This is a genomic window from Mesorhizobium sp. BR1-1-3, assembly GCF_020165455.1.
Taxonomy (GTDB): Bacteria; Pseudomonadota; Alphaproteobacteria; order Rhizobiales; family Rhizobiaceae; genus Mesorhizobium; species Mesorhizobium ciceri.
The window spans coordinates 57,495-113,715 of the sequence record NZ_JAIUIC010000001.1 but is presented as its reverse complement, the minus strand read 5'-3'; the positions used below and the strand labels follow the sequence as shown (position 1 = coordinate 113,715).

Genomic DNA, 56,221 nt, shown 5'->3' with positions numbered 1-56,221 from the left:
CTTGAAATGGTGCTGTCCGAAGACGCATCATAACATACGCTTGGCAGCGCATCGCGGTTTCAGCGATCGCGAATAATCGCTGGCGCTCGGCGGCAGGTTGCATGCTGGCGGAGAGCTGCGGCAGATCGCAGCCCAGGCCTGGGCCGGCAGAGTACGGATTCCAGCGCTTGAAAGCCCGCCTCCAGTCTGCCAGAAGGGCCGCTGGACTTGGACGTTTAGCGGGACGAAGCCATGAAGGCGTTTTTCGTGCAGATCAAATGCGAGCTCGGCAAATCCTATGAGGTTGCCAGCGCGCTTGCCGATGCCGAGATCGCCTCGGAAATCTACTCCACCGCCGGCAACTACGATCTGCTCGCCAAATTCTATGTCGACGACGAGGAAGACGTCGGCCATTTCGTCAACGAAAAGGTGCAGATTCTCCCCGGCATCAAGGACACGTTCACCGTCGTCACGTTCCGTGCTTTCTAGCTGGTAAACGCATTTGCCCGGGCACGAGGCAAAGGCTGATCAAGGTCATATTTCAGCTGCCTCAATTTTAGGCAGGCGCAACATACTGATCGCCCGTATCTCCCAAATCACCGATTGCGCTTGATTTTCTCCGGCGACGCCAGTGAAATGGCGTCACAGGGGAGTATGCGATTGGCAGCGTTCGATGAAATGCTTCCGGAAGTCTCCGGATTGAGAAGACCGTATTCGGCGTATGATCGCTGGCTGAAGGAGCAGGATCCAGCCAGGCTGACCGAGAAGATGCAGGACGCTGAGCGCGTCTTCCGCAAGACCGGCATCACCTTCGCCGTCTATGGTGAGCAAGAAGCCTCCGAGCGGCTGATCCCGTTCGACATCGTTCCCCGCATCATTTCAGGCAATGAATGGCGGCGCCTCACGCAGGGCATCGAGCAGCGCGTGCAGGCGCTGAACGCCTTCCTCGACGACATCTATCATCGCCAGGAAATCCTGCGGGCAGGGCGCGTCCCCAGGGAATTGATCGCCAGGAATGAGGCATTCCTGCCGGAGATGATCGGGGTCAGGCCGCCGGCCGGCGTCTATACCCACATCATCGGCGTCGACATCGTCCGCATCTCGGAGGACGAGTTCTACGTCCTGGAGGACAATGCGCGCACGCCGTCCGGCGTCTCCTACATGCTGGAGAACCGCGAGACGATGATGCAGCTGTTCCCCGAGCTGTTCCAGAAGATCAAGGTGCGGCCGGTGGAAAACTACCCGCAGCTTCTGCGCCAGTCGCTGGCGGCGGTGCGGCCGCAAAGCACCAAAGGTGCGCCGACCATTGCGGTGCTGACGCCCGGCAGCTTTAACTCCGCCTATTTCGAACACGCCTTCCTTGCCGACCAGATGGGCGTGCAGTTGGTCGAAGGCCAGGACCTGCGCGTGGTCGACGGCCATGTCGCGATGCGCACGACGGAAGGCTACAAGCAGATCGATGTGCTCTACCGCCGCGTCGATGATTCTTTCCTGGACCCGTTGACGTTCCGTCCGGATTCCGCACTTGGCATACCCGGCATCATGGATGTCTATCGCGCCGGCAACATCACCATCGCCAATGCGCCGGGCACCGGCATAGCCGACGACAAGGCGATCTATTCCTACATGCCCGAGATCATCGAGTTCTACACCGGTCGCAAGGCAATCCTGGGCAACATTCCGACCTGGCGCTGCTCGGAGCCCGACAGCCTGAAATACGTGCTCGAACACATCGACGAGCTGGTGATCAAGGAAGTGCACGGTTCCGGCGGCTACGGCATGCTGGTCGGGCCTGCGGCAACCAAGAAGGAATGCGAGACCTTCGCCAAGAAGTTGGCGGCCAAGCCATCGAATTATATTGCCCAGCCAACGCTGGCGCTGTCGACATGCCCGATCCTGACGGAAAAAGGGCTGGCGCCGCGCCACGTCGATCTCAGGCCCTATGTGCTGGTCTCCGACCGCATCCAGATCGTGCCTGGGGGCCTCACACGCGTCGCGTTGAAGGAAGGTTCGCTGGTTGTGAACTCGTCGCAGGGCGGCGGGACGAAAGATACTTGGGTGTTGGATGATTGAGACGAGTGAGTAGGGAATAGTCAGTAGTCAGTAGCGGAAATAGAGGGACAGGAATGCCATATTTCATTGAGGTTCAATTGCTTAATATTCACTACTCACTATTCGATACTCACTAGCCCGAAGGGCCACTTCATGCTTTTAGGCCGCACCGCAAACGGGCTTTATTGGATGAACCGCTATATCGAGCGGGCGGAAAACATGGCGCGCTTGGTCGATGCCGGCCTGCGCATGGCGCTGACCCGCACCCAAAGCGCCTCGGAAGAGTGGAATTCGGTGCTGCTCAGCGCTGGTTCCGACGTCACCTTCAGCCAGAAATATTCCGACTATACCGCCGCCAATGTCGCCGACTTCCTGTTGCGCGACACGTCGAACCCATCGAGCACGATGTCGTCCATCGAGACAGCCCGCAACAATGCCCGCATGGTGCGCACCGCGCTGACGCGCGAGACCTGGGAAAGCATCAACGAAGCCTGGATGGCGCTGAAGCGGATGCTGGCCAAGCCGATCGACGAGCGCGACCTGCCAAGCGTGCTCGACGCCATCAAGCGCGAGACGGCGCTGATCCGCGGCTCGTTCTACGGCACCATGCTGCGCAACGAGATCTTCGACTTCTCGCAACTCGGCACTTACGTCGAGCGCGCCGACAACACGGCGCGCATCCTCGACGTGAAATATTATGTGCTGCTGCCGTCGATCTCCTGGGTTGGCTCGACGCTCGACAATTATCAGTGGGAATCGATCCTGCGTTCGGTCTCGGCGCATCGCTCCTATCGCTGGGTCTACGATGCTGATTACAAGCCGACCAACATTGCCGACTATCTGATCCTCAATGTCCGCATGCCGCGTTCGCTGATGTTCTGCTATCGCTTCCTGTCGGAGCATCTGAAATTCCTCGGCGACGATTACGGCGAGCGCCATGCCTGCCACGCAACGGCCGAGAAGACGCAGACAATGCTGAGAGCCGGGTCGATCAAGGATATCTTCGATACCGGGCTGCATGAATTCCTGGCCAATTTCATTCGCGACAACACCAAGCTGGGCGACGAAATCGCACAAGATTATCGGTTCAATTGAGCATGGTCCCGAAAGGAGCCGGTTTTCTTAGACAAACGGAAACCGTTTGTCCGGAGATCGCGCTCACAAACGGAATAGAAGCATGCGGCTGAAGATTACCCACCGAACTGAGTACCGTTACGATACGCCGGTGCACTATCTGTTGCAGCGGCTGCGGCTGCTTCCGGTCAGCGGGTCGACGCAGACCGTTCTGTCCTGGGCTCTGGCGATCGAAGGCGCGCGCGAAGAGGTCCGCTTTGTCGACCATTTCGGCAACGACACAAGGCTGTTGAGCGTCGAGGGCGAGCGCGACTTCATCACGGTCGAGGCGTCGGGCGAAGTGGTGACGCGCGACACCGCGGGCGTCTCGGGGCCACACCAGGGCTTCACGCCGCTCTGGCTGTACAGCCATGAGACACCATTGACGGTGATCGGCAGCGGTATCCGCGAACTCGCCGCATCGGTTGGCAAGGGCAGCGACATCGAACGGCTGCACCGGCTGATGGCTGTCATCGGAGAGCGCGTCGCCTACACGCCCGGCACGACCAATGCGACGACGCCGGCGGAGGAAGCCTTGGCGCTCAAGACCGGGGTCTGCCAGGATCATACCCATATCTTTGCCGCCGCCGCCCGCGCCATGGGCTTTCCGGCCCGCTATGTCAGCGGCTATCTGATGCTGGATGCGACGGTCGAGCAGGCGGCCAGCCATGCCTGGGCCGAAGCGCATGTTTCGGGTCTCGGCTGGGTTGCCTTCGATGCCGCCAATGGCATTTCACCCGACGAGCGTTATGTAAAGGTGGCGACGGGCCGCGATTACCGCGACGCCACGCCGGTGTCGGGAATTCGGCTGGGACAGGCGGAAGAACAGCTTGCGGTCACCGTCACGGTGGAGCAGTAATCCTCCGCAAGATTGCTGCCGAGCGGTTCATCGTTTCAAGGAACCCCGAACCGCTCTATCCCTTTGTTTTAACGCAATTCCGGACGGAAAACCGCTTCACACTTTTCCTGGAATTGCTCTAGAAGAGATTCCATGACCTATTGCGTTGGCCTGAAGATCGATCGCGGGCTCGTGTTCATGTCCGACACGCGCACCAATGCAGGCATGGATTCCATCTCCACCTTTCGCAAGATGCATGTCTGGGAGGAGCCGGGCGAACGCGTCATCGTTTTGATGTCGGCGGGCAATCTGGCGACGACGCAGGCCGTGGTCAGCCTGCTTGACGAGCGCACCAAGGCAGTCTCCGAAAGACATTCCACACTGCTCGAAACGCCGTCGATGTACCAAACGGTCCGCATTGTTGGCGACACGGTCAAGGAGGTTATCGCCAATTCGTCACCCGCTGGCGAGAAGGCGGATTCCTATTTCAATGCGTCCTTCATCCTCGGCGGTCAGATCAAGGGCAGCGAGCCGCGCCTGTTCATGATCTATCCCGAAGGCAATTTCATCGAATCGACCGATGACACGCCGTTCTTCCAGATAGGCGAGACCAAATACGGCAAGCCGATCATCATCCGCGCCTACGAAAAGACGATGAGCCTCGCCGAGACGGTGAAGCTGCTTTTGGTGTCTTTCGATTCGACGTTGAAGTCGAACCTGTCTGTCGGCTTGCCGCTCGACCTGCTCTTCCTGGAGAAGGACGCTTTCAAGGTCGGATTGAAGAAGCGGATCGGCCAGGACGACCAGTATTACCGCACGATCTCCGACGGCTGGTCGAATGCGCTGAAGACGGCTTTTGCCAGCCTGCCGGATTTCCCTGGCTGAGGCGTGCGGCATCCGTTGCTGGTTGCATATATTTCACGCGTTAATTAATAAGAGATCAACCGCGACGGATGGTAGCGATGGATCATGTCGGGAGGACAGGATGAACAATGATGATTTCCGGCAATGGTCGCGGCGCGCCGCCGACTGGGGCGCTGACTATCGCAACAATCTGCGCGACCGCCCCGTGCGGCCACTGGTAGAACCCGGCGCCATTTCTAGAAGCATCGAGGTTTCGCCGCCCGAAGACGCCGAACCGATGGACCGGATCTTCGCCGATTTCGAAGAGAAGATCCTGCCGGGAATGACGCATTGGCAGCATCCGCGCTTCTTCGCCTATTTCCCGGCCAATGCGGCGCCGGTTTCGGTGGTGGCGGAATATCTGGTTTCGGCGATGGCCGCGCAATGCATGCTGTGGCAGACGTCGCCGGCGGCGACCGAACTCGAAACGCGCACCGTCGACTGGATGCGCCAGGCGCTCGGTCTGCCGGAAGGCTTCTCGGGCGTAATCCAGGATTCAGCCTCATCGGCGACGTTGGCCGCGGTGCTGACCATGCGCGAACGGGCACTCGACTGGCAAGGCAACAAACAGGGCTTGGCAGGGCAGGCGCGGCTGCGCATCTACTCCTCCGACCAGGTGCACACGTCGATCGACCGGGCGATCTGGGTGTCCGGCATCGGCGAGGACAATCTCGTGCGCATTCCCGTCAGCGGCCGCTTTCGCGCCATGGACACGGCCGCGCTCGAGGCGGCAATCGTCGCCGACCGGGAAGCCGGCATGCTGCCGGCGGGCATCATCGCTTGCGTCGGCGGCACCAGCACTGGCGGCACCGACGACATTGCTGCGGTTGCCGAGCTGGCACGGCGGCATGGGCTTTATCTCCATGTCGATGCCGCCTGGGCGGGATCGGCGATGATCTGTCCGGAATATCGGCATTTCTGGACAGGCGTCGAAGGCGCCGATTCGATTGTTTTCAATCCGCACAAATGGCTGGGCGCTCAGTTCGACTGCTCGATCCAGTTCCTGCGCGACCCTGAAAGCCATGTCAGGACGCTGGCCATCAAGCCGGATTATCTGAAGACGCACGGTCATGACGGCATCATCAACTATTCCGAATGGTCGGTACCGCTCGGCAGGCGATTTCGTGCGTTGAAATTATGGTTCCTGCTGCGCGCCCATGGCCTGGAGCGCCTGCGCACGATGATCCGCAATCATGTCGCGTGGAGCGAAGGGCTGGCGGCGCGGCTGGCAAGGGAGCCGGATTTCGAGATCGTCAGCGAACCGATGCTGTCGTTGTTCTCGTTCCGGCACAAGACCGCAACCGACGGGGACGAGCACAATCTGCGCCTTGTCAATGCGATCAACGACGATGGCCGCATCTACCTGACGCAGACGAAGGTTGATGGACTGATCGCAATCCGGTTCCAGGTCGGACAGTTCGAGGCAACCGCCGCCGATGTCGAAACGGCTTTTGTGGTGATTACTGAAATCGCACGTGGCCTGGGTCGCTGATTTCGTTAGCCGGCTTATGCCTTTTCATCGGTTTCGTTTTCGACTATAGACAAGAAAAACGAAAACGGGAGGTTCTCCATGTATCTGTCGCCGCGCCATGCCGAGATTATCCAGATGGCCAAGGATCACGGCCGCGTGCTGGTCGATGATCTGGCCAACCACTTCAATGTGACGCCGCAGACCATACGCAAGGACCTCAACGATTTGTGCGATCAGCGGCTGCTCTCGCGCATCCATGGCGGCGCGCTGTACCCCTCCGGCATCGAGAACATGGAGTATGAGGCGAGACGCAAGATTGCCGCCGACGAGAAGGAGGCGATCGGCCGTGCGGCAGCCAGGCTGATCCCCGACAACGCCTCGCTGTTCATCAACATCGGCACCACGACCGAGTCGGTCAGCAAGGCGTTGCTCGATCACAACGGTCTCATGGTCATCACCAATAACATCAATGTTGCCAATAGGATGCGGATATATCCGTCGATCGAAGTGGTGATCGCCGGTGGTGTCGTGCGCGGTTCCGATGGCGGTGTGGTCGGCGAGGCGGCGGTCGATTTCATCAGGCAGTTCAAGGTCGATTACGCGGTGATCGGCGCATCCGCCATCGACCATGACGGCGCCTTGCTCGACTTCGATTTTCGCGAGGTCAAGGTGGCGCAGGCGATCATCGCCAATGCAAGGCATGTCATCCTGGTTTCCGACCAGACCAAATTCGAGCGAACCGCACCGGTGCGCATCGGCCATCTGTCGCAGGTCAACACCTTCATCACCGACCGTTGCGACATCCCCTCGGTGCGCAAGATCTGCCAGGAGGCCGAGGTTCAGCTGATCGAGACATCGCTCGCCTAGGCGGTTTTTCAGCTGATATCACGCGCCCGTGATATTTCGTTTGACATTCGTTATCATTTCGAAATAATTCCGACACGGTTTCGTAAAAGCCCAAAAATGGTGCAATGCGAAATCGCTGGAGGAATTTGTGGACGCATCTCCGATCCGTGACATTTTCGTCATAGGCGGCGGCATCAATGGCTGCGGTATCGCCCGCGACGCCGTCGGGCGTGGCTTTTCCGTCTTTCTCGCCGAGATGAACGACCTCGCCAGCGGGACCTCCTCGGGCTCGACCAAATTGATCCATGGCGGCCTGCGCTACCTCGAATTCTACGAATTCCGCCTGGTGCGCGAAGCGCTGATGGAGCGCGAGGTTCTGTGGAAGAACGCGCCGCACATCATCTGGCCGATGCGCTTCGTGCTGCCCTATGCCAAGGGCCTGCGCCCGGCCTGGCTGATCAGGCTCGGTCTCTTCCTCTACGACCACATTGGCGGGCGCAAATTGCTGCCGGCGACCCGGACGCTGGACATGGCCAGGGATCCGGCCGGCAAGCCTTTGAAGCCGCTATTCAAGAAGGCCTTCGAATATTCGGATGGCTGGGTCAATGATGCGCGGCTGGTGGCGCTGAACGCACGTGATGCGGCCGACCGCGGCGCAACGGTCCGCACCCGCACGAAAGTGACCGGCGCGCGCCGCGAAAACGGCTTGTGGACGGTCCAGGTCGAGGATCTGCAGACCGGCGAGACCGAGGAGATCAAGGCGCGCCTGCTGGTCAATGCCGCCGGCCCCTGGGTCGATCATGTGCTTTCCGGCGTCGTCGGCCTCAACGATGTGCACAATGTCCGCCTCGTGCAGGGCAGCCACATCGTCATCGCCAGGAAGTTCGACGATCCGCGCGCCTATTTCTTCCAGAACAGGGATGGTCGCATCATCTTCGCCATTCCCTACGAGGAAGAGTTCACCCTGATCGGCACCACGGACCAGGATTATCCCGGTGATCCGCATGACGTGAGGATCAGCGACACCGAGATCGACTATCTCTGCGCCGCAGCAAGCGAATATTTCGCTGAAGCCGTCAAGCGCTCGGACATCGTCTGGACCTATTCCGCCGTCCGTCCGCTCTATGATGACGGAGCCTCCAAGGCGCAGGAAGCGACGCGCGACTATGTGCTCAAGGCCGATGGCGGCGAGGGTGCCGCCCCGATCGTCAACGCCTTCGGCGGCAAGATCACCACCTATCGCCGGCTGTCGGAATCGATGCTGGAAAAGATCGAGGGTTTTCTGGGTAAACGCGGCAAGCCGTGGACGGCAAACGCGCCGTTGCCGGGCGGCGATTTCCCGGCCACCGGTTTCGATGCCGAAGTGGCGAAACTGAAGACTGCCTATCCGTTCCTCGACGCGCGCCTGGCTCGCCGGCTGACCCGGCTCTATGGCACCCGCGCAAGGATGCTGCTGGGGCTGGCCAAATCGAACGTCGATCTCGGCCGCAACTTCGGCGCCGATCTCTACGAGGCCGAGGTGCGCTATCTCGTTCAAAACGAATGGGCCGTCACATCGGAAGATGTATTGTGGCGCCGTACCAAGCGCGGTCTGCATCTCAGCCGCGAGCAGGTGGCGGCTCTCGATGAATTCATGCACGGCATAAGCCGGCGCCATGTCGCGGCTGCCGAATGAAGAGGGGTTTGAGCTGATGCGGAAGGCCTGGGAGGAGGCGTCATGCTGGAACTGAGAAACGTCACCAAGACGGTCGGTGCTGCCGCGCATATAAGCGATGTGTCGCTGACGCTCCAGCACGGCTCGCTCAATGTCCTGCTCGGACCGACGCTTTCGGGCAAGACCAGCCTGATGCGGCTGATGGCCGGCCTCGACGTGCCAACCTCCGGTTCGATCTGGTTCGACGGCCAGAATGTCACCGGCGTGCCGGTGCAGAAGCGCAAGATCGCCATGGTCTACCAGCAGTTCATCAACTATCCGGCGATGACCGTCTACGAGAACATCGCCTCGCCGCTCAGGGTGGCGGGAACCGATCAGGCGAAGATCGACAAGGAAGTGCGCCATGCCGCAGCACTTCTCAAGCTGACGCCCTATCTCGACCGCACGCCGCTGAGCCTGTCCGGTGGCCAGCAGCAGCGCACCGCACTGGCGCGCGCCATCGTCAAGAACGCCAGCCTGGTGCTGCTCGACGAACCGCTCGCCAATCTCGACTACAAATTGCGCGAGGAACTGCGCGCCGAATTGCCCAGGATCTTCGCCGCCGCCGGCACCATCTTCGTCTACGCCACGACCGAGCCGCACGAAGCGCTGCTGCTCGGCGGCAACACGGCGACGCTTTCCGAAGGGCGGATTACCCAGTTCGGACCGACCATCGACGTGTTCCGCAAACCGGTCGATCTGGTGACGGCCAAGACTTTCGCCGACCCGCCGCTCAACACCATCGTGCTGGCCAAGAAAGGTGGGGATTTCCTGCTGGAAGGTGGGGTCAAACTGCCGGTGCCCGCCGATCTCGCCGGCATTGCCGATGCCATGTACACGGTCGGTTTTCAGCCGCATCACCTGTCGCTCGATCGGCCCAATGCCGCCGCTGTGCCGGTGCGCGCCAAGGTGACGATCACCGAAATCACCGGCTCGGAAAGCTTCATCCATCTCGATTTCGCGGATGCACGCTGGGTGATGCTGAGCCACGGCATCCGCGACTTCGAACCCGACGCCGAGATCGAGGTGTTCATTGATCCGCGCCACATCATGGTCTTCGACGAGCACGGCCGTGCCGTGGCCGCGCCGAAGCTGGCGGCTTGAGGGGAAAGATATGGCACGCATAGACGTCAACCATGTCAGGCATTCCTATCTGCCGAACCCTCGGAAGGATGCCGATTTCGCGCTCAGGGAAGTGCACCACACCTTCGAGGACGGCGGCGCCTATGCGCTGCTCGGGCCATCGGGCTGCGGCAAGACCACGCTGCTCAACATCATTTCGGGATTGCTGCACCCGTCGCACGGTCAGTTGCTGTTCAACGGCAAGGACGTGACCAATTTGTCGACGCAGGAGCGCAATATCGCGCAGGTGTTCCAGTTCCCGGTCATCTACGACACCATGACCGTCTACGACAATCTGGCCTTCCCGCTGCGCAATCGCGGCGTGCCGGAAGCCGATGTCGACCGCAAGGTGCGCGAGACGCTGGAGATGATCGACCTGGCGTCCTGGGCGAAGAAGAAGGCGAGGGGGCTGACCGCCGACCAGAAGCAGAAGATCTCGCTCGGCCGCGGGCTGGTGCGCTCCGACGTCAACGCCATCCTGTTCGACGAGCCGCTGACCGTCATCGACCCGCATATGAAATGGGTGCTGCGCTCGCAGCTGAAGCAGCTGCACCGCCGCTTCGGCTATACCATGGTCTATGTGACCCACGACCAGACCGAGGCGCTGACCTTCGCCGACCAGGTTGTGGTCATGTATGACGGCGGCATCGTCCAGATCGGCACGCCAGCCGAACTGTTCGAACGGCCACGCCATACCTTTGTCGGTTATTTCATCGGCTCGCCCGGCATGAACGTCATGCCGGTGGCCATCGACGGCAAGACGGCGACGCTCGGCTCGCAGCGCATCGAACTGCCGGGCGCGCCAAAAGCGGGCAGCGGCGCCATCGAACTCGGCATCCGTCCCGAATATGTCCGGCTTGGCCGCGACGGCATGGCCGTGCAGGTGAGCAAGGTCGAGGATCTCGGCCGCCACAAGGTGGTCCGCGCCAAGCTCGAAGGCCGCGAGATTGCGGCCGTCATCGGCGAGGACGAGACCGTGCCGGCCGATCCGAAGGTGCGGTTCGAGCCGGTCGGCATCAACATCTATGCCGATTCCTGGCGCGTCGAGATGGGGGCATAGATGGAAAAGACCTGGAACAACAAGGCCTGGTTCCTGGTGCTGCCGGTGCTGGTGCTGGTGGCGTTCTCGGCGGTCATCCCGCTGATGACCGTGGTCAACTATTCGGTGCAGGACACGTTCGGCAACAACGTCTTCTTCTGGGCCGGCACTGAGTGGTTCGAGGAACTGCTGTCTTCCAGCCGTTTCTGGGAAGCGATGGTACGCAACCTGATCTTCTCCTTCATCATCCTGGCCATCGAAGTGCCGCTCGGCATCTTCATCGCGCTCAACATGCCGAAAAAGGGGTGGGGCGTGCCGGTCTGCCTGGTGCTCATGGCGCTGCCGCTGCTGATTCCGTGGAACGTCGTCGGCACCATCTGGCAGGTCTTCGGCCGCAACGACATCGGTCTGCTCGGCTACTACGTCAACGCGCTCGGCATCGACTACAACTATGTGCAGGACCCGTTCGATGCCTGGGTCACCGTCATCATCATGGATGTCTGGCACTGGACCAGCCTCGTCGTGCTGCTCTGCTATGCCGGGCTGGTCTCCATTCCGGATGCCTTCTATCAGGCGGCCAAGATCGATGGCGCCTCGCGCTGGGCGGTGTTCCGCTACATCCAGCTGCCGAAGATGAACAGGGTGCTGCTGATCGCCGTACTGCTTCGCTTCATGGACTCATTCATGATCTATACCGAACCCTTCGTGGTGACGGGCGGCGGTCCCGGCAACTCGACGACATTCCTGTCGATCGACCTCGTCAAGACCGCGCTCGGCCAGTTCGACCTCGGTCCGGCCGCAGCCATGTCGCTGGTCTACTTCCTCATCGTCCTTCTGCTGTCATGGGTCTTCTACACCGTGATGACCAACTACGACGCGGAGCGCTGAGATGACCGGCGCCAACGAAAGAGCCGATAGAGTGAGCGAGACCACAGCAGCGGGCAAACTGGCGAGCACACTCTCGCAGGATCAGGTCGCCCGGCTGATGCGCAAACGCGGCGAGGAATCGCGCTGGTGGTGGATCGTGCCGACGGTCTACATCGTCGTGCTTTTGCTGCCGATCTACTGGCTCATTAATATGAGCTTCAAGACCAATGCCGAGATCGTCTCCTCGCTGACGCTCTATCCGCACCAGCCGACGCTCGCCAACTACGTCACCATCTTCACCGACGCCTCCTGGTACTCGGGCTACATCAACTCGATCACCTATGTGGTGATGAATATGGTGATTTCGGTGGCTGCCGCGCTGCCGGCAGCCTACGCCTTCTCGCGCTACCGCTTCCTCGGCGACAAGCACCTGTTCTTCTGGCTGCTGACCAACCGCATGGCGCCGCCGGCGGTGTTCGCGCTGCCGTTCTTCCAGCTCTATTCGGCCTTCGGCCTGATCGACACGCACATTGCGGTGGCGCTGGCGCACTGCCTGTTCAACGTGCCGCTGGCGGTGTGGATCCTCGAAGGCTTCATGTCGGGTGTGCCGAAGGAAATCGACGAAACCGCCTATATCGACGGCTATTCGTTCCCGCGCTTCTTCGTCAGGATCTTCATGCCCCTGATCGCCAGCGGCATTGGCGTGGCCTGCTTCTTCTGCTTCATGTTCTCCTGGGTGGAACTGTTGATTGCCCGCACGCTGACCACCACCGACGCCAAGCCGATCGCCGCCACCATGACCCGCACGGTTTCGGCCGCTGGCATGGACTGGGGCCTGCTCGCCGCCGCCGGCGTGCTGACGTTGATCCCCGGCGCGCTCGTCATCTGGTTTGTGCGCAATTATATCGCCAAGGGCTTCGCCCTGGGGAGGGTTTGACGATGAATTTCGACCTCACCTGGATGGCGTGGACGTGGCCGACGGCGGCCTTTTTCGGGACCATCCTTCTGCTGCTGTGCGGCATGGCGGCTTGGGAATACGCTTCGCCGGGCGGCAATCCGCGCGTCGGCGTGCTGCGCTTCGAGACAACGCGCGGCGACCGTCTTTTCCTGTCGCTGCTTGGCAGCGCCTTTATCCATCTCGCTTGGTTGGGTCTTGTCGGATCCAACCTGTGGTGGGCTCTCGCTCTCTCCGTGGTCTACGCCATTGGCGTGTTCCGCTACGTATAGAGGGGGAAACTGTTGGAGCGACCGCGTGCCGGCGGCCGCTCCAGATCGCACTTGAACCTTAAAACTGTGGAGGAAACACATGCGAAGGCAATTTTTAACATCAACGACGGCCCTTGTCCTGTTGCTGGGCGTGGGCAATGCCTATGCCGGGATGGACGAGGCAAAGGCTTTCCTGGACAAGGAAATCGGCCCGCTCTCGACGCTCGACCGCGCTGGCCAGGAAGCCGAAATGCAGTGGTTCATCGATGCCGCGAAGCCTTTCGCCGGCATGGACATCAAGGTCGTTTCGGAAACCATCGCCACGCACCAGTATGAATCGCAGGTGCTGGCGCCGGCCTTTACCGCCATCACCGGCATCAAGATCACGCATGACGTCATCCAGGAAGGCGACGTCGTCGAGAAGATCCAGACCCAGATGCAGACGGGCCAGAACCTTTATGACGGCTGGGTCAACGATTCCGACCTGATCGGCACCCACTGGCGCTACCAGCAGGTGCGCAATTTGACCGACTGGATGGCGGGCGAGGGCAAGGATGTCACCAACCCGAACCTCGACCTGAAGGATTTTATCGGCACCTCGTTCACGACCGCTCCGGACAAGAAGCTCTACCAGCTTCCCGACCAGCAGTTCGCGAACCTCTACTGGTTCCGTTACGACTGGTTCAACGACGAGAAGAACAAGGCGGACTTCAAGGCCAAGTACGGCTACGACCTTGGCGTTCCCGTCAACTGGTCTGCCTATGAGGACATCGCCGAGTTCTTCACCGGCCGCGAGATCGACGGCAAGAAGGTCTATGGCCACATGGACTACGGCAAGAAGGACCCGTCGCTCGGCTGGCGGTTCACCGACGCCTGGCTGTCGATGGCCGGCAATGGCGACAAGGGCCTGCCGAACGGTCTGCCGGTCGATGAGTGGGGCATCAAGGTCGACGAGAATTCGCGTCCGGTCGGCTCCTGCACGGCGCGCGGGGGCGACACCAATGGCCCGGCCGCCGTCTACTCGATCCAGAAATACCTCGACTGGCTGAAGGCCTACGCTCCGGCGGAAGCCCAGGGCATGACCTTCTCCGAATCCGGCCCGGTTCCGGCGCAGGGCGCGGTTGCCCAGCAGATCTTCTGGTACACCGCCTTCACCGCTTCGATGGTCGATGCCGGCGCCAAGGCGGTGCTGAACGACGACGGTACGCCGAAGTGGCGCATGGCGCCGTCGCCGCATGGCGTCTACTGGAAGGACGGCATGAAGCTCGGCTATCAGGACGTCGGCTCCTGGACGCTGATGAAGTCGACCCCGACCGACCGCGCCAAGGCCGCCTGGCTCTACGCGCAGTTCGTCACCTCGAAGACAGTCGACGTGAAGAAGAGCCATGTCGGCTTGACCTTCATCCGCGAGAGCACGATCCACGACAAGAGCTTCACCGAGCGGGCTCCGAAGCTCGGTGGCCTGATCGAGTTCTACCGTTCGCCGGCCCGCGTTCAGTGGTCGCCGACCGGCACCAACGTGCCTGACTATCCGAAGCTGGCACAGCTCTGGTGGCAGGCGATCGGCGATGCGTCGTCGGGCGCCAAGACCGCGCAGGAAGCGATGGACTCGCTCTGCGGCGAACAGGAAAAGGTCATGAGCCGCATCGAGAAGTCGGGCGTTCAGGGCGATATCGGCCCGAAGATGGCCGAAGAGCATGACCTCGCCTACTGGAACGCCGACGCGGTCAAGAAGGGCAATCTCGCTCCTCAGTTGAAGATCGAGAACGAGAAGGAAAAGCCGATCACCATCAACTACGACGAACTGGTGAAGAGCTGGCAGAAGTAGCCTTGGTGTCGGCGCTCGCGCCAGCATCATGAGAATAGGGGGAGGCGGCATCTTGCCGTCTCCCCTGTTTGTGCAAAAGACTAAAGCGCGTCGCGTTGAGACGGATTCATGCAACGCGCTTTAGGTCTTTGTTTTTGTGCATGTCGTTCTCCCAAAACCGAGGTCACCTTTGGGCGACATGCATTAAGCGGGGAAGCAGAATGACCGGATACATCCTTGCCATCGACCAGGGCACGACTTCGACCCGGGCGATCCTGTTCGACGGCGATATGAAGGTCGCCGGCAGCGGGCAGAGGGAATTCATCCAGCACTATCCGGCCTCCGGCTGGGTCGAGCACGATCCCGAAGACATCTGGGCGAGCGTGGTGACGACCGTGAAGGCGGCGCTGAAGAAGGCCGGCCGGGCTGCATCCGAAGTGGCCGCGCTCGGCATCACCAATCAGCGCGAGACCATCGTCATCTGGGACAAGGCGACCGGCAAGCCGATCCACAATGCCATTGTCTGGCAGGACCGGCGCACCACGCCGCTGTGCCAGAAACTGAAGAAGCAGGGACTGGAGAAAAAGTTCACCAAAAAAACCGGCCTGCTGCTTGATCCGTATTTTTCCGGTACCAAGATCGCCTGGATGCTGGACAAGGTAAAAGGGGCGCGGCGTCGTGCCGAGAAGGGCGAGTTGCTCGCCGGCACCATCGACAGCTTTCTGATCTGGCGGCTGACCGGCGGCAAGGTCCACGCCACGGATGCCACCAACGCGTCGCGCACGCTGGTCTACAATATCGAGAAAAATGCCTGGGACAACGAACTGCTGTCGATACTGAACATCCCGGCGAAAATGCTACCCGAGGTAAAGGACTGCGCCGATGACTATGGAATCACGGAGAAAAATCTCTTCGGCGCCGAGATAAGAATCCTCGGTGTTGCCGGCGACCAGCATGCGGCGACCATCGGCCAGGCCTGTTTCGAGCCGGGCATGATGAAATCCACCTACGGCACGGGCTGCTTTGCGCTGCTCAACACCGGCAGCGACCTTGTGCGTTCGAAGAACCGGCTCTTGACCACTATTGCCTACAGGCTGAACGGCAAGACCACTTATGCGCTGGAGGGCTCGATCTTCATTGCCGGCGCCGCGGTCCAATGGCTGCGCGACGGCATCAAGGTGATCGGCAAGGCCGAGCAAAGCGGCAAGCTGGCTGCCGAGGCTGATCCAACGCAAAACGTCTACCTGGTGCCGGCCTTCGTCGGGCTCGGCGCGCCGCATTGGGACGCCGAGGCACGCGGCGCCATTTTCGGGCTGACGCGCAATTCCGGGCCGGCGGAATTCGCCCGCGCCGCACTCGAATCCGTCGCCTACCAGACGCGCGACCTGCTCGACGCCATGCGAAAGGACTGGAAGGGAGCTTCGGCCAAGACCGTGCTGCGGGTCGACGGCGGCATGGTTGCGTCGGACTGGACCATGCAGAGGCTGGCCGACATCCTCGACGCGCCGGTCGACCGTCCGACCATCCTGGAGACGACGGCGCTGGGTGCCGCGTGGCTCGCCGGGTCGAAGGCAGGCGTGTGGCCGGATGCCAAGAAATTCGCGAAGAGCTGGGCGCTGGAGCGGAGGTTCCAGCCGGCCATGGATGGCTCTGCGCGCGCAGCCAAACTTGCTGGTTGGCGCGATGCTGTGCGCCGGACGCTGAGCGTGTAGTGAGCAGCCATCAGGGTGAGGGGAGAATGAAGCCAGACTGGTATCCTGCTTGGCGCGACGGCCGTTGAGCAACTGCATGCCAAGAATGACCGCTTGCATAGAGATTTTCGCCTCGGCAGTTGGTCACGCTATGACTATGACCTCACGGCCGGAAAGCTTCTGTTCTCGGATGAAGGAGGCGTCAAGATCGTCACTGAGATCCAGATTGCAGGCTCCACGAGCGCCAAGGCCAGCAATTGGCTGTGGGCTTGGGCAAATTCGAATTTGCCCAGCGAGCTTCTCAGCGACGCCAAGCTGGTTCGCTCCTTCGGCGAGAAGAACAGCATAGATGAGTTGGCCCAGGCCTATGTGCCCAACGCCGGCAATGACCTGGAAGCGCTGGGTTGGGAATTGACGGGAACAATGGTTCGAATTTGCCATGCTCTCGGTGCGTATCGCTCACCGCGTGGTGAGGGTGGAGCGCTCTATTTGATTTTCAAAAGTATCAGCTGGGCGAACTGAACAGCACTCTCGCGCCTGGGCACGTCGAAAAATGGCCCGCGCTGTTGCCGGCGCAGGCCATTTTTACTCGGTACTCACACTTCGGATCAGTAAGGCGAGCGGCACTCCTTGCGAGGGCCGTAATTCGGCTGGAACGTGTTGTCCGAAGCACGGTAGCTGCGATAGTGGTCGTAGCACCACTGGACGTGGGCGTTGCCCCCGTAGACGCGGTTGTTTTCGTTGTTGATGATTGCCCCGGTAATCAGCGCGCCGGTAGCGAAGGCCGCAAGCGGGAACCAATAATCGCCGTGACGACGGTAGCCGGGGCGATATTCACGATAGCCCCGATGGCCGTTCCAATACGCGCCGCGATTGCGGGAAAAATTGCGGTCACGCGAAAAACTGCGGTCACGCGAAAAATTGCGATTGTAGCGGTCCTTGCGCCACTCCCGGTACTGGACTGTCTGTACATCCGGCACCGCGACCTGGGACTGCGGCACATAGTTCGGTTGGGCATTAACCGACACCGCCTCCGCCGCAACGAATGTGGCGGAGAGAGCGGTCGCCAGCAGGCTCGTTGTGATTCTGTTCATTGGTCTTCTCCTCGATGGTTTGGCGGACGTCCCTGTGCCCGAAAAACGAGCGGCGCATACAATTGTTCCCCAGACTGGATGCCACCGTCAGGCATAAATGGCAGCGTTCCTTGGCCGTTCTCCCCCCGACAGCGCGTGGGACAAGTGCCGCGACAGGGCGAAGCCGCCCGTGTTTGCGAGACCTCTTTTTCCGGTTGACCGGTCGAGGCACTCTCCCTATGTTCCGCGCAATTTCGAGGGCCGCCTTTCGCCCGCGGGAGCGCGTAGCTCAGCCGGTAGAGCAACTGACTTTTAATCAGTAGGTCATGGGTTCGAATCCCATCGCGCTCACCATTGTTTTAGCGTTAAATATCAGCCACTTAGGGCCTTTGAGTCTTTGAGAAAGCAGCGACTGTCCGAGTTTTCACGGCCTGCACGCCCTTCTCAAGGATCTCGCCACGGGCAACGCATGACAAGATCGTCCCACTTCGGATCGTTGATTCTACAAGTCTTTGATTTTGTTGAACGGCGGCGGCGACTCCCACCGCGATCCGACAGTCACTGCTGCCATTGATCGACCTTACCAACCGGTACAAAGCCGTCAGCGCTTCCAGAAATCGCGGTGCGGTGCGAGCATCTCGTCGGCGATTTCGGGGAAGGGGCCAAAGACCTCGATCTTTTTCTGGCCGGAGCCGAGGACGGTGCGCGAAGAGAGGCTCATCGTAGGATTCTCCGCGTGATCCCCGGTGAGCGCCAGGAGCTCGGTCTCCTCTACCCCGTAAACCAGCCGCCCGATATTGGCCCAATACATCGCGCCGGCGCACATCGCGCACGGCTCGAAGGTTGAGATCAGCGTGCATTGCCACAGGAACTCCGGCTCGTAGGCAGCCGCGGCGCGCCGGGCGAGCTCCGTCTCGGCATGGCGCACCGTGTCGAGATTGCCCTGCCGCATCAGCACGCGGTCATCCGGCCCGACCAGCACGCAACCAAAGGGATGATGCCCATGCGCCGCCGCCTCGCGCGCGACCGCGCCGGCGGATCGAAGGTGGGCGAGCATCTGATCGCGTGTCATGGCAGCATCCAACAACGCCTACATCCACCCGATGAGCGGCTCTTTGATCCGAGATTGCTGCCAAGCGACGCGAGTGGCAAGAGCGAACCGTGGCTTGAGACCTTTGCGCCGGGATATCAGACCTTTGCGCTAGAATCGCCGACCGGTCTTGGCGTCGAACAGATGAGCACAGGCGCGGTCGATCTCGATGCGCATCTGCGCGCCTTGCTTTAGCGCAAGCCGCTCCCGGAACAGGCAGGAGATTTCCTCGCCGGCGCAGTCGACCCTGGCGAAGATTTCCGAACCCGTGGCTTCCAGAAGCACGATCGTGCCGGCAATACCCTGGGAAATCGTTGCTCGGATATGTTCGGGACGGATGCCGTAGATGAGTTCACCCGCGGGAATTTTTGCCAGGTTGATGCCTTCCGGCAACGGTAGGGTTAGCCCGCTGGCGCTGCGGAAAACGCCTTCCTCGACGCGGCCGGCAATGAAGTTCATGGCCGGCGAGCCAATGAAGCCGGCAACGAACAGATTGGCCGGACGGTCATAGAGGTCGAGCGGCGCACCGATCTGCTCGACAAGGCCGTCATGCAGCACGACGATCTTGTCGGCCATGGTCATGGCCTCGATCTGATCATGCGTGACGTAAATGGTGGTGGTGCCCAGCCGCTGGTGCAACGCCTTGATCTCGCCGCGCATCTGGACGCGCAATTTGGCGTCGAGATTGCTGAGCGGCTCGTCGAACAGGAAGACTTGCGGGTCGCGCACGATGGCGCGGCCCATGGCGACGCGCTGGCGCTGGCCGCCGGAGAGCTGGCGCGGATAGCGGTCGAGCAGCTTGTCGAGGCCCAGGATGCTGGCGGCCCTGCCGACGCGGCTTGCGGTGTCGGCCGGATCGGCTTTCTTGATCTTGAGGGCAAAGCCCATATTGTCCGCCACCGTCATGTGCGGATAGAGCGCGTAGTTCTGGAACACCATGGCGATGTTGCGGTCGCGCGCCCGCAGATTGTTGACGGTGCGATCGCCAATGGCGATCCTGCCGCCCGAGATCGTTTCAAGTCCGGCAATCATGCGCAGCAGCGTCGACTTCCCGCAGCCCGACGGGCCGACCAGGATGACGAACTCGCCGTCAGCGATATCGACGCTGACATCGTGGATAATCTTGGCCGTTCCGAAAGCCTTTTGCACGTTGTTGATTGTGACCGATGCCATTGGGTTTTCCTCGAAAAAGAGTGCGATGTCGTAGCGTGCCTTCAGCCGCCCTTGACGGCGCCCGCGGTCAGTCCGGCGACGATCTGCCTTTGTGCGAACATGGTCAGGACCAGTACCGGCAGTGTCACCACCAGGGCCGCGGCGGCGAGCGGCCCCCAGCTCACTTGCTCGTAGGAGAGCATGTTGTAGACGGCGACCGGCAGCGTGCGCGTCTCACGGCTGGCGAGCACCACGCCGAAGACGAAATTGTTCCATGAGAAGATGACGGACAGGATAAAGGCGACCACTATGCCCGGCTTGGCGATGGGCAAGGCGACCAGCCGGAACACCTGCCAGGAACTGGCGCCGTCGATGTTGGCGGCCTCTTCCAGTTCCATCGGGGTGGTCTCGAAATAGCCGATCATCACCCAGACGACGATCGGCACGGTCACCACCAGATGGATGATGATCTGCGGCCACAGCGTGCCGAGAATGCCGACCCATTGGAACAGCAGGAACAGCGGGATGAGATAGGAAAGCCCCGGCGTCATGCGGGCGATCATGATGACCACCGCCGACCGCTCGGCCTTGAGCCGCGCGATGCCATAGCCGGCCGGCACGCCGATCAGCAGCGCCAAAAGCGTCGCCGTGCCGGTCACCAGAACCGAATTCCAGAGATAGAGCAGGAAATTGTTCTCCTCGAACACTTTTGCATAGTTCGACCAGGCGAGATGTTCGGGGATCAGGATCGGCGGATAGGCGCCGTTGTCGATCTCGAATTTCAGCGACAGCGAGATCATCCAGAGGAAGAACAGGATCGCCGGCGAGACGAAGACCAGGGCCGCGACGAACAGCCCGATCCGGTTGAGCAGTCGTGAACTCATCTATTTGCCCTCCACGCCGATCCACTGCGAGCGCTGGCGCAACATCAGGAGGATGAAGGACAGGGCGACGATGACGATGAAGAACACCACGGCCATGGCCGAGCCATAGCCGATGTCGTAGTAGGAGAAGGCGGTGTTGTAGAGATAGATGTTGATGGTCTCCGAGGCCGTGCCCGGCCCGCCCTGGGTCATCGCATAGATGATGTCGAAACTCTTCAGTGCGTCGATGGTGCGGATGATCACCGCGATCATCAGGAACGGCGCGATCATCGGCAAGGTGAGATAGCGGAATTGCTGCCAGGCATTGGCGCCGTCGATCTCGGCGCTTTCGAACGGCTCGCGCGGCACGGACGCCAGGCCGCCGAGCACGATCAGCATCACCAGCGGCGTCCACTGCCAGGTCTCGACCGCAACCAGCGACGGGATGACCGTGTTGGCGTTGAAGATCCATTCCTGCGCCGGAATGCCGACCAGCGACAGAAGATAGTTGAGGACGCCGAGCTGGGGGTGGAACATCATCGTCCAGACCAGCGCCACGGCGACGGGCGTTGCCATCATAGGCATCACGAAGACGCCGCGCAGCAGGCCACGCAGCGGAAACCTGGCGTCGAAGATCAGGGCGGCGATGGTGCCGAGCAACATCGGCGCGGCAACCGAAAGGAAGGTGTAGCTCAACGTATGGAGAAGCGATTCCCAGAAGCGTTGGTCGTACGCCAGCCGCAGATAATTCTCCATCCCGGCAAAGCTTCGCGACTGGCCGAGCGTCCAGCGGTTGACGCTCATCCACAGCGTGAAAGCCCAGGGAAAGACGATCACGGCGCCGACGACGACGAGCGCCGGAACGACGAAAGGCCAGTAGTTGGGAGCCAGCCGGATCGTCTGGCTCCCTTCGATGGCTTGCGTCGTCACCCCGGTGCGTTCTGGGGTGGTGGCGGACATCAGCCTTGCTCGCTCCTGTCGAGGACCGGCTGGAATTGGTCGGTAGCCTTCTTCAACTCCTCGGCGGGATCGGCGCCGGCGATCAAATTGGTCAGCGCCACGCCGTAGATGTCGCGGAACTCTGTGACCGGGATGATGACCGGCAGCGACAGCCGGCTGACATTGCCGGAGCCGACCACCGCATCGAGCCAGCTTGCCGGCATGGTGACACCTTCGCGCACCTTTGGATCTTCGAGCACCGATTTGCGGAACGGTACGCCGGCGCCTGCCTGCAGCCGGCGCGCGCCCATGACCGGCGACACTGCCCACTGGCAGAACAGATAGGCGGCCTCCTTCTTCTCGCTGGTGGCCGTCACGCCGATACCGTCGCCGAAGGTGCCAGCCGCGTGCGCCTTGGGACCCTTGGGCATGACGCCATAGCCGACCTTGCCGACCACCCGCGATTTTTCCGGATTTTCCATCGGCGGGGCAAAGCCGACGCCATCGAACCACATGCCGATCTTGCCTTGCAGGAAGGCGGACTGCGCTTCGGCCCAGTTGAAGCCAGTGACGCCTGGAGGCGCGGATTTGGTCATCAGCCGCTGGTAGAGGCTGGCGGCCTCGATCGCCTCGGGCGACGTCGTGCGCAGCTTGCCCTGAGCGTCGAGTGGCGTCATGTCGTAGCCGAGCATGAGCGATGTCCACACCGGCGTGTTGGCGTTCTTGATGCCGCGGGCGACGAAACCGTAAGTATTGGTCGACGGGTCGGTCAGCGCCTCGGCCGCGGCCACCAGCTGCTCGAAGGTTTCGGGATATTTGAGGCCCTTGGCCTCGAACAACTCCTTGTTCCAGTAAACGATCCAGTAGTCGACCGAGAAGGGCAGCGAGCGCAGCACGCCCTGACCGTCCTTGGCGAACAGCATGCCGGCGTCGGCGAAATCGTTTTCGACCAGACCCGGATCGGTAAGGGTGGGGTCGGCGAGATAGCCTGATATGTCGGCAAGCCAGCCGCCTTTTTCGAACTGCCGCTTCTGCACATGGTAGCTCAGATGCACGACGTCGAAGCTCGGCTTGCCGGAGCTCAATTCGATCACCGTCTTCTGGCGCTGCTGCTGCTCAGGCGTTGCCTCGGCATTGACCTTGATCCCGGTCAACTCCTCGAACTCGGCGAGATATTTTATCAGGGTGTCGCTGCGCGGGCTTTTCACCAGATTGACGTCGAGCGTCGTGCCGGCAAAGCGCTTCCAGTCGACGGCCGCGGCAAAGCCTGGGCGAACACCCACAAGGCCGGCGGCGGCAAGTGCCGCGGTTCCCTGGAGGAGTTGCCTCCTGGTTGGGTTGAACAGATTGGACGACATTTCTTCCTCCCGGTTGCTGTCGTTGTCGAATGCGTCGCGACCGCGACGCGGCTCATGCTTCCTCAGATTTGCAGCGCCAGCCGGCGCGCCTTGTCGATGTGCAGGCTGATCGCCTCGACCGCCTTCTGCGGGTCGCGGCTTTCCATGGCTTCGATGACCGCAAGGTGCTCACGCATGACCGGCACGACGCGCCCGTCGATGCGGAAGCGCTCCTGATGGATCAGCCGGATCTTCACCGAGTTGACCAGATAGGCCTTGGCGATGATCTCGTTGCCCAGCGCATCGATGAAAGTGTCGTGCATCGCCCAGTCGATGCTCTGCGCCCTGGCTTCCATTTCCGGCGTCGGCGCCTGCGAAAGGGCTTGAGCCAGCATCTCCTCGTGTTCGCGCCGCAGGCGGGCAAGTTCGTCATCGGAAGCGCTGGCGGTGAACAGCGCCACCGCTTCGCGCTCCATGAACAGGCGGAACTGAAAAGCCTCGCGGATCAGGCTGATGTCGATATGGGCGATCTGCATGCCGCGCTGCGGGATCGTCGTCAGAAGCCCTTCGGCCTCGAGACGCGGCACGATTTCGCGAATGGCGCCGAGCGGCAGACCGGTGAAGGCGACCAGTTCGCGCTGCGATACGAACTGGCCCGGCAGCAGATCGCGGGCCAGCAAATGCCGCGTGAAGCTGGCATAGGCTTTTTCCCTAAGCGTGGTCGGTTCGCCGCCGTCTTCCATTTCAGCGCGTATCCCTTTGCCGGTCAGGCTGATTCCCTGGCAAACAGTCTGTCATAGGCGTCAGCCAGCTGTTGTCTCCCCTGCGAACCGATCGGCTCCAGCGGCGGACGGACCGCCAGCCAGCGGTCGTCGCTGGTCTTGCGCGCCACCATGACCTTCACCGCCGGCGTGACCGGATATTTGAGCAATTCGAGCACGAAACGCTCGACACGTGTGTCGTCGCGCCCGTCCTCGGCCATGGCCCGGATTTCGCTGGTAACGAAATTGGCCATGCCGGAGATTGCGCCTTGAGCACCAATTCGCACGGCTCGTGCCAGATGCCGCTCGTCACCGATCAAGATCACCAGATCGCCATGGGCGCCGAGCAGCGCCTCGCTGTAGTCCCAATCCCCGCCGGAATCCTTGACCCCCGCAATGACATCCGGAAAAGCCGTACGCAATCGGCCGATCAGGTCAAGCGAGAGCTGCACCATGGTGACCGACGGAATGTTGTAGAGCAGAACGCCACGGGCGAGGGGACCGAGCACGGCAAAGACAGTGGAAAACCAGCCGAAAAGACCATCGTCGCCGACATTCTTGAAGTAGCTCGGCGGCGCCAGCAGAATGTTGCGGGCGCCGCGCTGCAAGGCATGCCGGGCCTGCTCAGCGGCATCCTCGGCCGCATCGACCAGCACGCCGGCAACAAGCTGATGCGGCAAGATACCGGCAGCCAGCATGGCTTCAGTCACTGACCGCCGTTCCGAGGTGCCCACCGACGCGCCTTCGCCGGTGGTGCCGAAAAGCGTAACACTGGTGCACCCCTCCGCCAGGCAACGCCTGGCCTGGGCGACCATGAGGGCGGTGGCGATCTGCCCGGAGGCATCGAAAGGCGTGGCGAGGGCGGCCGAAAGGCCAAAACGTGATGTCACCGGGGGTCTCCGAAAAGAAGTTCGAAGGCAGTGATATCTCACTAACATGTCAGTTGTAAATCGGTCTGGCGCGAATTTTCTGTCCCGGATGACGTGGGCGAATCTTCTTGCTGGGAAGCGAACAGCGTCACACCGGAGATGTCGGTCAGACAGAAGAATCCCCCAACACCAGCGAAACATTGCCGCCGGCATGGCGTTCTAGCCGGCCGGCGAGGTCGAGTTCCAGCAGCACCATGAACACTTGGGCCGGGTGCAGGCGGGTATGGCGGATGATCTCGTCGACCGGCACTGGGGTCGGGCCGAGCGCCTCGATGACGCGGGCGCGGTCGCTTTCGCGGGGCGGTGGTGCGGCCAAGAAGTCGGGCGGCTCTTCGAACGGCGGCACGTCGGGCGCTCGCATGCCGGTCAGCGGCGCGATTGCCCTGGAAATATCCGATGCCTCGGTGACCAGGGTGGCGCCATCCTTGAGCAGGCCATTGGCGCCGGCGGCGCGTGGATCGAGCGGTGAGCCCGGTACAGCGAAGACCAGTCGGCCCATTTCGCCGGCAAGCCTGGCGCTGATCAGGGACCCAGAGCGTTGCGCTGCCTCGACCACCACCAGCCCAAGGACCGCACCCGCGACAAGGCGGTTGCGGCGCGGAAAATCCTGAGCGCGCGGCTGCCAGCCGAACGGCATCTCCGAAATGATGGCGCCACGCTCGGCAATCTCTTCGCACAGGCCTGCATTTTCAGGCGGATAAGGCTGGTCGAGGCCGCCGGCCAGCACGCCGATCGTGCCGGTCGCAAGACTGCCCTGATGCGCCGCTGTGTCGATGCCGCGCGCCAGGCCGGAGACGATTGCGTAGCCGTCGCGGCCGAGGTCGGCTGCCAGCATGCGCGCCATCTTGATGCCGGCCAGCGACGCGTTGCGTGCCCCGACTATGGCGACACCCGGCAGCCGGAAAACAGCTGCGTTGCCCTTTACCGCCAGCAGGGGCGGCGGATGATCCATGTTGCGCAAGAGGGGTGGATAGTCTGCTTCACCGATGCCGACAAAGCGGGCGCCGGCCTTTCCAGCTGTTTCCAGTTCGGCCTCGGCCTCGGCAACGGACGGGATGCGGGCGATCCGGATGGCGCCGCCCGAAATCATCAGTTCCGGCAGTATTTCAAGCGCCGCTTCGGCTGAGCCGAAGCGGTTGATCAGGTCGCGAAAGGAGGCAGGGCCCGGTATTATGGCGCAAACGCCACGGGATTTGAATCCAGCCTGAGCCTATCTTTTGGCATGGATCACAAACCCGCACTGTACGCCTTGCTCCGCCTTCACGCTGAAATCGGCGGCAAGATCAAAGAGAACAAGGTGCAAGCCTTGAAGCTCATCGAAGACATGAAGCATGTCGAGGCGGTGCTTCACATGCTTGAACCGGGCTTCAATGCCCGCACCATCGCGCCGAAGCGCCGCAACAATCCCAATCCGCTATTCAAGCGCGGCCACGTCATACGGGCCGCCTTGGGCGTTCTCAGGGCCGCCACCGCTCCAATGAGTGCGGAAGAGATCGGCATAGCCTTGTTGCGCTCCAAGGGCGTCCCTGAGCCTACACGGGCGGAGATCGAATTGATGTATGGGTCCGTGAGCGCATCGCTCAAAAACAACAGGGACGTGATCGTTCATGAGGGGCGTCCGCGCCGCTGGTCCTTGGCACGGGACGGCAACTAAAAGCAGGCCCGCGCTTCTCCGCGAAGCGCGGGCCTATCGATTGGTCAACTTAAATAAATCTAAGCTGCTTCCAACCCTGCATCCCAATGGCCATCGTCCGCACCGTCGCTTCCCGGCGATTTTCTGTGCATCTTGGAACGATAGAAATTCAATTCTAGTTCGTCCTTCACGTCGAAGACCGACATCGGCTTGACCCCGTCAAACAGCCGGTCAAGACCGTCCTCCAATTTTGTCTTTGCATCGCACGCCTTCATGTTATGGAGTTTGAAGGCGCTCTTTAGGGCGAAAATCCGGAATAGTTTTTCACTTCCCGGCGACATCGGCAGCACATTTGTTTCGCACCGCGAAAGATGCTCGACAGACAGGTCGATCTTCGAAGCAAGTTCTTTCTGCTTCAAACCAAGCACCTTACGGACGAACTTGATATCTGCCCCGAAGAGTTTCCTCGGGTGCAAAAGCCGAGTCATCACAACGGACCAAAGCAGGCCGTCGAGATCGGGGATCATGTAGCTGACCACTTCTCCAGTTGCTTCGTCATAGGTCACTTTGACCGAATCATTCAGTACGACCTTAAACGGCGCTCCCAAGTCCTTTGCCTCGAACTTATCGACAACACGGGCCACCGTCTTCCCCCCATGCTGGACCAGTTTCATTTCTCGCTCCTTCTCACCTTAATGATACGCAACAGTTCAACTTCGTATTCCGACGAAACGACGGCAATCATGATCTCCAACGTGATGTCGTCGACCGTTATGCCGCGCACGTCCCAAAGACCGCGAGCGTCCAGCATGTCGCTTCGAACGACCTTGCCGGTTCTCAAGACGTGGTTCACGTCAACAAGGTCGATTTTCAGCCGGCGCATCGTCGCGGCAATCGTCGTGTTGACTACAAGCTCATAAGCGCCCGTCTCAACCCATTCGTTGATGTAGGTCGTCTCGATGTCGTGCCGCACCGCCGCCAATGGGGATCTCCGCCTTGGATTTCACAGACGGGCATAATGGAGAGAAATTGACATTTTGTCAATTCCTACCTCATGCAGCCTTGCGGCGCTGCCAATAGCCGGTGAAGTCGACCGATGGCTTCCGCTTCAAGGCGTTGCCGGCAAGACGCTGGACCTGTTCGCCGTTGGTGTTGCGGCGGTTGTCTTCGCGCCATGCCGCTTCCTGAGCGTAGCGTAGCAAGTACACACCAGCGATATGGTGGTGGTGGCCGATCTCGGCGCGGCGAAGTCTGCTGAAATATTCTTCCGCCATGTTCGTGCAAGCGCCGTCTGCGCTGTATGCCTCTTGGTGGTTGATGCGCTTCATTTCGAAGCGGGAATGCAGGCCATTCCATGCCGCTGCTTCGTCGGCATGAACAACCGTGCCGTCATCAACACGCGACTTAATCCACGCCAGCGCCGCGCCTTCCGTGCCGAAAACTGCCGGCAGCGAATTGCCGTTGCGCTCGCGGATGATGACAACTGCCTTGCGCTTGCCGTTCTGGTTTTCCCAAAGGCGACGGTCGAGACGGTTTTCCTTGCGGTTGGCAGGCTTCACATAGCCACCAAAATAGCCGCCATCAACCTCGGCAACCTTCCCTTCGCCGCCGACTGTGCGGCCCTTCATCTCTTCAGCCATCGCTTCGCGCATCTTGTGGCCAAGAACGAAAGCGGCCTTGTAGGACAAGCCCAGGTCGCGAGACATGGCCAACATGCTCTTGCCCTTGACCTCATTGCAGAAGATCGCGATGGCGGCGAGATAGCCGCGCAGGGGCAGCTTGTGCGAGGCAAACAGCGTCCCTGACGTGATGCTGAAATCCTTCTGGCAAGCGCGGCAGCGGAAGCGGCTGGCACCATTCGGACGGCGGCAATCGTAGGCGTCAACGCCACCGCATGACGGGCAAACCGGCTGGCCGTCCGTCTCGGCCCAACGGACCTTGCGGAACACCGTTTCCGCTTCCACGTCGGTCATGCGGAAGACCTGAGCGAGGCTCAGGGTCTTTGCTGCCGAAGAGAGGAGGAAATGTTGGGCCACGGTGTTCTCGTTTCTGAGAACACCTTACCGTATGCGATATCATTGTCAACATGAAATTATCGTATATGATAACCAGTCTTCGGATATGAGATTGGAGAACACATGATATTTGCCACGACTGAGAAAGAATGGGCCGAACGCGCCGCGCGTCACCTGAAGGTCGAGCTAAAGCGGGCCGACCTGACATATGACGACTTGGCCGAACGGCTCAAAGAACACGGTTTCAACGAAACGAAGGCCAGCATTGCCAACAAGTTGGCGCGCGCGACAGTCTCCGCACATTTCTTTTTGGCTGCCCTTGCGGCCACCGGCTCTGAAGGTGTCAAACTAGAGGATATCTAGTTCTTCAGATCGGGGGATCGTGGGGGAATGAAAAAACAGAAGAGGCTATATATTCGGGCGGCTATGCCTTGGATCATAGCAGCGCTTTTCACCGTTTTGTGCGCTTGGATAGTCTTAAGCTCAGAGGCGTTTCAGACCTGCATAAGCACACCACAGAATGAAAGCGGCGAGCAGAATCTTATAGAAGGTGTCGCCGCGCTCTTTATTGCGGGCATCGGCCGATACAGGCTGTGCACTGGCGAGTTCGTGCACGCAAACGGCGAGTCCATTATCGCCGCTTTCACAGTCGTTTTGGCCTATTCGACCATTGGACTGTGGGCGTCCACTTACAAGCTTTGGCTGGCTGGCGAGGCTCAGATCGGGATAGCCAGGGAATCCGCCGATGCCGCCAAGGTTTCGGCTGCCACCCTTGTCAGTGCCGAACGCGCTCACCTGTGGATGCAAAAGGTGACGCTCCACGGCGTCACCAAAGAGGGTACGGGGCCGCGTCCTCTCAGTTTCAGCTACGTCATGCGGAATGTTGGGCACAGTCCGGCATTCATCTTTGATGTAAGAATGCGCTTCTGTTTCGTAACCTTGACGCCCTTCTCTGCCGACAAATTTGCGAGTCCGCCAGAAGACGTTTCTATGTTCATTGCGCCAAACAATGGGACAGGAACATCCGACGCCATACCGATCAACGATGATGACGGGAACCAGGCCACAATGGCCGCCGATGTGGTCGAGAAATATCGGTCCGGCGCGCTGAAACTTTGGGCCTACGGGGTCATTCGCTATAAGGATTCTATTTCCCCAGATCAGCATTCCGCCGGCTTCTGCTACGCCATTGGCTTTGGCGACGGGGGCGACAGTGAACATTGTTCCCCCGACGGCGGCGGCGCCTACTGGACCTACACCTAACAGGAAGACCGAAAGGACAATTGCGCCGATCATGCCAGCACCCCGCTGGCATGTGGGTTTAGCCGGTTCGCCGCGCCCGTGGCGTTTGCGCCATAATACCGGCAGGGCCGACATTCTGGGTGCGGATCAGTCGTAGCCAGCTCAGCCGCTGCCGGTCGCTGAGGCGCGGCCCGGCGGTCGGCTCGCTCATCCCTTGGCTCCGATCTTGCCCTCGGTGCCGGCAAGCAGGCGCGAAATGTTTTCCCGGTGCTTGATGAAAACGATGACGCTCATCACCACGAACAATCCGGCAATTTGCGGCGTGCTCAGGACATAGAGGGCGATCGGCACGATGACCGCCGCCGTCAGCGCCGCAAGCGAGGAATAACGGAAGAGGAATGCCATCACCAGCCAGACGACGGCGAAGATCAGCGCTACCTGCCAGGCAAGGCCGATCAGCACGCCGAGATAGGTGGCGACGCCCTTGCCGCCCTTGAAGCCCAGCCATACCGGGAAGAGATGACCGAGAAAGGCGCCGAGACCGGCCCAGATCGCCAGGTCAGGCGCGAAATAGCCAGCAATCAGCACGGCGGCCGTGCCCTTCAGCACGTCGAGCAACAGCGTCGCCGCGGCTAGGCCCTTGTTGCCGGTGCGCAGAACATTGGTGGCGCCGATGTTGCCCGAGCCGATCTGGCGCACATCGCCGAGGCCGGCCGCGCGGGTGAGCAGAAGCCCGAACGGAATCGAGCCCAGGAGATAGCCGAACACAAGCGCTGGGATGAGGCTGTAAGTCATTGTTTCCCCCGCATTTCCCCCAGTTTGGCCGGATCAGGCGCGGTGCGCGGGTTGTCCGGCTCAGACGGAGAACACTGTGCGGCCCGCAACCAGCGTTTGCAAGACCTTGCCTTGCAGGCGCGCACCTTCGAAACAGGTGTTTTTCGAGCGCGAACGAATGCCGCTTTCGCTGACGATCCAGGGTTCGTCGAGGTCGACAAGCGCAAGATCGGCGACAGCGCCGGGCTTCAGCGTGCCACCGGGCAGTCCGAACAGTTTTGCCGGGGCCGTGGACAGGGTCTCGATCAGCCTCAGCAACGGCACGTCGCCATTGTGGTAGAGCCGCAAGGCCGCGCCCAGCAGCGTCTCCAACCCGATGGCGCCGGCCGCCGCATCGGCGAAGGGCAGGCGCTTGGTGTCGACATCCTGCGGATCGTGCGAGGAGACGATGATGTCGATCGTACCGTCCCTGACCGCCTCGATCATCGCCAGCCGGTCTTCCTCGGCACGCAATGGCGGCGTCAGGCGAAAGAAGGTGCGGTATTCGCCGACATCGTTTTCATTGAGCGACAGATTGTGGATCGCCACGCCCGACGTCACCGTCGCCCCGTCGGCCTTGGCACGCGTTACAGCGTTTGCCGCCATCGCCGTCGAGATCTTCGCCGCATGGTACGAACCGCGCGTCAGCCGCGCCAGCGCAAGGTCGCGTTCCAGCGGGATGGATTCGGCCTCGCGCGGAATGCCGGAAAGGCCGAGCCAGCTGGCGTAGAGGCCTTCATTCATCACGCCGGATGAACCGAGGTCCGCATCCTGCGTCTCATGCACGATGGTGGCGCCGAAGTCGCGCGCATAGGTCAGCGCGCGGCGCATCACCAGCGCACTCGATATGGTGTGGCGGCCATCGGTGAAGGCGACCGCGCCGGCTTCGCGCAGCAGGCCGAACTCGGTCATCTCGCGCCCGTCGAGGCCCTTGGTGATCGCCGCAGCCGGAAAGACGTTGACGATAGCCGTGTCTTTCGCGGTGCGCAGCACGAACTCGACCAGCGCCACATTGTCGATCACCGGGTCGGTATCGGGCATCATGACGATGGAGGTGACGCCGCCAGCCGCCGCCGCGACACTCGCCGACGCAATGGTTTCGCGATGCTCGCCGCCCGGTTCGCCGATGAAGACGCGGCCATCGACCAGGCCTGGAATGATCGCCTTGCCGGCGCAGTCGATTATGGTGGCGCCCTCGGGCGCGCCCTGGTTGAGCGCTGCCTTGCCGGCGGCAACGATCTTGCGGCCATCGACGATGACGGCGCCGACTTCGTCCATGCCGCGCGAGGGGTCGACGATGCGGGCGCGCTCAAAGACCGTTATGCTCATGCGCCGCGGCCCTCTTGATTGCGACGGGGATCGAGCAGCGCTTCCATGACCGCCATGCGCACAGCAACGCCCATTTCGACCTGTTCCTGGATGACGCTTTGCGGGCCGTCGGCGATTTCCGAAGCGATCTCGACGCCACGGTTCATCGGTCCGGGGTGCATCACCAACGCGTCGTCTTTGGCCGCCTTCAGTTTTTCCGCATCGAGGCCGAAATAGCGGAAATACTCGCGCACCGAAGGCACGAAGGCGCCTTCCATGCGCTCGCGCTGCAGGCGTAGCATCATCACCACATCGGCGTCCTTGAGGCCTTCGGCCATCGAACGGGTGACGATGACGCCCATCTTCTCGATGCCGGTGGGCAGCAGCGTCGACGGCGCAACGACGCGCACCTGCGCGCCGAGCGCGTTGAGCAGCATGATGTTGGAGCGCGCCACGCGCGAATGCAGGATGTCGCCGCAGATCGCCACGATCAGCTTCGACAGCGGGCCCTTGGCGCGGCGGATGGTCAGCGCGTCGAGCAGCGCCTGTGTCGGGTGCTCATGCGCGCCGTCGCCGGCATTGACGACAGAGCAGCCGACCTTCTGTGCGAGAAGCGCGGCCGCACCGGCCGACTGGTGGCGGATGATCAATATGTCGGGCCGCATGGCATTCAGCGTCATCGCCGTGTCGATGAGCGTTTCGCCCTTCTTCACCGAAGAGCTTGCCACCGACATGTTCATGACATCGGCGCCAAGCCGCTTTCCGGCCAGTTCGAACGACGACTGCGTGCGCGTCGAGGCTTCATAGAACAGGTTGATCTGTGTGCGGCCGCGCAGCGTCGAGGTTTTCTTCTCGGACTGCCGCGAGATCGCGACCGCCCGGTCCGCCCTGTCGAGCAACAGCTCGATGTCGGCAGGGGAAAGGTCGCGGATGCCCAGAAGATGGCGATGAGGATAGGGGGACGAAGCGTCGGTCATCTCAAGGGGCTGCTATAGGGTGGAGACTTTGCGGCTGCAAGCGCCAGCTTTGCATTGGAGCCGTTCTCCTCATTTTTTTCGTGTAGATGGCCGATTGTATCGGCCGGTATTTTCATCGCGCGCGCTGCATGGCTTGGCTATATCTAGCCGACAGCCTCGGATTCGTGGCTTTCTGACGATAGAAGGATTGGGCGTGACCGACGACGTGACGAACCAGCCGCCGCCGCTGACGGGCGGCAACGCCTGGCGGGGCGATCCGTTGCTGATCCAGCTCGCGGAGCGTTTTTCCGATCCGGTGCGCCGGGAACTCGACGGTCTCGGCCGTTTCGTGCTGACGCAGGAGGCGCAGGAACTGGCGCGCCTCGCCAATGTCGAGACGCCGAAGCTGAGGACGCATGATCGCCAAGGACGGCGCATCGACGTGGTCGAGTTCCATCCCGCCTATCACGCCTTGATGCGCCGCTCCGTGGCCAATGGGCTGCATTCCTCGGTGTGGGAAAACGGCGACACCGAGATCGGCCGCCGCCATCAGGTCCGTGCCGCCCGGTTTTATCTGACGGCGGAGCTCGAGACCGGGCATCTGTGCCCCATCACCATGACCAACGCTTCGCTGGCGGCCTTGATGGCCAGCCCGAAACTGTTTCGTGAATGGGCGCCGCGCGTGACGACGCGCAAATATGACCAGAGCCAAAAGCCGCCGGTCGAGAAAACCGGGCTGACGCTCGGCATGGGCATGACCGAGAAACAGGGCGGCACCGATGTGCGCGCCAATGTGACGAGGGCGGAACGCGCCGGCAGCGGTTTTTATCGTCTGACCGGGCACAAATGGTTCATGTCGGCGCCGATGTCGGATGCCTTCCTGGTGCTGGCGCAGGCGCCGGAGGGGCTGTCGTGCTTCCTCGTACCGCGCGTTCTCGGTGACGGCTCGGGCAACGGCTTCCGCTTCCAGCGGCTGAAGGACAAGCTCGGCAACCGTTCCAACGCATCCTCCGAAGTCGAATTCGTCAATGCCATCGGCGAGATGGTCGGCGAACCCGGTGCCGGTGTGAAGACGATCATGGACATGGTGACGCTCACCCGGCTCGATTGTGCCATCGCCTCGTCGGCGATCATGCGCGCGGGCCTCGCCGAGGCCGTTCATCATGCCCGCCATCGTCAGGTGTTCGGTTCGACCCTGATCGAGCAGCCGTTGATGCAGCGCGTGCTGGCCGACATGGCACTCGATGTCGCCGCCGCCACCGCACTGTCGTTCCGGCTGGCGCGGTCCTTCGACGAGGCGGCCAGCGACCGCGGTGAAGCGGCGTTTGCCCGCGCCATGACGCCGGTCGTCAAATACTGGGTCTGCAAGATCGCGCCGCCTTTGCTCTATGAGGCGATGGAGTGCCTCGGCGGCAATGGCTATGTCGAGGAGGCGCCGCTCGCCCGCTATTATCGCGAGGCCCCGGTCAACGCGATCTGGGAGGGCTCGGGCAATGTCATGGCGCTCGACGTGCTGCGCGTGCTTGGCCGTGCGCCCGGCCTGTTCGAGGATGTGCTGGCCGGCATCGACCGCGATCTCGGCGCCGGCGGACGCGGCACGATCGGCGTGCTGAAGGCGGCGATGCAGGTCGCTTCAACCGACGAAGGTTCGGCTCGGCTGCTCACCGAGCAGCTGGCTCTGTCGGCTGCGGCGGCGGAATTGCGCCGTCTGGGGGCAGGGCGGATCGCCGACGCTTTCGTCGAGACGCGATTGGCCGGCCAATGGCGCAACACCTATGGCATGATCGATTCGCGCCACGATGCACGCATGATCATCGACACGCTCTATCCGCCAGTGAACTGAGCCGCGAGCATCGCAAAAACCGGCGCCATCCACAGTTTTGAGGCGTTGGTTTGAGGGGTTGGTCCGTATCCTCTCGCATATGGCTAATTTCCGTTAACCTTAACAAATGGTTTCCGTTGCGATGGCGAGCGGCAAGGCCCACTGTCCCGGCGCAAGCAGGCAATGGTTCAGATTGGCCGTCTCCTGCTTTGCGAAGCAGGAACACCGATGCGACAGGTACTGACCTCTTTTCTGACCTTGCACTGGACGATTGTTTTCGCCCTGCTTGCGCTCATCTGCATCGACGGAAACCGTGGTGTGGCGGCGGCGCTCGGCGTGATCGGTGCCACAATCGAGGGTACCCGCTTCGTCAACCTCGACAATTTCGTTGTCGTGGCGCCGCTTGCCACCGCATTGCTGGTCGTCGCGGTTCTGTTTTTCTGGGCCTTTGTCGAAGCCCTGGTCAACGACGCGACCAGCCCGGACGCCGACAGCGTTGCCCGCATCGCCTTCATCTGCGCGTCCGGCGTGTTGTCGCTGATCGTCATCGGGGGTGCTGCGCAAGGCATAAACGGGCTGTTCATGGCCGTTGCCGTGCAGCTGGCAGCACTTCTGGCATCCTATGTCGCCATGCTTGCCGAACGGCGGTCCGTGGTTGCGGCAGCGGCTTCGGGCGAAGGCGAGATCCATGCCGTCGCGCACGGCATGGCGAAAGCCGCAGCCCACAATTCGCTGCTTTCACTCATATCAGGCCGAACGGTGTCCAAAACCGGCTCCAATCCCAGGGGAGGCCGCTGATGCGCTACATCTTCGGATTCTGGGCGGCGCCGATGGCGATTTTCTGGGGCTGGTTCTATCTGTCGGCCAATGACATCAATTTCGGCTACGCGATGCTCAGCCGACAGATGCACGACTTCTTCTTCCAGCTCTATGGTCAGATGCTCGGCATCGATCCGGCGATCATCCCCGGCATGGTGGCGAAGACGTGCGTCTTCGACGGGTTGCTGCTGATGGCGCTTTGGGCATTCCGCCGTCGCCGCGAAATCGCCGGCTGGGTCAGACAGCGCTGGGCGGGTCCGGTTCCGTTCGAGCGGATGCGTGGAGCGACTGAAGCCGGTCCAAAACTCCCTGCAGAATAAACGCGGCTGCCGCCGAATCGATCTTACCGGCGCGCTTGCGGCGCGAGAAATCCATCTCGATCAGCGTCCTTTCGGCCGCGACCGTCGATAGCCTTTCGTCCCAGAGCACGAAGGGCAGGTCGCTCATTTGTGCCATGTTACGGACGAAGGCGCGCGATTTCTGCGCACGCGGACCTTCCGAGCCGTCCATGTTGATCGGCAGCCCAATCACCACGGCGCCGGCATTCTCCTTTTGCAGCAAGGCGAGCAGCGCCGCCGCATCGAGCGAAAATTTCCTTCGCATGATGACCGGACGCGGATGGGCGAAGGAAAACCTCTGGTCCGAGACCGCGACGCCGATCGTCTTGTCGCCGAGGTCAAGCCCCGCCAGCGTCTTGCCGCCGGTCAGTCGCGCCGGCAATTCTTCGATCGTGATAATGCCCACCGGCCGTCCTTCGCCTTTCACCACCAGGTGTTTTGTCAAACGCGTGGCGGACAAGTAACCCTTTGATCTCGGGGCCACTGGCGTTCTATCCTTTGGCAAGTCAAAAATCGAGGAATGCATTCATGAAACTGACCTGGTACGGCCACTCGGCCTTTCGGATCGATACCGCTGATGCCAAGATCCTCATCGACCCCTATCTGATAGGCAATCCGTCATGGACGGGTGGCTGGGAGGGCCCGGCTGAGGGTGTCACGCATGTGCTGCTGACGCATGGCCACAGCGACCACATCAGCGGCGCGGTGGAGGTGCTCGGCAAAAGCGGCGCCCAGCTCGTCGCCAATTTCGAGATCTGCATGTATCTGGTCGGCAAGGGCGTCAGCGACAAGAAGATCAATCCCGGCAACATCGGCGGCACCGTCGATTGCGGCAGCTTCACCACCACTTTTGTCCAGGCGCTGCACTCATCCTCGTTCCCGGGCGAGGGCGGCCAGAACACCTATCTCGGCAATCCGGGCGGCCTCGTCCTGCATTTCCCGGAAGACAAAACGCTCTATCACATGGGCGACACCGACATCTTCTCCGACATGGCGCTGATCAACGAGTTGCATGAGCCGAAGATAGGCCTGGTGCCGATCGGCGACCGCTTCACCATGGGCGGCGCGGTGGCGGCACTTGCCTGCCGGCGCTTCTTCAAATTCGACACCGTGGTTCCCTGCCACTTCGGCACGTTTCCGATGATCGACCCGACCGCCGATAAGTTCGAGGCCGGCCTGGAAGGATCCGGTGTAAGGGTGGCGTTGCCGAAAATCGGTGAGACGATTACGATCTAGAAACAGCTAAAGTGGAATAAATCCATGGTATTGGGGCGATCTCTTTGCGTTTCCATGTTTGTCGCGGCGTCGCCCGCGCTGGCCGCGGATGATTTCATCGAAGGCGTCTACCTTCAGTCCGAAGAGCTTTGCACGCAGGCCAAAAAGGACACGCTGCAAACGCTGATCGACGCCGGCAACATCGTGCTTTCGGCGCACGGCCTGCAGAGCGTGGAATACAATTGCGAGTTTCTGCAGGTCAGCAAGGCGACCGCTTCGCCGAGCTGGGCGGTGACGGCCATCTGCCAGGAACCGGGCTACGTCTTCCCGGATGTCCTCTCGGTGACGCAAATGAACGACAAGCAGATCGATCTCGTGTCGGTCCGGCCCGTCAACGACGAAAGCGAAGCAAGCGGCAACAGCGGCAGCTACTATCTGTGCGAGGGCGTTGCCCTGCCGTAGACATCATCCTGTGCGTGGATCGATGGCCGAAGACTAGGCCGCCGCCGCAGCTTGGTCTCTCGCACGATGCATGTTGCGCAGCGCGCGCGGCGCCGCTATAGCCCGAACTGGTTTTCCCCGAGGCAAAAACATGTCCGTAGATCTTCAGACAGTGAAGCGCGTCGCGCATCTCGCCCGCATTGCGGTGAGCGAGGAAGATGCCGAACGGATGACCGGCGAGCTGAACGCCATTCTGGGCTTCGTCGAACAGCTGAATGAGGTCGACGTTTCCGGCATCGAACCGATGACCTCGGTGACGCCGATGGACATGAAGAAGCGTCAGGACGTTGTTACTGACGGCGGCAAGGCAGCTGACATCGTCGCCAACGCGCCGGCGACCGAAGAGAATTTCTTCCTCGTGCCGAAGGTCGTGGAGTAAACCGGCCGATGGCAATCGACATCGCCATTGAAACGCCACTGCAGGACGACGTGCGCGGCCTGGTCGAGGAACTCAACCAGACCTTGCTCGAACTGACGCCGCCGGAGCATTGCTACCATCTGACGGTCGAGCAGATGGCTGGTGAGGACACGACTGTCTTCATCGCCCGCGACGACGGCATGGCCATTGGCTGCGGTGCGCTGAAACGCCATGACGGCGCTGTCGGCGAGGTCAAGCGCATGTACACGCGGCCCTCGCATCGCGGGCAGAAGATCGGCGCGAAAATCGTCGAGCAGGTCGAGGCGCTGGCGCGCAACGAGGGGCTGAAGCGCCTGGTGCTGGAGACGGGCGACCGTCACCCCGCGGCGTGGACGGTCTACGAACGCGCCGGGTTTTCGCGTTGCGGCCCGGTGCTGGATTATCCCGATTCCGAGTGGTCGGTGTTTTACGAAAAGAGCCTTTGATGAGCGACCTGACCCAGCTGACGATTTCACAGGCCCGCGCCAAGCTGCACGGCAAGGAAATCACCGCGACCGAGATCACCGAGGCCTATCTCTCGGCCATCGATCGCGCCAATCCTGCGCTCAATGCCTATGTCGCGGTGACAGGCGACAAGGCGCGCGACATGGCCAAGGCGTCCGACGCAAGGCTGGTCAAGGGCGAGGGCGGTGCGCTGGAAGGCATCCCGCTCGGAATCAAGGACCTGTTCGGCACCGAAGGCGTCCATACGCAGGCCTGCAGTCATGTGCTGGACGGGTTCAAGCCGCGCTACGAATCGACCGTTACGTCAAATCTGTGGGCCGACGGCGCCGTCATGCTCGGTAAACTCAACATGGACGAGTTCGCCATGGGCTCGTCCAACGAGACGTCCTACTATGGCCCGGTCATCAATCCGTGGCGGCGCTCGCGCCTAGACACGGTGGTGATGCCGACGACGCATCAGGGTGATGGCGGCTTCGTCTCGGCCGGCGGCACCAGGACCGCGCGCAGCCTGGACAATGCGCAGCTGGTGCCGGGCGGTTCTTCCGGCGGTTCGGCAACCGCAGTGTCGGCCTTCCTGTGTGCCGGCGCGACCGCGACGGATACTGGCGGCTCGATCCGCCAGCCGGCCGCCTTCACCGGCACGGTCGGCATCAAGCCGACCTATGGCCGCTGCTCGCGCTGGGGCATCGTCGCCTTCGCCTCGTCGCTCGACCAGGCCGGCCCGATCGCTCGTGACGTGCGCGATGCCGCGATCCTGCTGAAGTCGATGGCCTCCGTCGATCCGAAGGACACGACGTCGGTCGACATGCCGGTACCGGACTATGAGGCCGCGATCGGCAAGCCGATCAAGGGCATGAAGGTCGGCATTCCCAGGGAGTACCGCGTCGACGGCATGCCCGAAGAGATCGAAGCGCTGTGGCAGAAGGGCATTGCCTGGCTGAAGGACGCCGGCGCCGAGATCGTCGATATTTCCCTGCCGCACACCAAATATGCTCTGCCAGCCTATTACATCGTGGCGCCCGCCGAGGCTTCGTCCAACCTCGCCCGCTACGATGGCGTCCGCTACGGCTTGCGCGTGCCGGGCAAGGATATCGTCGACATGTATGAGAAGACCCGTGCCGCCGGTTTCGGCCGTGAGGTCAAGCGCCGTATCATGATCGGCACCTATGTGCTGTCGGCCGGCTATTACGACGCCTACTATCTGCAGGCGCAGAAGGTGCGCAATCTGATCAAGCGGGATTTCGAGACTGTCTTCGCCGCCGGCGTCGATGTCATCCTGACCCCGGCAACGCCATCCGCCGCCTTCGGCATCGCCGACGAGGACATGGCTGCCGATCCGGTCAAGATGTACCTGAACGACATCTTCACCGTCACGGTGAACATGGCCGGCCTGCCGGGCATTGCTGTACCCGCCGGGCTCGACGCCAAGGGTTTGCCGCTCGGGCTTCAGTTGATCGGCCGGCCGTTTGACGAGGAAACCCTGTTCCAGACCGCTGCCGTCATCGAGCAGGCCGCCGGCACATTCCAGCCGGAGAAATGGTGGTAGCATGCCGCCCCCGTCTCGCATTTCCATCGTCGAGACGGAAGACGAACTGCTGATAACCAACCCACCACGCGTCTCGGATTTCAGGATGGGCTTCGTCCTGGTTGGGGCCGCGATCGTTGCCTACACCGGCTACATGGGATTGACCGACACGTCGCCCGCAACCGTCGCCAGCGGCACTCTCGGACTGCTGTCGTTCACTGCGATCATTGCCCTCTTCATCTACTTCCTCGGCAAGGATTTCATGTGGCTGGTGTTCGGCAAAGAAACCCTGCGGCTAACCGACGTGGCAGCCGTGCGCGACGTCAGGGGTTTTGTGCGAAATCGTTCCTCATTGCCTTTGAAAGGGCACCTTGAGGCCGAAATCCTCGACCATACCTATCCAACGGATGAAGCGGGGCTGTCGGAAGTCATCAGGTTGACCAACACCAACGGCGTCCTTGTTTTCGGCAGGGAGTTGAGCCGGCCCGAGGCCGAGGCTGTGACAAGTGCCGTCGAGCATTTCACCGGTCGTGAGAATTCGAGCCGACGATAGGCAGCCAATGTTCTTCTACCTTTCCAAGATCTTCTGGTTCTTCATCCAGCCGCTCAACCTGGCGATCTTCCTGCTGCTAGCGGGACTGCTCGCGGTCACGATCGGGCGCCGACGGTTAGCGGCCGCCGGCAGCGTGCTGGCATTTTTGATCCTTGCACTGTCAGCATGGACGTCGCTCGGCGCCATGATGCTCAATCCGTTGGAAGAGCGCTTTCAACGCCCGCCGCTGCCGGAAAAGGTCGACGGCATCGTCGTGCTCGGCGGCGGCTTCGAGGGCGCCATCAATCTGGCGCGCGGCGGCTATGAGCTGAACAGCAGCGGCGATCGGATGGTCGAGACCGCGATTCTCGCCCGGCGCTTTCCCACCGCCAAGGTGGTCGTCTCCGGCGGCACCGGCGCGTTGTTTCTCGATGGCGAGGGCGATGCCGCAACCGCGCCGCGCCTGCTCACCGCGCTTGGCGTGGCCGCCGACCGGATGATCCTGGAGAACAAGTCCCGCAACACCTATGAGAACGCGGTCTTCACCAAGGAGTTGGTAACGCCGAAGCCCGGCGAGACCTGGCTGCTGGTGACCTCGGCCTTCCATATGCCGCGCGCCAAGGCGCTGTTCGACAAGGCCGGCTTTGCAACCGTTCCATGGCCGGTCGACTATCGCACCTCGGGACGGGAAGGCGTCGGCCTGTTCCGCGACAATCCAGCCGATTCGCTGCAGGCCACCACCATGGCCATCCGGGAATGGATCGGGCTTTTTGCCTACTGGCTGTCAGGCCGGATCGATCAGCCTTTTCCGGGCGGCTGACCGATCACCGCCTGCCTGGCCGCCGAGAAGAACTGGCGCCGCACCAGCACCGCCAGCAGCAACAGCGTCGACAACACGAACACCATGGGGTCGACGAACCAGCCGAGATAACCGATCGAGAAGAACACGCCGCGCAGGCCGGAGTTGAAGTGCTTTCCGGCCAGCATGTTCATTTGCGCCGCACGCCACACCGCCGTTTCGGTGACCGGATTGCGCGAGGCTTCGCCATGCGGGATCGGTACGGCGCCGATCAGGATCGTGCAATAATTGAACAGCCGGTACGCCCAGCCGAATTTGAAGAACGAAAACGCCAGGATCAGCACCAGCCCAAACACCTTTATCTGGAAGGCCGCGCGCGACGGCGCGCCACCCAGAGGCAGGTCGCTGAGCACTTCAAGAACCCGGTCGGACGCGCCGAGCAGGGCAAAGCAGCCGCCGATCGCGATCAGCGAGCTGGAGGCGAAGAAGGCGGTGCCTTGCTGCAGCCCGCTCATGATGGCGGTGTCGACGATGCGGATCTCGCGCTCGGCCATGGTCCGCATCCAGGCTTGCCGCTGTGCATTCATCGCCGTCGTCAGCGACATCCGGCTGACAAGCTTGCCGTCGGAGGCAAACGTGTGCAGCAGCCACGCGACGAGGAAGAAGGCCAGCGCCGCGAGATCGGCTGTCGAAAGATCGAGGGAATCGCCCATGGCCTGAATTTATCACATTCAGGGCGATCGCTTCGATGTCCGCATTCAGCGATCGTGCCAATGTCGCTGCCGGAGCAAACAAGGTCGGCGGGTGCAGCGCCGCGATTTCCAAAAGAGCGGAAACATCGTGGGAATTCCTATATGTAGTCCTCGACCTGACTCCAGGAGACAACGCCGCGTGTTCCTTTCGGTTTTCGACCTGTTCAAGATCGGCATAGGACCCTCGAGTTCGCACACGATGGGACCGATGACCGCCGCGGCGCGGTTTCTCGACGAGGTCGCGGGAAATGACTGGCCGCGCCCGGCGGGTGTGAAGGTCGACCGCCTTGGCGCCAGCCTGCACGGGTCACTCGCCTATACCGGCATCGGCCACGGCAGTGACCGCGCCGTCATGCTCGGCCTTGCCGGTCTGACGCCGCAGACGGTCGATCCCGACCAGGCCGATGGCATTGCCAGTCGCATCGCCGCCGAAAAGCGTATTTCGCCGCCCGGCCATCCCACCTATCGCTTCGATCCGGCCAGCGATCTGGTGCTGGACCGCAAGACGCCGCTCACCGGCCACGCCAACGGCATGGCGTTCTACGCCTATGATTCCGGCGGCCGCCTGCTGCTCAAGCGCATCTATTATTCGATCGGCGGCGGCTTCGTGGTTTCCGAAGAGGAACTGCAGCGGATGAAGGCCAAGGGATCGGTGACGACGGAAGGCAAGAAAGTGCCTTATCCGTTCAAGAATGCGGTCGAGATGCTGGCCATGGCCGGCAAAAGCGGCCTTTCCATCGCCGACATGAAACGCGTCAACGAGGAGACGCAGATGACGCGCGAGGCGCTCGACGCCGGCCTCGACGGCATCTGGAGCGCCATGAAAGGCTGCATCGACCGCGGCCTGTCGCAGGACGGCATCATGCCGGGCGGGTTGAAGGTGCGCCGCCGGGCCCGCATGCTGCATGACAAGCTGCAGGAGCAATGGCAGCAGAACAAGCCCAATCCCTTGCTCGCCAATGACTGGCTGTCGATCTACGCCATGGCGGTGAACGAGGAAAATGCTGCCGGTGGCCGGGTCGTCACAGCGCCGACCAACGGTGCGGCCGGCACGCTGCCGGCGGTGCTGCGCTACTGGCTGCATTTCCATCCCGAGGCGGACCAGCCGAGCATTCGTGATTTCCTGCTGACGGCTGCTGCCGTCGGCGGCATCATCAAGACCAATGCTTCGATCTCCGGCGCCGAAGTCGGCTGTCAGGGCGAGGTCGGGTCGGCATCGGCAATGGCGGCGGCCGGCCTGTGCGCCGTCATGGGCGGTACGCCCGAGCAGGTCGAGAATGCCGCCGAGATCGCGCTCGAACACCATCTCGGCATGACCTGCGATCCGGTTGGCGGGCTGGTGCAGGTGCCGTGCATCGAGCGCAATGCGCTGGGCGCGGTCAAGGCGGTGACGGCAGCGTCACTGGCCATCAAGGGCGACGGCACCCATTTCGTACCTCTCGATGCAGCGATCGAGACTATGCGCCAGACCGGCCTCGACATGAACGAGAAGTACAAGGAAACCAGCCTGGGTGGGCTCGCCGTCAACGTCGTGGAATGCTGAAGGCTGGCCTAAACTGCCACTGTGGAGAAGTCGATCCGGTCGTTGACGCGTCCGCATGCGGGACTAACCTTAAGCGATGTCTCTCAATCTCATAAAACTCTGTGTCGGCTGCGACAGCGTCGAAGATCTCGAGGAGTGGATCGCCTTCCGCCTCGACGAGCGGCGGCGCGCCGGTGAGCCGGTCGAGCAATATCACACCACGCGCATGATGCCGACGCGCGGCGCCGAGGTCACCGATGGCGGTTCGCTCTATTGGGTGATCAAAGGAAATGTGCAGTGCCGCCAACTGATCACCGAGATCCGGCCGTTCACCGATAGTGAAGGCATCGGCCGCTGCCACCTGGTTCTCGACCCGAAGGTTGTTCGAACCGACTGGCAGCCGCGCCGGGCCTTTCAGGGCTGGCGCTATCTGAAGCCGGCCGACGCGCCGCTCGATCTGGGCAAGGGCAAGGCCGGACTGATCGAGATGCCGCCGAAACTCAGGCGCGAGCTTGCCGACCTCGGCCTGCTCTGACCCCAGGTGGCATCACCGTCTGGCCCTTTGTGCCGCCCGATGTGGGGCTTGCAAGCGATGTGGCAACGCCACATCTTGTTTTTTATGAGCGATAAGAAGCAACCTGTGCCAGCGAGGACCAATCCTGCGCCGATCAAGCCCCAATCCAACGCCGGCGAGATCGACGCCTTCATTCGCCAGGCGAGGACACTTGCCGCATCGGCGACCGGTTCGGGCAGGCTGATCCTTGCTCTCGACGCGACGATGAGCCGCCAGCCGACATGGGATCTGGCCTGCACGCTGCAGGGCCAGATGTTCGACGCCGTCGGCAAGGCAGGAACCCTCAGCGTGCAACTGGTTTATTTTCGCGGTCTTGGCGAGTGCCGTTCGTCCGCTTTCGTGAGCGACACCAATGCCTTGAAGCAGCTGATGACGCGGATCGAGTGCCGCAGCGGTCATACCCAGATCGGCAAGGTGCTGGCGCATGCGTTGAAACAGACGGCAACCGCTAAGGTCAATGCGCTGGTCTATATCGGCGATGCGATGGAAGAGGATATCGACGATCTGGCCGAAAAGGCCGGCAGCCTCGGCCTTCATGGCGTTCCTGTCTTCGTCTTTCAGGAAGGCCATGATTCCAGCGCGGAAAAGGCGTTCAAAGAGGTTGCGCGGCTGTCCAAGGGGGCCTGGTTCCGGTTTGATCGGCGGGCTGCCGCGACCCTGGCCGGACTGCTTTCGGCTGTCGCCGTGTTCGCGACCGGCGGGTTGAAGGCGCTCGAAGCCAGAGGCAGGCCGGAAGACCGGCTGATGATCGAGCATCTGCGGGGCGGCGGAAAATAATGGGCGCAATCATCGCTTTTGTAGCGTTGCTTTTGCTGCTGCTCGGCGCGGTGACGATCTTTCTGCGTGCCGAGCCAGCGAAACTGGCGGGCACGCTGCGAACGCTCGGGCCGGCTCTTCTGGCAGTTGTCGGCGTCGCCGTGCTGGTGGTCGGCCGTGAAGGCATCGGCGGCATGATCCTCACCGCGGCAATTGCCTGGTATGGTTCCATGCGAATGAAACGCCAGCCGGCGGGGCTTGCACCGGGCAAACGATCGACGGTGCGCACAGCGGCATTGGAAATGGAGCTCGATCACGATACCGGCGGCCTCGAAGGACTGGTCCTGGCTGGCCGCCACGAAGGCAAGATGCTTGGCGCGATGGGGCTGGTGGAATTGCAGCACCTCTACCGCGAACTCTCCGGTGATCCGGAGAGCCGGCAGTTGCTAGAGACGTATCTTGACGGCAGATTTCCCGTCTGGCGCAAAAACACTGAGACGAACGGTGGCGAAGGGCTGGGTGTTGCGCCAGGTCCGGGCGCCATGACTAAGGAGGAGGCCTACAAGGTCCTTGGTCTTGAAGCGGGGGCCGCCGCGGCGGATGTCCGCAAGGCGCACCGCCGCCTGATGCAGCGCCTGCACCCCGATGTCGGCGGCACGTCTTTCCTGGCGGCGCGGATTAACGAAGCCAAGGACGTCTTGCTCTCCAATCACAACTAGTCTCCTTCGACGCAGAATTTTTCCGGGAGATGATTTCCACGCCGTCCTACTGCTGGACGGCGTAGCACTCGATGTTCTTCTTCTTCAAAGCGGTGCAGGCCTTCCAGGCGGCGGTCTTCGAACCGAAGCCGCCGAAGCGGGCGCGATAGTAGGTGACGCCGTCCTTGTCGAAGGCGACGGTGAAGCCGGAGGCGTCGGCCAGCACCTTGGGCGCCTGCTTGGTGGTCTTGTCGAGGAAGGCCTGTGCCTCGGACTGCTTTGGCGACGAGGCGACCTGAATGGCCCAGCCCGACGGCACCGACGCCGTGTTGACCGGGTCGACGGCCGCTGGCGTTGGCTCGGCATAGGCAGCGACGACCTGGGCCGTCGCGACCTGGGGAGCTGAAACGATGACGGTCTTGACCTTTCTGGTCTTGACGACGGGGGCTGCTTCTTCGGCCTGCGGGGTATCGTCTTCCGCGACCGTGGCGTCCTCGGCGACGGTGGCGTCGTCCTGCGCCACAACAGGCTTGTCATCGGGCGTCGGAGCGTCATGCTTGGGCAGGAGAACCTGGGCGAGGGCGGTGACCGGGTTGTTGCCGCCGGCCTTGGCCACCAGATCGCCACCGCCGCGAGTCGATGCCCTCGGCAGATAGGTGTTGATCAAGCTGGCCATCTGATTGTCGCGGCTGCGGCCGGAACTGCCGCCCATGACCACGCCGACGATGCGGCGATTGCCGTCGGAAACCGACGAGACGAGGTTGAAGCCGGAGGCGCGGGTGTAGCCCGTCTTGATGCCGTCGACACCCTTGATGCGTCCGAGCAGGCGATTGTGACCGTTGATGCGCTGACGCCCGTAGAGAAAGGAGCGCTGCGAGAAATAGCCGTAATACTGCGGAAAATGCTCGCGCAGCGCGATGCCGAGCGTCGCCATGTCGCGCGCGGTGGTGAACTGGCCAGGGTCTGGCAGGCCGTTGGCGTTGCGGAACACGGTGCCGTTCATGCCCAGCGCACGCGCCTTGGCGGTCATCATGCGGGCAAAAGTGGTTTCATTGCCGCCGAGCATTTCGCCGAGCGCGGTGGCCGAGTCGTTCGCCGACTTGGTGACGATCGACAGGATCGCGGTCTCGACCGTGACCGAACCGCCCGGCTTCACGCCAAGTTTCGTCGGCGCCTCGGCGGAGGCCTTGGCGGAAAACACCACTGGCGTATTCCTGCTGATCTTGCCCTTCGCCATCGCTTCGAAGGTCAGGTACAGCGTCATCATCTTGGTCAGCGAAGCTGGATAGCGCCTGCCGTTGGCATCTGCGGAGTAAAGCACCTTGCCAGTCTTGGCATCCACGACGATGGCCGCCTGCTTGGCCGCCAGCGACGAGGCAACGTCTCCAAAAACGAATGTCATCGCCAAGGCGATGATCATCATCGTTTTGAGAGGGGAGGTGGATTTGGAAACGATGCCCAACAACGCCTTACGCACTGGTACTTCCCTTGGATTTCTTCGTTGCGTTGGAGGCGGCAAAGGGTCCTGCCTCGCTTCCGGCCAAGCTACCGGCGCAGCGTTACCAATCCGTTTATGGTAACCGCCGCGTTCACCATTTTCTTCGTGCTTGAAGCTCTCTTTATTCGATTTTTAGCCATTGGCTGCGCAGGCGGGTCCGCAAGCCCGCGAAATCTTGACTTTTGTGCGGCGCACAATATATTATCTTGCATTGCACAAGGGCGCCCCGAAGAAGGACGCCTCAACCGTCAAGGGAATCGTGAAATGACCCAGACCTATGAGGACTTCAGCAAATACGGCAAAGAGTTCGCCGACACCGGATTGAAGAGCTTCGCGTCGCTCTCCAAGGGCGCACAGGCGATTGCCACCGAGGCTGGTGAATACACCAAGAAGAGTTTTGAAACCGGCAGCGCCACTGTGGAGAAGCTGTTTTCAGCCAAGTCGCTGGAAAAGGCCATCGAGATCCAGTCGGACTATGCCAAGCAGTCCTATGAGGCTTTCGTCGCCGAGGCCACCAAGATTGGCGATCTCTATGCCGAACTCGCCAAGGAAGCCTACAAGCCATTCGAATCGATCGTTGCCAAGGCGAAGTAATTTCGCCCGGGCGAACTGATTTCGCCTGACGTGACCCGGATTCAGCCTTTTGACCCGAGAAAAAGCCCGGCCGTGGAAACGTGGCCGGGCTTTTTCGTGTCAATTTCCGTTCCAGAGCCTCGCGCCCCTTCACGATTGCGAAAATCGTCCAAGTTTGGTGACCTAGCCATATTGTCAGCTAACCAGAAGGGCTTAAAATCGTACATCGAACACCTACATGTCGAACTCGCATGGGGAATCGAAAGAGGCAGGAATACGTGACGATCGGTTTGACTGCCACGAGACGCGTGGTGCGAATGCAAGACGGCGACGGTAACGGCAATGGGGCCGGCCGTGGGACGGCCGTTATCACGCGCACCAAAACCAAGACCAAGAAGCCCAGCCTTTATCGGGTCCTCATCCTCAACGACGACTACACTCCGATGGAGTTCGTGGTTCACGTGCTGGAGCGTTTTTTCCAGAAGGATCGCGAAGCCGCCACACGCATCATGCTTCATGTTCACAATCATGGAGTGGGCGAGTGCGGGGTCTATACATTCGAGGTGGCCGAGACCAAAGTGTCCCAGGTCATGGATTTCGCCCGACAGAATCAGCATCCGCTGCAATGCGTGATGGAGAAGAAGTGAGGTAACATGCCGGCTTTCTCCCAAGGCCTGGAAAAGGCGCTTCACCAGGCGCTGACGCTCGCCAATGAGCGGCACCATGAATATGCAACCCTAGAACATCTGCTGCTCGCGCTCATCGACGACACCGAGGCGGCCGCCGTCATGCGCGCCTGCAATGTCGATCTCGATGAGCTCAAGCATACGGTTCTCACCTATATCGACACCGAGCTGGACAACCTCGTCACCGGTTACGACGAGGACTCCAAGCCGACGGCCGGTTTCCAGCGCGTCATCCAGCGCGCGGTGATCCATGTGCAGTCTTCTGGCCGCGAGGAGGTTTCGGGCGCCAACGTGCTCGTCGCCATCTTCGCCGAGCGCGAGAGCCATGCCGCCTATTTCCTGCAGGAACAGCAGATGACCCGCTACGATGCGGTCAACTACATCTCGCACGGCATTGCCAAGCGTCCGGGCGCGTCGGAGACACGCTCGCCGCGCGGCGCCGACGACGAGCAGGGCGGCCAGAACGGCGCCGAGCCGCAAGAGGAAGGCGGCAAGAAGAAGCAGCAGCAGGACGCGCTGACGGCTTATTGCGTCAACCTCAACAACAAGGCCAAGGCCGGCAAGATCGATCCGCTGATCGGCCGCGAGTCCGAGATCAACCGCACGATCCAGGTGCTGTGCCGCCGCTCCAAGAACAACCCGCTCTATGTCGGTGACCCCGGCGTCGGCAAGACGGCGATCGCCGAGGGCCTGGCCAAGCGCATCGTCGAGGGCGACGTTCCCGAAGTGCTGCACAATGCCACCATCTTCGCGCTCGACATGGGCACGCTGCTCGCCGGCACGCGCTATCGCGGTGATTTCGAGGAACGGCTGAAGCAGGTCGTCAAGGAGCTCGAGGATTATCCTGGCGCCGTGCTGTTCATCGACGAGATCCACACGGTGATCGGAGCAGGGGCGACTTCAGGCGGCGCCATGGATGCGTCCAACCTGTTGAAGCCGGCGCTGTCGTCGGGTGCGATCCGCTGCATCGGCTCGACCACCTACAAGGAATTCCGCCAGTTCTTCGAGAAGGACCGTGCCTTGGTGCGGCGCTTCCAGAAGATCGACGTCAACGAGCCGACCATCGAGGACGCCATCGAGATCATGAAGGGCCTCAAGCCCTATTATGAGGAGTTCCACAAGGTGAAGTTCACCAACGAGGCGATCAAGGCCTCGGTGGAACTGTCGGCACGCTACATCAATGACCGCAAGCTGCCGGACAAGGCGATCGACGTGATCGACGAGACCGGCGCCTCGCAGATGCTGGTGCCGGAAGCCAAGCGCAAGAAGACTATCGGCATCAAGGAGATCGAGGCGACGATCGCCACCATGGCCCGCATCCCGCCGAAGACGGTTTCGGCCGACGACGAGAAGGTGCTGCAGGGCCTCGATATCGAGCTGAAGCGAGTCGTCTATGGCCAGGACACTGCGATCACCGCACTGACCTCGGCGATCAAGCTGGCGCGTGCCGGCCTGCGCGAACCGGAGAAGCCGATCGGCTCCTACCTGTTCTCCGGCCCGACCGGCGTCGGCAAGACCGAAGTGGCCAAGCAGTTGGCCGCGTCGCTCGGCGTGGAGCTGATCCGCTTCGACATGTCGGAATATATGGAGCGCCACACCGTGTCGCGGCTGATCGGTGCTCCTCCCGGCTATGTCGGCTTCGACCAGGGCGGTCTTCTGACGGACGGCGTCGACCAGCATCCGCATTGCGTGCTGTTGCTGGACGAGGTCGAGAAGGCGCATCCGGACCTGTTCAACATCCTGTTGCAGGTTATGGATCATGGCAAGCTGACCGACCACAACGGCAAGCAGATCGACTTCCGCAATGTGATCCTGATCATGACCACCAATGCGGGTGCGTCGGATGCGCAGCGCGCAGCGATCGGCTTCGGCTCGACCAAGCGCGAAGGCGACGATGTCGAGGCGATCAACCGGCTGTTCACGCCGGAGTTCCGTAACCGTCTCGATGCGATCATCCCGTTCGGCTCGCTGCCGGTGCCGGTCATCCATCAGGTGGTGCAGAAGTTCGTCATGCAGCTCGAGGCCCAGCTTTCCGAGCGTGGCGTCACCTTCGACCTGTCGGCGGACGCGATCGCCTGGCTCGCCGACAAGGGCTATGATGAGCGCATGGGCGCGCGGCCGCTCGGTCGTGTGATCCAGGAGCACATCAAGAAGCCATTGGCCGACGAGGTGCTGTTCGGCAAGCTCAAGAAGGGCGGCACGGTGCGCGTCACCGTCGAGAAGAAGGAAACCGGCGAGACCGGCCTGAAGCTCGAATCGCTGGCCGACGAGGCGCCGGTGAAGCCGAAGAAGGAAGAGCCGGAAGAAACGCCGAAGTCCAGAAAGGCCGTGGTGAAAAAGCCGGCGGCCAAGAAGCTGGTGGCGCAGAAGCCCGAAGCCAAGGGCAAGGACGGCGGCAAGCGCAGCCTGGTGCCACAACTGCCCCGAAAGAACTGAGCTTACGAAAGTCAAAAAAGCCCCGGAGACGGGGCTTTTTTATTGGAGCGAGGGTAGGCATAATCGGCCAGATCATCATCCTGAACGGTGCGCCGCGATCGGAAAACAAGCATCGCCAAGGCTGTTCAGGAGTGCTTCGATAGCGTCTGGATCAATCTCGGTGTCGACGTTTGCGAGCAGGCCATGCCGCCGCGCTATCGCCCAGGGATGGGATTGCGGCCCGATGGCGCGCCTGTGGCAGGAAGAGGTGCACCGGCCCGGCGTGTACGATCTGGAAGTCGACACGTCGCTCCTGAGCCCTGGGCAATGCGCGGACACGCTCGCAGAGCAGCTTCGGCAAGGACCGTATCGAACATCGTTTCGGAAATTGTCCAACCCATCCAGCGCCGCCCTTGAGGCGTTTTGACCGGCATGCCGCCGCAGGCGAGTTCGTCCAGATCGGCGAATTTACATCCCGCAAAGGGCCGGCGATTGCATGGTGGAGCTCTCAGCGGCCGCGCTGTCCGACTCGAAACGGGTCAGCAAATATCCGCACGCCTTCCAGATCGCGACCATCAGGGATGCGCCCGCATAGCCATCCACGGCATAGTGCCAGCCAAGCACGACGGATCCGACCATAATGACGCCCGCGAATAACCACATCACAACACCGGCCAGCCGAGACCGCCGCGTTGCATAGAGAGCGAACAGCACCGCCATCGCAACGTGCAGGGATGGGAAGGCGGATATACCGACGCTGCCGGTAGTTGCGCCGGTGTAGCCACCCCACAGCATATCCTGCGTGTTGAGCGCCCAGATTGGATAGATGCGATCGGCGGTGGCGAGTGCTTGCATGAGGGCGTGAAAGTCGTTGCCGAACCCCAATCGCTCGTAAAAGCAAGGGCCAGCCGACGACAGGCCCATCGCGAGGAAGAAGCCACCCAGCGTCCACACCGTCATGAAGCTCATCAGGAACTGGTGACGCAGCTTCGTATCCTTGCGTGCGATGCACACGGTGAAAACCGCGGTAATGAGCACGACGAACCAGAAATTGTAAGCGATGTTGATGATCTTCAATGCAAGCGGCGACTGGACGATAAACCACAACCATTCGTGCGGGGCTCGACCGAAATGCAGGATGCGGTCGGCCTGAGCCAATGCCTTGTCCCATGCAAACGGAGAGAGGATTGCAATGGCTCCCTTCAACACACCGATCACGGATATGAAGGCAAGACCCGCACCCAGGCCATTCAGACTGTTGGCAATGCGTTCGGCGTCGCCAAAGAATCTACCCAGTGACTTCAGGAAGGTGTGCAGCGGTTCGGTATCCCGCTGGACCAGCGCAAGATGGAGAAGCGTCCCAAGTGCAAAGGCTGAGCCGCAAATCCAGAAGGCGATGAAAAGATACTCAGCGTATTCCTCCAGAACGCCGAAATCCGGCATGTTTCCAGTGTGCCACCCGACTGCGCTTGCCAGAAGCAGCGCAGCGGCAGCCATAGCGTGCAGCAGCCGGTGTCGCCAAAAGGCATCCGCCAAGATGCCAAGAAAAGCACGCTCGACAATTGCCCCCGCCAGTGGGGCCGATGCCGCAACCGAATGTTCCATGGTTTTGAAGCCCCACAGCTCGCCACGCGTTAGCATTTTACCGTGAGATGGTTCGATATTTCCTAATCAGACGATTAGAGTTGCAAACGGTTGAGTCGGCACTGGGCACGGCCGGGCATTAGAATCGGCTTCTGGACTGAACGGCGCTTGTTAGTCCGATATTCTCGACCAGGTCCACCACATCATTGGCGGACCTCCCGCTCTCAATTTTTGAGTGCAGTCCGTATCTTTTCGGCGTTCCCGACCAGAATCTCCGGCTTCTCCATCTCGCCCGTGTGCGGCTTCAGCGGGATGCCGTCGAAGCGCGGAATGACATGCACATGCAGATGATAGACGGTCTGCCCCGAGGCCGGCTCATTGAACTGCATGACGGTGACGCCATCGGCGCCGAAGGCCTTTTTCACCGCCAGCGCCACTTTCTGAACGGCGCTCAAGAGATGGCCGAAAATTGACGGATCGGCATCGAGAAGGTTGCGCGACGGCGCTTTCGGCACCACCAGCGTATGGCCGAGCCCCTGCGGCATCACATCCATGAAGGCGATGACCGCGTCATCCTCGTAGACACGGTGCGAGGGAATTTCGCCGCGCAGGATCTTGGCGAAAATGTTGTCGGTATCGTAGGCGGCCTCGGTCATGGCGAACGCTCCGGATTGTGCCTTCGTGTAGCGAAGGCGTCGAAATTCGGCAAGATATCGTCGCCCCCCAGCCGGCCAACCGGGGCTACTCCTCGAGATCCTTGCGGAACGGGGTATGCTCTTCCAGATATTCGCTCATCCGCTCCACCTCCTGCCGTTCGCGCCGAAGATAGTCGGCGACGGCGTTGCGCAGGCCTGGGTGCGCAATGTAGTGCGCGGAATGCATGGTCACCGGCCGGTAGCCGCGCGCCAGCTTGTGCTCGCCCTGCGCTCCCGCCTCGACCACCTTGAGCTTGCGCTCGATGGCGAAGTCGATCGCCTGGTGATAGCAGACCTCGAAATGCAGGAAGGGATGGTCCTCGATGCAGCCCCAGTTGCGGCCATAAAGTGCATCCGAACCGATGAAATTGATCGCGCCGGCGATATAGCGCCCGTTGCGCCTAGCCATCACCAGGAGGATGTCGTCGGCCATGCGCTCGCCGATCATCGAGAAGAATTGACGATTGAGATAGGGCCGGCCCCATTTGCGACTGCCGGTGTCCATGTAGAAGGCGAAGAAATCGTCCCAGGCTTTCTCCGTGAGGTCCTTGCCGGTCAGCCGGTCGATTGAGATGCCTGGGGCAAGCGCTTCGCGCCTTTCCTTTTTCATCGCCTTTCGCTTGCGCGAGGCAAGGGTGGCGAGGAAGTCGTCATAGGTTGAAAAGCCTTCGTTGAAGAAATGGAATTGCTGGTCGGTGCGGTGCAGGAAACCGGCTGCTTCCAGCACCTCCACATCGCTCTCTTGCGCGAAGGTGACATGTGCGGAAGAGACACCGAGCTTTTGGGTCACCGCCTTCAGGCCCGCCGCGAGACCGGCCTTCACCTTGGCACTGTCCTCGCCCCTGGTGACCAGCAGGCGAGGGCCGGTGACCGGGGAGAACGGCACGGCACTTTGCAGTTTGGGATAGTAGCGGCCACCGGCGCGTTCGAACGCATCCGACCAGCCATGGTCGAACACATATTCGCCCTGGCTGTGCGATTTGAGATAACAGGGCACCGCGCCCAGCAATCTGCCCCGCCCATCCTCCAGCCTGAGATGGTGGCCCTGCCAACCAGTGCGGCGCACGGCGCATCCGGAATCCTCAAGGGCGCTCAGGAAAGCGAATGAAACCAAAGGATTGTAGCTGGTTTCTAAATCGCCGCGCGCAGTTCCCGCAAAGCCATTCCATTCATCACAGGTGAAGGCGCCGATGCCGGCGGCGACGCGGATCGAATAGTCCGCATTGGCCGTTTGTCCGTCACCCTCGTCGCCCTGATCCATGAGGCTTATTTAAGCTCCGTCCGGCCTGGTGCAAGTCACGTTTCAGACACTCAGGCGACTTTGACCAGATCGGGTTCGAACCCTTCGAACGTCATCTGATCGGCATATCTGAAGGTCAGGTCGACCGCCGGCTGGTCATGCACCGTCCAGGTGATAACAGGCATTTTCAGCCTTTCACGCACGAAGCTGACAAATGGGTTTGGCAGGTCGCCGGCGGCGTAGGAGGTGAAGGCGATCTCATGCGCCAGCATGGCGAAATGCGCCTCGATCAACCCGACGTCCTTGCCGTAGGCGGTGAGACCCCCTGGGATACCCGGCGCGTCCTTCGGAAAATCGCGGACCAGCCAATGGTCGAACGACATGATCGCCGCCTTGCCCTTGTAGCGCTTGAGCATCTTGCCGACGCTTGCCACCAGGCCTTCGTCATAGCCGGGCGTGCCTTTCAGCTCGACGACCAGTGGCACGCGGCCATCGACCAGGTCGAGCGCTTCCTGCAGCGTCGGCACATGGTCCGCCGTGCCACCGACCCTGAGCGCCGCGAGTTCAGCTGCGGTACGCTGCCAGACGAAACCATCCTGGCCGGTCAGGCGCTTGAGATCGCCGTCATGGATGATGACGGGAACGCGGTCGGACGACAGGTGCACGTCGCATTCGATGGCGTAGCCGCGTTCGGCGGCTGCGGCGAAGGCCGACAGCGTGTTTTCCCAGCGCGTCTTGTTCATGTCGTGGAAGCCGCGGTGGGCAACGGGCCGGGCGGTCAGCCAGGATAGGTCGGTCATATCTGTACCCTGGCTCATGCGACTTCGAAGATGGCTTCGATTTCCACTGCGGCATTAAGCGGCAGGCAGGCCGTGCCGACGGCGGAGCGTGCATGCTTGCCGCGCTCGCCAAGGGCGGCGACCAGGAAATCGGAGGCGCCGTTGGCAACCAGATGCTGCTCGACGAACTCGGGTGACGAGGCGACGAAAACGGTGATCTTCACCAGACGGCTGATCTTCTCGAGGTCGCCGAGTGCTGCTTTGGCCTGCGCCAGGATGTTGATCGCGCAGTATTTTGCCGCGTCCTTGCCGCCTGCCGTGTCGACGTCGCGGCCGAGCAGCCCGCTCGCCTGCAGCTTGCCGTCCTTGAGCGGCAATTGCCCGGCAGTGAACAGCAAATTGCCGGTCCTGCAATAGGGCACGTAGTTGGCGGCGGGCGCGGCGGCGACGGGAAGCGTCACGCCCAGATCGCTTAGCCGCTTTTCGATTGTTTCACTCATGGTATTTCCCTATTGCTTGGTGACGCCGCGCCGGCCGGGCCGAAATTGCTATTTTTGCCTCGCTTCCGCCACGACTTTTTTTAAGCTGGACCATCTTTCCCTGCGGCCTGCCATCAGTCGCGACGATCGGAGTACCTCATGCGCGCAACGCGCCTCGCATTCCATGCCGTCCTGTTGTCGGGGATATTCTCGATAGGTCCTGTCTTCGCGGCGCCGGCGCTGCAAGCCCACCGCGCCGTTTACGATCTTACCCTGAAAAAGGCTTCCGATCAGTCCGGCATCACGGGCATATCCGGCCGCATGGTCTATGAGTTCAATGGCTCGGCCTGTGAAGGCTATACGGTGAAATTCCGTTTCGTCACCCAGATCGTCACCGCCGACAACACTAGGTTGACCGACCAGCAGACGACCACTTTCGAGGATGCCGAGGGCAAGACCTTTTCGTTCGTGACAAAGTCCTTCGTCGACCAGAATCTCGACAAGGAGGTCAAGGGCATCGCCACGAAAGAAACCAAGGGCCTGAAGGTCGACATCGACAAGCCTGAAAAGAACAGCGTCGAGCTCGCGACAACCCAATTCCCGACCCAGCATTTGGTCGAATTGATCGGCAAGGCCGAAAAAGGCGAGAATTTTTACGAAACCAACCTGTTCGACGGTTCCGAAGACGCCAACAAGGTGATGACCACCACCGTCGTTGTCGGCAAGAAAACCGATGCCGACAAGGCCGACCCGGAAGCTTCGGCACTGGCAAAGCTCGCCACCGACAAATACTGGCCGGTCGACATCGCCTATTTCGAC

The 56,221-nt window shown here is 61.5% G+C and carries 59 protein-coding genes, 1 tRNA gene and 3 pseudogenes (1 of these 63 running past the window's edge); 39 read left to right on the top strand and 24 right to left on the bottom strand.

Annotated features, from left to right (window positions below):
• Positions 1-231: 231 nt before the first annotated feature.
• The 16 genes from LB559_RS00565 (at position 232) to LB559_RS00490 (ending at position 17,149) form a co-directional block, all read left to right on the top strand.
• Positions 232-468: an Lrp/AsnC family transcriptional regulator gene (locus tag LB559_RS00565; RefSeq protein ID WP_010909609.1), complete on the top strand. Its 237-nt coding sequence runs from the start codon at positions 232-234 to the stop codon at positions 466-468.
• A 171-nt stretch (positions 469-639) separates the two neighbouring features.
• Positions 640-2,052: a circularly permuted type 2 ATP-grasp protein gene (locus LB559_RS00560; protein WP_024503502.1), complete on the top strand. Its 1,413-nt coding sequence runs from the start codon at positions 640-642 to the stop codon at positions 2,050-2,052.
• Between the two features lie 132 nt (positions 2,053-2,184).
• Positions 2,185-3,126 carry an alpha-E domain-containing protein gene (locus LB559_RS00555; RefSeq protein ID WP_024503501.1) on the top strand — a complete coding sequence of 314 codons (942 nt, stop codon included), beginning with the start codon at positions 2,185-2,187 and terminating at the stop codon, positions 3,124-3,126.
• 82 nt (positions 3,127-3,208) lie between these two features.
• Positions 3,209-4,003: a transglutaminase domain-containing protein gene (locus LB559_RS00550; protein ID WP_063172085.1), complete on the top strand. Its 795-nt coding sequence runs from the start codon at positions 3,209-3,211 to the stop codon at positions 4,001-4,003.
• 132 nt (positions 4,004-4,135) lie between these two features.
• Positions 4,136-4,867, top strand: a complete 732-nt coding sequence (locus LB559_RS00545) for a peptidase (RefSeq protein WP_027161528.1) — start codon at positions 4,136-4,138, stop codon at positions 4,865-4,867.
• 100 nt (positions 4,868-4,967) lie between these two features.
• Entirely contained in the window at positions 4,968-6,377 is a 1,410-nt protein-coding gene (locus LB559_RS00540; RefSeq protein WP_224672849.1) for a pyridoxal phosphate-dependent decarboxylase family protein, read from the top strand.
• Between the two features lie 78 nt (positions 6,378-6,455).
• Positions 6,456-7,223 (top strand): DeoR/GlpR family DNA-binding transcription regulator, encoded by a 768-nt coding sequence (locus LB559_RS00535; protein ID WP_013531814.1) that lies wholly within the window; start codon positions 6,456-6,458, stop codon positions 7,221-7,223.
• Positions 7,224-7,350: 127 nt separating this feature from the next.
• Positions 7,351-8,877: a glycerol-3-phosphate dehydrogenase gene (glpD, locus tag LB559_RS00530; RefSeq protein WP_013531813.1), complete on the top strand. Its 1,527-nt coding sequence runs from the start codon at positions 7,351-7,353 to the stop codon at positions 8,875-8,877.
• Positions 8,878-8,919: 42 nt separating this feature from the next.
• Positions 8,920-9,999, top strand: a complete 1,080-nt coding sequence (locus tag LB559_RS00525) for an ABC transporter ATP-binding protein (protein WP_224672848.1) — start codon at positions 8,920-8,922, stop codon at positions 9,997-9,999.
• Positions 10,000-10,009: 10 nt separating this feature from the next.
• A complete protein-coding gene (locus LB559_RS00520; RefSeq protein ID WP_224672847.1) occupies positions 10,010-11,077 on the top strand; it encodes an ABC transporter ATP-binding protein in 1,068 nt (355 codons plus the stop codon).
• Positions 11,078-11,944 (top strand): carbohydrate ABC transporter permease, encoded by an 867-nt coding sequence (locus LB559_RS00515; protein WP_013531810.1) that lies wholly within the window; start codon positions 11,078-11,080, stop codon positions 11,942-11,944.
• 1 nt (position 11,945) lies between these two features.
• Positions 11,946-12,860 carry a carbohydrate ABC transporter permease gene (locus tag LB559_RS00510; RefSeq protein ID WP_063167946.1) on the top strand — a complete coding sequence of 305 codons (915 nt, stop codon included), beginning with the start codon at positions 11,946-11,948 and terminating at the stop codon, positions 12,858-12,860.
• 2 nt (positions 12,861-12,862) lie between these two features.
• Positions 12,863-13,150, top strand: a complete 288-nt coding sequence (locus tag LB559_RS00505) for a DUF2160 domain-containing protein (protein ID WP_013531808.1) — start codon at positions 12,863-12,865, stop codon at positions 13,148-13,150.
• Between the two features lie 79 nt (positions 13,151-13,229).
• Positions 13,230-14,957, top strand: coding sequence for an ABC transporter substrate-binding protein (locus LB559_RS00500; protein ID WP_013531807.1), 1,728 nt, complete (start codon positions 13,230-13,232; stop codon positions 14,955-14,957).
• 200 nt (positions 14,958-15,157) lie between these two features.
• A complete protein-coding gene (glpK, locus tag LB559_RS00495; RefSeq protein ID WP_224672846.1) occupies positions 15,158-16,648 on the top strand; it encodes a glycerol kinase GlpK in 1,491 nt (496 codons plus the stop codon).
• Positions 16,649-16,741: 93 nt separating this feature from the next.
• Entirely contained in the window at positions 16,742-17,149 is a 408-nt protein-coding gene (locus tag LB559_RS00490; RefSeq protein WP_224672845.1) for a DUF6882 domain-containing protein, read from the top strand.
• 86 nt (positions 17,150-17,235) lie between these two features.
• Here LB559_RS00490 and LB559_RS00485 read toward each other — a convergent pair whose 3' ends face one another.
• On the bottom strand, positions 17,236-17,721 hold the full coding sequence (locus tag LB559_RS00485) for a BA14K family protein (RefSeq protein ID WP_013531805.1): 486 nt from the start codon (positions 17,719-17,721) through the stop codon (positions 17,236-17,238).
• A gap of 257 nt (positions 17,722-17,978) precedes the next feature.
• On the opposite strand from LB559_RS00485, the gene LB559_RS00480 reads away from it, so the two are divergent.
• Positions 17,979-18,054: transfer RNA gene (locus LB559_RS00480), tRNA-Lys, on the top strand.
• Between the two features lie 247 nt (positions 18,055-18,301).
• Here LB559_RS00480 and LB559_RS00475 read toward each other — a convergent pair.
• The 8 genes and pseudogenes from LB559_RS00475 to dprA all read right to left on the bottom strand — a co-directional run.
• Positions 18,302-18,772 carry a nucleoside deaminase gene (locus LB559_RS00475; RefSeq protein ID WP_224672844.1) on the bottom strand — a complete coding sequence of 157 codons (471 nt, stop codon included), beginning with the start codon at positions 18,770-18,772 and terminating at the stop codon, positions 18,302-18,304.
• A 129-nt stretch (positions 18,773-18,901) separates the two neighbouring features.
• Positions 18,902-19,963, bottom strand: coding sequence for an ABC transporter ATP-binding protein (locus tag LB559_RS00470; protein ID WP_064995844.1), 1,062 nt, complete (start codon positions 19,961-19,963; stop codon positions 18,902-18,904).
• Positions 19,964-20,004: 41 nt separating this feature from the next.
• Positions 20,005-20,826, bottom strand: coding sequence for a carbohydrate ABC transporter permease (locus LB559_RS00465; RefSeq protein WP_224672843.1), 822 nt, complete (start codon positions 20,824-20,826; stop codon positions 20,005-20,007).
• A complete protein-coding gene (locus LB559_RS00460) occupies positions 20,827-21,765 on the bottom strand; it encodes a carbohydrate ABC transporter permease (protein ID WP_013531801.1) in 939 nt (312 codons plus the stop codon).
• Positions 21,765-23,102 (bottom strand): ABC transporter substrate-binding protein, encoded by a 1,338-nt coding sequence (locus LB559_RS00455; protein ID WP_224672842.1) that lies wholly within the window; start codon positions 23,100-23,102, stop codon positions 21,765-21,767. Before LB559_RS00455 ends, LB559_RS00460 begins: the two co-directional genes overlap by 1 nt.
• Before the next feature lie 62 nt (positions 23,103-23,164).
• Positions 23,165-23,824: a GntR family transcriptional regulator gene (locus LB559_RS00450; protein ID WP_013531799.1), complete on the bottom strand. Its 660-nt coding sequence runs from the start codon at positions 23,822-23,824 to the stop codon at positions 23,165-23,167.
• Positions 23,825-23,847: 23 nt separating this feature from the next.
• Positions 23,848-24,732, bottom strand: a complete 885-nt coding sequence (locus tag LB559_RS00445) for a dihydrodipicolinate synthase family protein (protein WP_224672841.1) — start codon at positions 24,730-24,732, stop codon at positions 23,848-23,850.
• Between the two features lie 145 nt (positions 24,733-24,877).
• Positions 24,878-25,936 (bottom strand): annotated as a pseudogene (gene dprA, locus LB559_RS00440) (DNA-processing protein DprA); the annotation flags it as partial.
• A 57-nt stretch (positions 25,937-25,993) separates the two neighbouring features.
• Between dprA and LB559_RS00435 the strand changes: the two are divergent.
• Positions 25,994-26,425: a hypothetical protein gene (locus LB559_RS00435; RefSeq protein ID WP_224672840.1), complete on the top strand. Its 432-nt coding sequence runs from the start codon at positions 25,994-25,996 to the stop codon at positions 26,423-26,425.
• Positions 26,426-26,484: 59 nt separating this feature from the next.
• Here LB559_RS00435 and LB559_RS00430 read toward each other — a convergent pair whose 3' ends face one another.
• From LB559_RS00430 to LB559_RS00420, 3 genes are all read right to left on the bottom strand, one after another.
• Positions 26,485-27,078, bottom strand: a complete 594-nt coding sequence (locus tag LB559_RS00430) for a helix-turn-helix domain-containing protein (protein WP_224672839.1) — start codon at positions 27,076-27,078, stop codon at positions 26,485-26,487.
• Positions 27,075-27,386, bottom strand: a complete 312-nt coding sequence (locus LB559_RS00425; RefSeq protein ID WP_224672838.1) for a hypothetical protein — start codon at positions 27,384-27,386, stop codon at positions 27,075-27,077. The genes LB559_RS00430 and LB559_RS00425 overlap by 4 nt, the downstream gene beginning before the upstream one ends.
• Before the next feature lie 70 nt (positions 27,387-27,456).
• Positions 27,457-28,440: an IS1595 family transposase gene (locus LB559_RS00420; protein ID WP_224672837.1), complete on the bottom strand. Its 984-nt coding sequence runs from the start codon at positions 28,438-28,440 to the stop codon at positions 27,457-27,459.
• 102 nt (positions 28,441-28,542) lie between these two features.
• On the opposite strand from LB559_RS00420, the gene LB559_RS00415 reads away from it, so the two are divergent.
• Positions 28,543-28,782 carry a DUF6471 domain-containing protein gene (locus LB559_RS00415; protein ID WP_224672836.1) on the top strand — a complete coding sequence of 80 codons (240 nt, stop codon included), beginning with the start codon at positions 28,543-28,545 and terminating at the stop codon, positions 28,780-28,782.
• Between the two features lie 27 nt (positions 28,783-28,809).
• Positions 28,810-29,682 carry a hypothetical protein gene (locus LB559_RS00410; RefSeq protein WP_224672835.1) on the top strand — a complete coding sequence of 291 codons (873 nt, stop codon included), beginning with the start codon at positions 28,810-28,812 and terminating at the stop codon, positions 29,680-29,682.
• Between the two features lie 100 nt (positions 29,683-29,782).
• Here the strand turns inward: LB559_RS00410 and LB559_RS32800 are convergent.
• The 4 genes and pseudogenes from LB559_RS32800 to LB559_RS00395 form a co-directional block, all read right to left on the bottom strand.
• Positions 29,783-29,872 (bottom strand): annotated as a pseudogene (locus LB559_RS32800) (hypothetical protein); the annotation flags it as partial.
• A complete protein-coding gene (gene plsY / locus LB559_RS00405) occupies positions 29,869-30,456 on the bottom strand; it encodes a glycerol-3-phosphate 1-O-acyltransferase PlsY (protein ID WP_024503489.1) in 588 nt (195 codons plus the stop codon). The pseudogene LB559_RS32800 and the gene plsY, both read right to left, overlap by 4 nt.
• A gap of 60 nt (positions 30,457-30,516) precedes the next feature.
• Positions 30,517-31,803, bottom strand: coding sequence for a dihydroorotase (locus LB559_RS00400; RefSeq protein WP_127366083.1), 1,287 nt, complete (start codon positions 31,801-31,803; stop codon positions 30,517-30,519).
• Positions 31,800-32,759, bottom strand: a complete 960-nt coding sequence (locus LB559_RS00395; RefSeq protein ID WP_013531794.1) for an aspartate carbamoyltransferase catalytic subunit — start codon at positions 32,757-32,759, stop codon at positions 31,800-31,802. Before LB559_RS00395 ends, LB559_RS00400 begins: the two co-directional genes overlap by 4 nt.
• 193 nt (positions 32,760-32,952) lie before the next feature.
• Here LB559_RS00395 and LB559_RS00390 point away from each other — a divergent pair, with 193 nt between their 5' ends.
• The 3 genes from LB559_RS00390 (at position 32,953) to LB559_RS00380 (ending at position 35,699) form a co-directional block, all read left to right on the top strand.
• Entirely contained in the window at positions 32,953-34,581 is a 1,629-nt protein-coding gene (locus tag LB559_RS00390; protein ID WP_013531793.1) for a DNA alkylation response protein, read from the top strand.
• Positions 34,582-34,788: 207 nt separating this feature from the next.
• Complete coding sequence (locus LB559_RS00385; RefSeq protein ID WP_013531792.1) at positions 34,789-35,358, top strand: hypothetical protein; 570 nt, start codon at positions 34,789-34,791, stop codon at positions 35,356-35,358.
• Positions 35,358-35,699: a DUF6105 family protein gene (locus tag LB559_RS00380; RefSeq protein ID WP_013531791.1), complete on the top strand. Its 342-nt coding sequence runs from the start codon at positions 35,358-35,360 to the stop codon at positions 35,697-35,699. Before LB559_RS00385 ends, LB559_RS00380 begins: the two co-directional genes overlap by 1 nt.
• Here LB559_RS00380 and ruvX read toward each other — a convergent pair.
• Positions 35,617-36,123 (bottom strand): Holliday junction resolvase RuvX, encoded by a 507-nt coding sequence (gene ruvX, locus LB559_RS00375; protein ID WP_224673094.1) that lies wholly within the window; start codon positions 36,121-36,123, stop codon positions 35,617-35,619. The two genes, LB559_RS00380 and ruvX, sit on opposite strands and share 83 nt — an antisense overlap.
• Before the next feature lie 122 nt (positions 36,124-36,245).
• On the opposite strand from ruvX, the gene LB559_RS00370 reads away from it, so the two are divergent.
• The 7 genes from LB559_RS00370 to LB559_RS00340 all read left to right on the top strand — a co-directional run bounded on the left by LB559_RS00370 (position 36,246) and on the right by LB559_RS00340 (position 41,172).
• Positions 36,246-36,953, top strand: coding sequence for a metal-dependent hydrolase (locus LB559_RS00370; RefSeq protein ID WP_024503487.1), 708 nt, complete (start codon positions 36,246-36,248; stop codon positions 36,951-36,953).
• A gap of 54 nt (positions 36,954-37,007) precedes the next feature.
• Positions 37,008-37,394, top strand: a complete 387-nt coding sequence (locus LB559_RS00365) for a hypothetical protein (RefSeq protein ID WP_411970019.1) — start codon at positions 37,008-37,010, stop codon at positions 37,392-37,394.
• Positions 37,395-37,524: 130 nt separating this feature from the next.
• Entirely contained in the window at positions 37,525-37,812 is a 288-nt protein-coding gene (gene gatC, locus LB559_RS00360) for an Asp-tRNA(Asn)/Glu-tRNA(Gln) amidotransferase subunit GatC (RefSeq protein ID WP_013531787.1), read from the top strand.
• A gap of 8 nt (positions 37,813-37,820) precedes the next feature.
• On the top strand, positions 37,821-38,276 hold the full coding sequence (locus tag LB559_RS00355; RefSeq protein ID WP_224672833.1) for a GNAT family N-acetyltransferase: 456 nt from the start codon (positions 37,821-37,823) through the stop codon (positions 38,274-38,276).
• On the top strand, positions 38,276-39,841 hold the full coding sequence (locus LB559_RS00350; protein ID WP_027161542.1) for an amidase: 1,566 nt from the start codon (positions 38,276-38,278) through the stop codon (positions 39,839-39,841). Before LB559_RS00355 ends, LB559_RS00350 begins: the two co-directional genes overlap by 1 nt.
• 1 nt (position 39,842) lies before the next feature.
• Positions 39,843-40,373, top strand: a complete 531-nt coding sequence (locus LB559_RS00345; protein ID WP_224672832.1) for a hypothetical protein — start codon at positions 39,843-39,845, stop codon at positions 40,371-40,373.
• A 7-nt stretch (positions 40,374-40,380) separates the two neighbouring features.
• Positions 40,381-41,172, top strand: coding sequence for a YdcF family protein (locus LB559_RS00340; RefSeq protein WP_024503482.1), 792 nt, complete (start codon positions 40,381-40,383; stop codon positions 41,170-41,172).
• Here the strand turns inward: LB559_RS00340 and LB559_RS00335 are convergent.
• Positions 41,151-41,864, bottom strand: coding sequence for a DUF599 domain-containing protein (locus LB559_RS00335; RefSeq protein WP_027161543.1), 714 nt, complete (start codon positions 41,862-41,864; stop codon positions 41,151-41,153). The genes LB559_RS00340 and LB559_RS00335 overlap by 22 nt on opposite strands.
• Before the next feature lie 178 nt (positions 41,865-42,042).
• Between LB559_RS00335 and LB559_RS00330 the strand changes: the two genes are divergently transcribed.
• The 4 genes from LB559_RS00330 (at position 42,043) to LB559_RS00315 (ending at position 45,474) form a co-directional block, all read left to right on the top strand.
• Positions 42,043-43,446: an L-serine ammonia-lyase gene (locus LB559_RS00330; RefSeq protein WP_063167959.1), complete on the top strand. Its 1,404-nt coding sequence runs from the start codon at positions 42,043-42,045 to the stop codon at positions 43,444-43,446.
• 76 nt (positions 43,447-43,522) lie between these two features.
• The gene (locus LB559_RS00325) at positions 43,523-43,960 is read left to right on the top strand and encodes a DUF1489 family protein (RefSeq protein WP_224672831.1); all 438 of its coding nucleotides are present in this window, start codon (positions 43,523-43,525) and stop codon (positions 43,958-43,960) included.
• An 84-nt stretch (positions 43,961-44,044) separates the two neighbouring features.
• A complete protein-coding gene (locus LB559_RS00320; RefSeq protein WP_027161546.1) occupies positions 44,045-44,776 on the top strand; it encodes a hypothetical protein in 732 nt (243 codons plus the stop codon).
• The gene (locus LB559_RS00315) at positions 44,776-45,474 is read left to right on the top strand and encodes a DnaJ domain-containing protein (protein ID WP_224672830.1); all 699 of its coding nucleotides are present in this window, start codon (positions 44,776-44,778) and stop codon (positions 45,472-45,474) included. The genes LB559_RS00320 and LB559_RS00315 overlap by 1 nt, the downstream gene beginning before the upstream one ends.
• A 46-nt stretch (positions 45,475-45,520) precedes the next feature.
• On the opposite strand, the gene LB559_RS00310 is transcribed toward LB559_RS00315, so the two are convergent.
• On the bottom strand, positions 45,521-46,930 hold the full coding sequence (locus LB559_RS00310; protein WP_013531777.1) for a D-alanyl-D-alanine carboxypeptidase: 1,410 nt from the start codon (positions 46,928-46,930) through the stop codon (positions 45,521-45,523).
• A gap of 285 nt (positions 46,931-47,215) precedes the next feature.
• Between LB559_RS00310 and LB559_RS00305 the strand changes: the two genes are divergently transcribed.
• The 4 genes and pseudogenes from LB559_RS00305 (at position 47,216) to LB559_RS00290 (ending at position 51,052) form a co-directional block, all read left to right on the top strand.
• Positions 47,216-47,545 (top strand): phasin family protein, encoded by a 330-nt coding sequence (locus LB559_RS00305; protein WP_013531776.1) that lies wholly within the window; start codon positions 47,216-47,218, stop codon positions 47,543-47,545.
• 296 nt (positions 47,546-47,841) lie between these two features.
• On the top strand, positions 47,842-48,171 hold the full coding sequence (clpS, locus tag LB559_RS00300; protein ID WP_023812950.1) for an ATP-dependent Clp protease adapter ClpS: 330 nt from the start codon (positions 47,842-47,844) through the stop codon (positions 48,169-48,171).
• A 6-nt stretch (positions 48,172-48,177) separates the two neighbouring features.
• Positions 48,178-50,646 (top strand): ATP-dependent Clp protease ATP-binding subunit ClpA, encoded by a 2,469-nt coding sequence (gene clpA / locus LB559_RS00295; protein ID WP_013531774.1) that lies wholly within the window; start codon positions 48,178-48,180, stop codon positions 50,644-50,646.
• A 59-nt stretch (positions 50,647-50,705) separates the two neighbouring features.
• Positions 50,706-51,052, top strand: a pseudogene (locus LB559_RS00290) (phosphotransferase-like protein).
• A 41-nt stretch (positions 51,053-51,093) separates the two neighbouring features.
• On the opposite strand, the gene LB559_RS00285 reads toward LB559_RS00290, so the two are convergent.
• The 5 genes from LB559_RS00285 to LB559_RS00265 form a co-directional block, all read right to left on the bottom strand.
• Positions 51,094-52,230 (bottom strand): phosphatase PAP2 family protein, encoded by a 1,137-nt coding sequence (locus LB559_RS00285; RefSeq protein WP_224672829.1) that lies wholly within the window; start codon positions 52,228-52,230, stop codon positions 51,094-51,096.
• A gap of 203 nt (positions 52,231-52,433) precedes the next feature.
• Complete coding sequence (locus LB559_RS00280) at positions 52,434-52,865, bottom strand: HIT family protein (protein WP_027161550.1); 432 nt, start codon at positions 52,863-52,865, stop codon at positions 52,434-52,436.
• A gap of 85 nt (positions 52,866-52,950) precedes the next feature.
• Positions 52,951-54,165, bottom strand: coding sequence for a GNAT family N-acetyltransferase (locus LB559_RS00275; protein WP_013531771.1), 1,215 nt, complete (start codon positions 54,163-54,165; stop codon positions 52,951-52,953).
• Positions 54,166-54,215: 50 nt separating this feature from the next.
• Positions 54,216-54,944: a glycerophosphodiester phosphodiesterase gene (locus LB559_RS00270; protein ID WP_024503355.1), complete on the bottom strand. Its 729-nt coding sequence runs from the start codon at positions 54,942-54,944 to the stop codon at positions 54,216-54,218.
• Between the two features lie 14 nt (positions 54,945-54,958).
• The gene (locus tag LB559_RS00265; protein ID WP_024503354.1) at positions 54,959-55,423 is read right to left on the bottom strand and encodes a RidA family protein; all 465 of its coding nucleotides are present in this window, start codon (positions 55,421-55,423) and stop codon (positions 54,959-54,961) included.
• Between the two features lie 138 nt (positions 55,424-55,561).
• On the opposite strand from LB559_RS00265, the gene LB559_RS00260 reads away from it, so the two are divergent.
• Positions 55,562-56,221: the 5' portion of a cell envelope integrity EipB family protein gene (locus LB559_RS00260; protein WP_013531768.1), read on the top strand. The gene runs 168 nt beyond the window's last position; the window shows 660 of its 828 coding nt (coding positions 1-660); its start codon is at positions 55,562-55,564; its stop codon lies beyond the right edge, outside the window.

Coding starts and splice junctions, on each gene's coding strand:
- LB559_RS00565 (WP_010909609.1), top strand. CDS start 232: ATGAAGGCGTTTTTCGTGCAGATCAAATGCGAGCTCGGCAAATCCTAT.
- LB559_RS00555 (WP_024503501.1), top strand. CDS start 2,185: ATGCTTTTAGGCCGCACCGCAAACGGGCTTTATTGGATGAACCGCTAT.
- LB559_RS00550 (WP_063172085.1), top strand. CDS start 3,209: ATGCGGCTGAAGATTACCCACCGAACTGAGTACCGTTACGATACGCCG.
- LB559_RS00545 (WP_027161528.1), top strand. CDS start 4,136: ATGACCTATTGCGTTGGCCTGAAGATCGATCGCGGGCTCGTGTTCATG.
- LB559_RS00540 (WP_224672849.1), top strand. CDS start 4,968: ATGAACAATGATGATTTCCGGCAATGGTCGCGGCGCGCCGCCGACTGG.
- LB559_RS00535 (WP_013531814.1), top strand. CDS start 6,456: ATGTATCTGTCGCCGCGCCATGCCGAGATTATCCAGATGGCCAAGGAT.
- LB559_RS00525 (WP_224672848.1), top strand. CDS start 8,920: ATGCTGGAACTGAGAAACGTCACCAAGACGGTCGGTGCTGCCGCGCAT.
- LB559_RS00520 (WP_224672847.1), top strand. CDS start 10,010: ATGGCACGCATAGACGTCAACCATGTCAGGCATTCCTATCTGCCGAAC.
- LB559_RS00515 (WP_013531810.1), top strand. CDS start 11,078: ATGGAAAAGACCTGGAACAACAAGGCCTGGTTCCTGGTGCTGCCGGTG.
- LB559_RS00510 (WP_063167946.1), top strand. CDS start 11,946: ATGACCGGCGCCAACGAAAGAGCCGATAGAGTGAGCGAGACCACAGCA.
- LB559_RS00505 (WP_013531808.1), top strand. CDS start 12,863: ATGAATTTCGACCTCACCTGGATGGCGTGGACGTGGCCGACGGCGGCC.
- LB559_RS00500 (WP_013531807.1), top strand. CDS start 13,230: ATGCGAAGGCAATTTTTAACATCAACGACGGCCCTTGTCCTGTTGCTG.
- glpK (WP_224672846.1), top strand. CDS start 15,158: ATGACCGGATACATCCTTGCCATCGACCAGGGCACGACTTCGACCCGG.
- LB559_RS00485 (WP_013531805.1), bottom strand. CDS start 17,721: ATGAACAGAATCACAACGAGCCTGCTGGCGACCGCTCTCTCCGCCACA.
- LB559_RS00475 (WP_224672844.1), bottom strand. CDS start 18,772: ATGACACGCGATCAGATGCTCGCCCACCTTCGATCCGCCGGCGCGGTC.
- LB559_RS00470 (WP_064995844.1), bottom strand. CDS start 19,963: ATGGCATCGGTCACAATCAACAACGTGCAAAAGGCTTTCGGAACGGCC.
- LB559_RS00465 (WP_224672843.1), bottom strand. CDS start 20,826: ATGAGTTCACGACTGCTCAACCGGATCGGGCTGTTCGTCGCGGCCCTG.
- LB559_RS00460 (WP_013531801.1), bottom strand. CDS start 21,765: ATGTCCGCCACCACCCCAGAACGCACCGGGGTGACGACGCAAGCCATC.
- LB559_RS00455 (WP_224672842.1), bottom strand. CDS start 23,102: ATGTCGTCCAATCTGTTCAACCCAACCAGGAGGCAACTCCTCCAGGGA.
- LB559_RS00450 (WP_013531799.1), bottom strand. CDS start 23,824: ATGGAAGACGGCGGCGAACCGACCACGCTTAGGGAAAAAGCCTATGCC.
- LB559_RS00435 (WP_224672840.1), top strand. CDS start 25,994: ATGGATCACAAACCCGCACTGTACGCCTTGCTCCGCCTTCACGCTGAA.
- LB559_RS00430 (WP_224672839.1), bottom strand. CDS start 27,078: ATGAAACTGGTCCAGCATGGGGGGAAGACGGTGGCCCGTGTTGTCGAT.
- LB559_RS00415 (WP_224672836.1), top strand. CDS start 28,543: ATGATATTTGCCACGACTGAGAAAGAATGGGCCGAACGCGCCGCGCGT.
- LB559_RS00410 (WP_224672835.1), top strand. CDS start 28,810: ATGAAAAAACAGAAGAGGCTATATATTCGGGCGGCTATGCCTTGGATC.
- plsY (WP_024503489.1), bottom strand. CDS start 30,456: ATGACTTACAGCCTCATCCCAGCGCTTGTGTTCGGCTATCTCCTGGGC.
- LB559_RS00400 (WP_127366083.1), bottom strand. CDS start 31,803: ATGAGCATAACGGTCTTTGAGCGCGCCCGCATCGTCGACCCCTCGCGC.
- LB559_RS00395 (WP_013531794.1), bottom strand. CDS start 32,759: ATGACCGACGCTTCGTCCCCCTATCCTCATCGCCATCTTCTGGGCATC.
- LB559_RS00385 (WP_013531792.1), top strand. CDS start 34,789: ATGCGACAGGTACTGACCTCTTTTCTGACCTTGCACTGGACGATTGTT.
- LB559_RS00380 (WP_013531791.1), top strand. CDS start 35,358: ATGCGCTACATCTTCGGATTCTGGGCGGCGCCGATGGCGATTTTCTGG.
- LB559_RS00370 (WP_024503487.1), top strand. CDS start 36,246: ATGAAACTGACCTGGTACGGCCACTCGGCCTTTCGGATCGATACCGCT.
- LB559_RS00365 (WP_411970019.1), top strand. CDS start 37,008: ATGTTTGTCGCGGCGTCGCCCGCGCTGGCCGCGGATGATTTCATCGAA.
- gatC (WP_013531787.1), top strand. CDS start 37,525: ATGTCCGTAGATCTTCAGACAGTGAAGCGCGTCGCGCATCTCGCCCGC.
- LB559_RS00355 (WP_224672833.1), top strand. CDS start 37,821: ATGGCAATCGACATCGCCATTGAAACGCCACTGCAGGACGACGTGCGC.
- LB559_RS00350 (WP_027161542.1), top strand. CDS start 38,276: ATGAGCGACCTGACCCAGCTGACGATTTCACAGGCCCGCGCCAAGCTG.
- LB559_RS00345 (WP_224672832.1), top strand. CDS start 39,843: ATGCCGCCCCCGTCTCGCATTTCCATCGTCGAGACGGAAGACGAACTG.
- LB559_RS00340 (WP_024503482.1), top strand. CDS start 40,381: ATGTTCTTCTACCTTTCCAAGATCTTCTGGTTCTTCATCCAGCCGCTC.
- LB559_RS00335 (WP_027161543.1), bottom strand. CDS start 41,864: ATGGGCGATTCCCTCGATCTTTCGACAGCCGATCTCGCGGCGCTGGCC.
- LB559_RS00325 (WP_224672831.1), top strand. CDS start 43,523: ATGTCTCTCAATCTCATAAAACTCTGTGTCGGCTGCGACAGCGTCGAA.
- LB559_RS00320 (WP_027161546.1), top strand. CDS start 44,045: ATGAGCGATAAGAAGCAACCTGTGCCAGCGAGGACCAATCCTGCGCCG.
- LB559_RS00315 (WP_224672830.1), top strand. CDS start 44,776: ATGGGCGCAATCATCGCTTTTGTAGCGTTGCTTTTGCTGCTGCTCGGC.
- LB559_RS00305 (WP_013531776.1), top strand. CDS start 47,216: ATGACCCAGACCTATGAGGACTTCAGCAAATACGGCAAAGAGTTCGCC.
- clpS (WP_023812950.1), top strand. CDS start 47,842: ATGCAAGACGGCGACGGTAACGGCAATGGGGCCGGCCGTGGGACGGCC.
- clpA (WP_013531774.1), top strand. CDS start 48,178: ATGCCGGCTTTCTCCCAAGGCCTGGAAAAGGCGCTTCACCAGGCGCTG.
- LB559_RS00285 (WP_224672829.1), bottom strand. CDS start 52,230: ATGGAACATTCGGTTGCGGCATCGGCCCCACTGGCGGGGGCAATTGTC.
- LB559_RS00280 (WP_027161550.1), bottom strand. CDS start 52,865: ATGACCGAGGCCGCCTACGATACCGACAACATTTTCGCCAAGATCCTG.
- LB559_RS00275 (WP_013531771.1), bottom strand. CDS start 54,165: ATGGATCAGGGCGACGAGGGTGACGGACAAACGGCCAATGCGGACTAT.
- LB559_RS00270 (WP_024503355.1), bottom strand. CDS start 54,944: ATGACCGACCTATCCTGGCTGACCGCCCGGCCCGTTGCCCACCGCGGC.
- LB559_RS00265 (WP_024503354.1), bottom strand. CDS start 55,423: ATGAGTGAAACAATCGAAAAGCGGCTAAGCGATCTGGGCGTGACGCTT.